At 64.6% G+C, this 56,289-nt stretch carries 52 protein-coding genes (2 of these 52 running past the window's edge); 24 read left to right on the top strand and 28 right to left on the bottom strand.

Features of this window, described 5'->3' with window-relative positions:
• The 5 genes in view from AN401_RS01575 to AN401_RS01555 are tightly spaced (at most 12 nt apart) and all read right to left on the bottom strand, a layout consistent with a single transcriptional unit that may run on beyond the window.
• Positions 1-290, bottom strand: the 5' portion of a protein-coding gene (locus AN401_RS01575) for an ABC transporter ATP-binding protein (protein ID WP_094040320.1). 739 nt of this gene lie to the left of the window's left edge; 290 of the gene's 1,029 nt are visible here — the first part of the coding sequence; the start codon lies at positions 288-290; its stop codon lies off the left edge, out of view.
• Positions 290-1,267, bottom strand: a complete 978-nt coding sequence (locus AN401_RS01570; RefSeq protein ID WP_096778363.1) for an ABC transporter ATP-binding protein — start codon at positions 1,265-1,267, stop codon at positions 290-292. The genes AN401_RS01575 and AN401_RS01570 overlap by 1 nt, the downstream gene beginning before the upstream one ends.
• Positions 1,267-3,069, bottom strand: a complete 1,803-nt coding sequence (locus AN401_RS01565) for an extracellular solute-binding protein (RefSeq protein WP_096778362.1) — start codon at positions 3,067-3,069, stop codon at positions 1,267-1,269. The genes AN401_RS01570 and AN401_RS01565 overlap by 1 nt, the downstream gene beginning before the upstream one ends.
• Positions 3,070-3,081: 12 nt before the next feature.
• The gene (locus AN401_RS01560) at positions 3,082-4,128 is read right to left on the bottom strand and encodes an ABC transporter permease (protein ID WP_094040323.1); all 1,047 of its coding nucleotides are present in this window, start codon (positions 4,126-4,128) and stop codon (positions 3,082-3,084) included.
• Complete coding sequence (locus AN401_RS01555) at positions 4,121-5,140, bottom strand: ABC transporter permease subunit (RefSeq protein WP_094040324.1); 1,020 nt, start codon at positions 5,138-5,140, stop codon at positions 4,121-4,123. Before AN401_RS01555 ends, AN401_RS01560 begins: the two co-directional genes overlap by 8 nt.
• 255 nt (positions 5,141-5,395) lie before the next feature.
• On the opposite strand from AN401_RS01555, the gene metN reads away from it, so the two are divergent.
• From metN to rfaH, 4 genes are all read left to right on the top strand, one after another.
• The gene (metN, locus tag AN401_RS01550) at positions 5,396-6,439 is read left to right on the top strand and encodes a methionine ABC transporter ATP-binding protein MetN (RefSeq protein WP_094040325.1); all 1,044 of its coding nucleotides are present in this window, start codon (positions 5,396-5,398) and stop codon (positions 6,437-6,439) included.
• Complete coding sequence (locus AN401_RS01545) at positions 6,420-7,073, top strand: methionine ABC transporter permease (protein WP_094040326.1); 654 nt, start codon at positions 6,420-6,422, stop codon at positions 7,071-7,073. The genes metN and AN401_RS01545 overlap by 20 nt, the downstream gene beginning before the upstream one ends.
• A 21-nt stretch (positions 7,074-7,094) precedes the next feature.
• Positions 7,095-7,925 carry a methionine ABC transporter substrate-binding lipoprotein MetQ gene (gene metQ, locus AN401_RS01540; protein WP_094040327.1) on the top strand — a complete coding sequence of 277 codons (831 nt, stop codon included), beginning with the start codon at positions 7,095-7,097 and terminating at the stop codon, positions 7,923-7,925.
• A 95-nt stretch (positions 7,926-8,020) separates the two neighbouring features.
• On the top strand, positions 8,021-8,518 hold the full coding sequence (gene rfaH / locus AN401_RS01535) for a transcription/translation regulatory transformer protein RfaH (protein WP_094040328.1): 498 nt from the start codon (positions 8,021-8,023) through the stop codon (positions 8,516-8,518).
• Positions 8,519-8,533: 15 nt separating this feature from the next.
• Here rfaH and AN401_RS01530 read toward each other — a convergent pair whose 3' ends face one another.
• The 3 genes from AN401_RS01530 to arcB all read right to left on the bottom strand — a co-directional run bounded on the left by AN401_RS01530 (position 8,534) and on the right by arcB (position 13,518).
• The gene (locus AN401_RS01530) at positions 8,534-9,724 is read right to left on the bottom strand and encodes an inverse autotransporter beta domain-containing protein (RefSeq protein ID WP_157772123.1); all 1,191 of its coding nucleotides are present in this window, start codon (positions 9,722-9,724) and stop codon (positions 8,534-8,536) included.
• A gap of 114 nt (positions 9,725-9,838) precedes the next feature.
• Positions 9,839-11,191, bottom strand: coding sequence for a dGTPase (gene dgt / locus AN401_RS01525; protein ID WP_094040331.1), 1,353 nt, complete (start codon positions 11,189-11,191; stop codon positions 9,839-9,841).
• Positions 11,188-13,518: an aerobic respiration two-component sensor histidine kinase ArcB gene (arcB, locus tag AN401_RS01520; protein WP_096778360.1), complete on the bottom strand. Its 2,331-nt coding sequence runs from the start codon at positions 13,516-13,518 to the stop codon at positions 11,188-11,190. The genes dgt and arcB overlap by 4 nt, the downstream gene beginning before the upstream one ends.
• A 608-nt stretch (positions 13,519-14,126) precedes the next feature.
• On the opposite strand from arcB, the gene gltB reads away from it, so the two are divergent.
• The 6 genes from gltB to AN401_RS01490 all read left to right on the top strand — a co-directional run bounded on the left by gltB (position 14,127) and on the right by AN401_RS01490 (position 23,388).
• Positions 14,127-18,584, top strand: coding sequence for a glutamate synthase large subunit (gltB, locus tag AN401_RS01515; RefSeq protein ID WP_094040333.1), 4,458 nt, complete (start codon positions 14,127-14,129; stop codon positions 18,582-18,584).
• A gap of 12 nt (positions 18,585-18,596) precedes the next feature.
• Entirely contained in the window at positions 18,597-20,012 is a 1,416-nt protein-coding gene (locus AN401_RS01510; protein WP_096778359.1) for an FAD-dependent oxidoreductase, read from the top strand.
• A 258-nt stretch (positions 20,013-20,270) separates the two neighbouring features.
• On the top strand, positions 20,271-20,969 hold the full coding sequence (gene mtnN, locus AN401_RS01505; RefSeq protein ID WP_094040335.1) for a 5'-methylthioadenosine/S-adenosylhomocysteine nucleosidase: 699 nt from the start codon (positions 20,271-20,273) through the stop codon (positions 20,967-20,969).
• Positions 20,970-20,975: 6 nt separating this feature from the next.
• Entirely contained in the window at positions 20,976-21,899 is a 924-nt protein-coding gene (locus AN401_RS01500; protein WP_096778358.1) for a cobalamin biosynthesis protein, read from the top strand.
• Positions 21,892-22,695 carry a cobalamin-binding protein gene (locus AN401_RS01495; protein WP_096778357.1) on the top strand — a complete coding sequence of 268 codons (804 nt, stop codon included), beginning with the start codon at positions 21,892-21,894 and terminating at the stop codon, positions 22,693-22,695. Before AN401_RS01500 ends, AN401_RS01495 begins: the two co-directional genes overlap by 8 nt.
• A gap of 63 nt (positions 22,696-22,758) precedes the next feature.
• Positions 22,759-23,388 (top strand): trimeric intracellular cation channel family protein, encoded by a 630-nt coding sequence (locus AN401_RS01490; RefSeq protein WP_094041030.1) that lies wholly within the window; start codon positions 22,759-22,761, stop codon positions 23,386-23,388.
• 96 nt (positions 23,389-23,484) lie between these two features.
• On the opposite strand, the gene tyrS is transcribed toward AN401_RS01490, so the two are convergent.
• Positions 23,485-24,681 carry a tyrosine--tRNA ligase gene (gene tyrS, locus AN401_RS01485; protein ID WP_096778356.1) on the bottom strand — a complete coding sequence of 399 codons (1,197 nt, stop codon included), beginning with the start codon at positions 24,679-24,681 and terminating at the stop codon, positions 23,485-23,487.
• Between the two features lie 218 nt (positions 24,682-24,899).
• On the opposite strand from tyrS, the gene AN401_RS01480 reads away from it, so the two are divergent.
• Positions 24,900-26,186: a peptidoglycan DD-metalloendopeptidase family protein gene (locus tag AN401_RS01480; protein WP_096778355.1), complete on the top strand. Its 1,287-nt coding sequence runs from the start codon at positions 24,900-24,902 to the stop codon at positions 26,184-26,186.
• Between the two features lie 236 nt (positions 26,187-26,422).
• Positions 26,423-26,851: a universal stress protein gene (locus AN401_RS01475; RefSeq protein ID WP_094041027.1), complete on the top strand. Its 429-nt coding sequence runs from the start codon at positions 26,423-26,425 to the stop codon at positions 26,849-26,851.
• 64 nt (positions 26,852-26,915) lie between these two features.
• Here AN401_RS01475 and AN401_RS01470 read toward each other — a convergent pair whose 3' ends face one another.
• Genes AN401_RS01470 through AN401_RS01455 form a run of 4 tightly spaced genes read right to left on the bottom strand, consistent with a single transcriptional unit; the run spans position 26,916 to position 28,711 of the window.
• Positions 26,916-27,344: an HIT domain-containing protein gene (locus AN401_RS01470; protein WP_096778354.1), complete on the bottom strand. Its 429-nt coding sequence runs from the start codon at positions 27,342-27,344 to the stop codon at positions 26,916-26,918.
• Positions 27,341-27,664, bottom strand: coding sequence for a glutaredoxin family protein (locus AN401_RS01465; protein ID WP_096778353.1), 324 nt, complete (start codon positions 27,662-27,664; stop codon positions 27,341-27,343). The genes AN401_RS01470 and AN401_RS01465 overlap by 4 nt, the downstream gene beginning before the upstream one ends.
• 8 nt (positions 27,665-27,672) lie before the next feature.
• Entirely contained in the window at positions 27,673-28,017 is a 345-nt protein-coding gene (erpA, locus tag AN401_RS01460) for an iron-sulfur cluster insertion protein ErpA (protein ID WP_094041024.1), read from the bottom strand.
• Positions 28,018-28,072: 55 nt separating this feature from the next.
• Entirely contained in the window at positions 28,073-28,711 is a 639-nt protein-coding gene (locus AN401_RS01455) for a DUF6776 family protein (RefSeq protein ID WP_094041023.1), read from the bottom strand.
• Positions 28,712-28,864: 153 nt separating this feature from the next.
• Between AN401_RS01455 and hemL the strand changes: the two genes are divergently transcribed.
• Complete coding sequence (gene hemL, locus AN401_RS01450) at positions 28,865-30,151, top strand: glutamate-1-semialdehyde 2,1-aminomutase (protein WP_096778352.1); 1,287 nt, start codon at positions 28,865-28,867, stop codon at positions 30,149-30,151.
• A 51-nt stretch (positions 30,152-30,202) separates the two neighbouring features.
• Here hemL and AN401_RS01445 read toward each other — a convergent pair whose 3' ends face one another.
• From AN401_RS01445 to hrpB, 3 genes are all read right to left on the bottom strand, one after another.
• Complete coding sequence (locus AN401_RS01445; protein ID WP_096780276.1) at positions 30,203-30,628, bottom strand: VOC family protein; 426 nt, start codon at positions 30,626-30,628, stop codon at positions 30,203-30,205.
• Positions 30,629-30,689: 61 nt separating this feature from the next.
• Positions 30,690-33,035, bottom strand: coding sequence for a penicillin-binding protein 1B (gene mrcB / locus AN401_RS01440; RefSeq protein WP_096778351.1), 2,346 nt, complete (start codon positions 33,033-33,035; stop codon positions 30,690-30,692).
• 1 nt (position 33,036) lies between these two features.
• Positions 33,037-35,469 (bottom strand): ATP-dependent helicase HrpB, encoded by a 2,433-nt coding sequence (hrpB, locus tag AN401_RS01435; RefSeq protein ID WP_096778350.1) that lies wholly within the window; start codon positions 35,467-35,469, stop codon positions 33,037-33,039.
• A 64-nt stretch (positions 35,470-35,533) separates the two neighbouring features.
• Between hrpB and thpR the strand changes: the two genes are divergently transcribed.
• On the top strand, positions 35,534-36,052 hold the full coding sequence (thpR, locus tag AN401_RS01430; RefSeq protein ID WP_096778349.1) for an RNA 2',3'-cyclic phosphodiesterase: 519 nt from the start codon (positions 35,534-35,536) through the stop codon (positions 36,050-36,052).
• Here thpR and sfsA read toward each other — a convergent pair.
• Positions 36,042-36,746, bottom strand: coding sequence for a DNA/RNA nuclease SfsA (gene sfsA, locus AN401_RS01425; RefSeq protein ID WP_094039515.1), 705 nt, complete (start codon positions 36,744-36,746; stop codon positions 36,042-36,044). The genes thpR and sfsA overlap by 11 nt on opposite strands.
• 290 nt (positions 36,747-37,036) lie before the next feature.
• Between sfsA and dksA the strand changes: the two genes are divergently transcribed.
• From dksA to panD, 7 genes are all read left to right on the top strand, one after another.
• Positions 37,037-37,489 carry an RNA polymerase-binding protein DksA gene (gene dksA / locus AN401_RS01420; RefSeq protein WP_094039516.1) on the top strand — a complete coding sequence of 151 codons (453 nt, stop codon included), beginning with the start codon at positions 37,037-37,039 and terminating at the stop codon, positions 37,487-37,489.
• Positions 37,490-37,505: 16 nt separating this feature from the next.
• A complete protein-coding gene (gluQRS, locus tag AN401_RS01415) occupies positions 37,506-38,429 on the top strand; it encodes a tRNA glutamyl-Q(34) synthetase GluQRS (RefSeq protein WP_096778348.1) in 924 nt (307 codons plus the stop codon).
• A 73-nt stretch (positions 38,430-38,502) separates the two neighbouring features.
• Complete coding sequence (gene pcnB, locus AN401_RS01410; RefSeq protein WP_232513430.1) at positions 38,503-39,864, top strand: polynucleotide adenylyltransferase PcnB; 1,362 nt, start codon at positions 38,503-38,505, stop codon at positions 39,862-39,864.
• Positions 39,861-40,349 carry a 2-amino-4-hydroxy-6-hydroxymethyldihydropteridine diphosphokinase gene (gene folK, locus AN401_RS01405; protein WP_096778346.1) on the top strand — a complete coding sequence of 163 codons (489 nt, stop codon included), beginning with the start codon at positions 39,861-39,863 and terminating at the stop codon, positions 40,347-40,349. The genes pcnB and folK overlap by 4 nt, the downstream gene beginning before the upstream one ends.
• A 12-nt stretch (positions 40,350-40,361) precedes the next feature.
• Entirely contained in the window at positions 40,362-41,156 is a 795-nt protein-coding gene (panB, locus tag AN401_RS01400) for a 3-methyl-2-oxobutanoate hydroxymethyltransferase (protein WP_094039520.1), read from the top strand.
• Positions 41,157-41,165: 9 nt separating this feature from the next.
• Positions 41,166-42,011, top strand: a complete 846-nt coding sequence (panC, locus tag AN401_RS01395; protein ID WP_096778345.1) for a pantoate--beta-alanine ligase — start codon at positions 41,166-41,168, stop codon at positions 42,009-42,011.
• 183 nt (positions 42,012-42,194) lie between these two features.
• Positions 42,195-42,581 (top strand): aspartate 1-decarboxylase, encoded by a 387-nt coding sequence (gene panD, locus AN401_RS01390; protein ID WP_445401543.1) that lies wholly within the window; start codon positions 42,195-42,197, stop codon positions 42,579-42,581.
• Between the two features lie 177 nt (positions 42,582-42,758).
• Here the strand turns inward: panD and AN401_RS01385 are convergent, their stop codons facing one another.
• From AN401_RS01385 to mpl, 5 genes are all read right to left on the bottom strand, one after another.
• On the bottom strand, positions 42,759-43,532 hold the full coding sequence (locus AN401_RS01385; protein WP_094039522.1) for an ABC transporter permease: 774 nt from the start codon (positions 43,530-43,532) through the stop codon (positions 42,759-42,761).
• Complete coding sequence (locus AN401_RS01380) at positions 43,529-44,449, bottom strand: ABC transporter ATP-binding protein (RefSeq protein ID WP_094039523.1); 921 nt, start codon at positions 44,447-44,449, stop codon at positions 43,529-43,531. Before AN401_RS01380 ends, AN401_RS01385 begins: the two co-directional genes overlap by 4 nt.
• A gap of 86 nt (positions 44,450-44,535) precedes the next feature.
• Complete coding sequence (gene hpt / locus AN401_RS01375; protein WP_094039524.1) at positions 44,536-45,066, bottom strand: hypoxanthine phosphoribosyltransferase; 531 nt, start codon at positions 45,064-45,066, stop codon at positions 44,536-44,538.
• 81 nt (positions 45,067-45,147) lie between these two features.
• Entirely contained in the window at positions 45,148-45,780 is a 633-nt protein-coding gene (locus tag AN401_RS01370) for a flavin prenyltransferase UbiX (RefSeq protein ID WP_096778344.1), read from the bottom strand.
• The gene (mpl, locus tag AN401_RS01365; RefSeq protein WP_094039526.1) at positions 45,773-47,131 is read right to left on the bottom strand and encodes a UDP-N-acetylmuramate:L-alanyl-gamma-D-glutamyl-meso-diaminopimelate ligase; all 1,359 of its coding nucleotides are present in this window, start codon (positions 47,129-47,131) and stop codon (positions 45,773-45,775) included. Before mpl ends, AN401_RS01370 begins: the two co-directional genes overlap by 8 nt.
• A gap of 195 nt (positions 47,132-47,326) precedes the next feature.
• Between mpl and ppa the strand changes: the two genes are divergently transcribed.
• The 3 genes from ppa to AN401_RS01350 all read left to right on the top strand — a co-directional run bounded on the left by ppa (position 47,327) and on the right by AN401_RS01350 (position 49,545).
• A complete protein-coding gene (gene ppa / locus AN401_RS01360) occupies positions 47,327-47,857 on the top strand; it encodes an inorganic diphosphatase (protein ID WP_094039527.1) in 531 nt (176 codons plus the stop codon).
• A gap of 125 nt (positions 47,858-47,982) precedes the next feature.
• On the top strand, positions 47,983-48,537 hold the full coding sequence (locus AN401_RS01355) for a YtfJ family protein (protein ID WP_096778343.1): 555 nt from the start codon (positions 47,983-47,985) through the stop codon (positions 48,535-48,537).
• A gap of 201 nt (positions 48,538-48,738) precedes the next feature.
• Positions 48,739-49,545, top strand: a complete 807-nt coding sequence (locus AN401_RS01350) for a TIGR03899 family protein (protein WP_096778342.1) — start codon at positions 48,739-48,741, stop codon at positions 49,543-49,545.
• Here AN401_RS01350 and cysG read toward each other — a convergent pair.
• From cysG to AN401_RS01320, 6 genes are all read right to left on the bottom strand, one after another.
• A complete protein-coding gene (cysG, locus tag AN401_RS01345) occupies positions 49,542-50,942 on the bottom strand; it encodes a siroheme synthase CysG (RefSeq protein ID WP_096778341.1) in 1,401 nt (466 codons plus the stop codon). The two genes, AN401_RS01350 and cysG, sit on opposite strands and share 4 nt — an antisense overlap.
• A gap of 91 nt (positions 50,943-51,033) precedes the next feature.
• Positions 51,034-51,435, bottom strand: a complete 402-nt coding sequence (locus tag AN401_RS01340) for a CBS domain-containing protein (protein ID WP_094039531.1) — start codon at positions 51,433-51,435, stop codon at positions 51,034-51,036.
• A gap of 28 nt (positions 51,436-51,463) precedes the next feature.
• Complete coding sequence (locus AN401_RS01335) at positions 51,464-52,231, bottom strand: phosphoadenylyl-sulfate reductase (protein ID WP_096778340.1); 768 nt, start codon at positions 52,229-52,231, stop codon at positions 51,464-51,466.
• Positions 52,221-53,924 carry an assimilatory sulfite reductase (NADPH) hemoprotein subunit gene (gene cysI / locus AN401_RS01330; protein ID WP_198401786.1) on the bottom strand — a complete coding sequence of 568 codons (1,704 nt, stop codon included), beginning with the start codon at positions 53,922-53,924 and terminating at the stop codon, positions 52,221-52,223. Before cysI ends, AN401_RS01335 begins: the two co-directional genes overlap by 11 nt.
• Positions 53,914-55,716 carry an assimilatory sulfite reductase (NADPH) flavoprotein subunit gene (locus AN401_RS01325; protein WP_094039534.1) on the bottom strand — a complete coding sequence of 601 codons (1,803 nt, stop codon included), beginning with the start codon at positions 55,714-55,716 and terminating at the stop codon, positions 53,914-53,916. The genes cysI and AN401_RS01325 overlap by 11 nt, the downstream gene beginning before the upstream one ends.
• 126 nt (positions 55,717-55,842) lie before the next feature.
• Positions 55,843-56,289 carry the 3' portion of a copper chaperone PCu(A)C gene (locus AN401_RS01320; protein ID WP_094039535.1) on the bottom strand. Its footprint extends 12 nt past the window's final position, so 447 of the gene's 459 nt are visible here — the last part of the coding sequence; its start codon lies beyond the right edge, outside the window; the stop codon is at positions 55,843-55,845.

Genomic DNA, 56,289 nt, shown 5'->3' with positions numbered 1-56,289 from the left:
AACACCAGCTGCATCTGCCGCCGCAGGGGGCGCATCTGCGCCCTGGAATAGCCGGTGATGTCTTCCCCATCGAACAGGATCCGGCCGGCGGTGGGGTCGTGCAGCTTGAGCACGGCCCGGGCCAGGGTCGACTTGCCGCAGCCGGACTCGCCCACCAGCCCCAAGGTCTTGCCCGCATCCAGCTCGAAGCTGATCCCATCGACCGCATAGAGGGTCTTGCCCCGGCGCAGCAGGCCGCCGCCCAGGGTAAAATGCTGTTTCAGGTTTTCGACTTTCAGCAGTACGCTCATCAGCCCCACTCCCGCCAGTGATGGCACCAGACGCTGTGTCCGACCACCGCCAGTTCCGCCTCCGGCTGTCGCCGGCAGCGGTCGGTGGCATGGGGGCAGCGATTGGCGAAGCGGCAGCCGGCCACCTGCTCCTCGATGGAGGGTACCTGGCCCTTGATGGTCGGCAGTATCGTCTTGCTGGCCCGCTCCAGCCGGGGGATGGCGGACAGCAGGCCCTGGGTATAGGGATGCAGGGGGCGCTCGAAGATATCGAACACCCCGGCCTGCTCGGCGCTGCGCCCGGCGTACATCACCAAAACCTGGTCGCACACCTGGGCCACGACACCCAGGTCGTGGGTGATGAAGATCACCGCCATGCCGGTCTTTTGCTGCAGCTCCCGGATCAGGTGCAGGATCTGCGCCTGTATGGTCACGTCCAGGGCCGTGCTGGGCTCGTCGCAGATCAACAGGTCAGGCTCGCAGGCCAGGGCCATGGCGATCATCACCCGCTGGCGCATGCCGCCGGACAACTGGTGGGGGTAGGATCCGAGCCGGGCTTCGGGCTCGGGGATCCCCACCTGGCGCAGCATCTCCGCCGCCAGGGCCCTGCGCTCCCGCTTGCCAAGTTCGGGCCGGTGCAGTTCGTAGACTTCCATCAGTTGGCGGCCGACGCTGTGCACCGGATTGAGCGCCGTCATCGGCTCCTGGAAGATCATGGCTATCTTGTTGCCGCGGATGCGATAGCGCTGCTCGGGCGACAGCGCCAGCAGATCCTGCCCCTGGAACAGGGCCCGCCCGCCAACCACCCGGCCGGCCGGCTTGGGCAGCAGCCCCAGCAGGCTCAGCGCGGTCACGCTCTTGCCGCAGCCGGACTCCCCCACCAGCCCCAGGGTTTGACCCGCCGTCACCGAAAAGCTCACATCGTCCACCACCCGGAAACTGCCGGCTTCGGTGGTAAAGCTCACCGCCAGATTGTCGACCTTGAGCAGGGGCGTCATCAGGGCTCCTTGCGCCGCCAGGTTTCCACCACCTCCAGCACCGGCTCATAGCGCTTGCCGCCCGCCTTGATCTCGGCCTTGAGTTCCTGGTCGATCCAGAACAGGCCGCCGGTGCTGTGGGGAGCGCCCTCCATCGGCCAGAACAGGGACGGCGACTGGGACGTCCCCTTGGCTTCGGGCAACTTCACATAGCGCCAGTAGGCCTCCCGGGTATAGGGCACCTGGTAGCCGGGGATAAAGATGGCCAGCTCATGCACCCGCTGCTGGATCCGGCGGGAAATGGCCGCCTTGGCGTCCAGATCCATGGTGATCCGGTATTCCTCTATCAGGGCGTCCAGCTGTTCGTCGCTGATATTGAACAGGTTGTTGGTCTGGGGCTTGTCAGCGTTGACCGAATGGAAGAATTCCCAGTACTGGGGATAGAGGCCACCGCCGCCCCAGCCCAGCCAGGCCGCCTCATGCTTCTTCTCCAGCATGGCCTTGAAGCCGGTGGCGCCGTCCACCAGGTTGAGCTGCAGATCCAGCCCCGCCTTGCGCGCCTCCTCCCGCAATATCGCCAGCCGGGCGGTATGCTCCTGGGTGGTGTAGGTCACCGCCAGGCTGAGGCGATCATTGGCCGCGTTCATCAGTATGCCGCCGGGGCCCTGGCGATCGTAGCCGGCCTCGGCAAACAGGGCCCGCGCCCGCTCGATATCGAATTCCCGGGCCCGGATATCGGCGTCGATAAAGTCGCCATAGCCGGTGCCGAAGGTGTGCATGCGCTCGTAGTCACCCCGCAGTATGGTATCCAGCATGCGCTGCATATTGATGGCATGGGCAATCCCCTCCCGTACCCGGACGTCCCGCAGCCGTGGATGGGCGGTGTTGAGGTGCAGCCCCTGGGGTCCCTGCTGGATGTCGTTGTAGAACCAGATGCGATTGATAAGGCCATTGCGGTACTCGGGGGTATCGGTCTTGTCGTGCCACCACTCGGGCAGGATCAGGCCGAAGGTGTCCACATCACCCCGCAGAAAATGCCGGTAGGCGATATTCAGATCCCGCACCACGCTCAGGCGGATCTCGTCCACGTTGAAGCGGTGCCGGTAGTAGCGGAGATCGTTGCCCCACCAGTCGTCCAGCCGCTTGAAGGTAATGGATCGGCCCCGCCGCACGTCGCTTATCACATAGGCGCCGGTCACCGGCACCACTTCCCAGTTGTAGCGGCGCACCCAGTCCCCGCTCAGTTCATAGAAATGCCTGGGCTGGGGGGTGAGGCCGACGGTATTGAGCAGTTCGCGCCGGCTTTTGGGGCTGCCGGCGGTCACCGATATGGTGTGATCGTCGTACTTGGTGATGTCGACGATTTCTTCCGTGTAGTAGTTGTTGTACCAGGGCGCACGGATCACCTCGGAGCGCATGAACTCCAGGGCAAACAGGAAATCGTCGGCGGTGACCGGCACCCCGTCGGACCAGCGGGCCTCGGGGTTGAGCCGGAAGTACATGGTCCTGTCGTCGTCGCCGAAGGCCCAGTGGGTGGCCAGCGCCGGTATGGGGTTTTCGGTATCCGGGTGCAGGCCGTAAAGCCCGAGCTGGTTTTCCAGGATAAAGGAGCGGAAGGCGGTATTGGAGTCCGGCCCCACGGTGCGGAAGGTGAGCGGGAAACTCAGCATCATCATATTGAACTCCCCGCCCCGCCTGGCCTCGGGCGAGGCGAAGATGGGATCCGCGTCGTTGGTCTCCCACTGGAGATCGGCGGGCAGTTCGGCGGCCGAGAGGCCGAAGGCCAGACAGCAGAAGGTCAGTATCGAAGTCAATTTTTTCATCGCGTTCCCTGCCTATTCGTATCGGGAAAAATGTTTGGGATCGAAAGCTTCACGAATCGCCTCGCCGATAAAGGAGACGGTGATCAGTACCAGGGACACCGCCGTCACCACTGATGCCACTATCCAGGGTGCGTCCAGGTTGTTGACCCCCTGGCGCAGCAACTCGCCCCAGCTGGGGGTGGGCGGCGCCAGGCCGAAGCCGAGGTAGTCGAGTGCCGTCAACAAGGAAATATTGGCCACCACGGTAAAGGGCGCCAGGGTCACTATCATCATCAGGGTATTGGGCAGTATGTGGTGCACTATGATGCGCCAGGTGCCCGCGCCCTGGGCCCGGGCCGCCAGCACATAGTCCCTGGCCTTCTCCTTGTAGGTGAGGGTGCGCATGTACCAGGTGATGCCCATCCAGCCGAACAGCACGTTGATGGCCACGAACAGCATGAAGTTGGGATGGGTGAGGGACACCAGTATCATGATCACGTAGAGGAAGGGCACCTGGGACCAGATCTCGATAAAACGCTGGAACAAGAGGTCGAATTTGCCGCCGACAAAGCCCATCAGGCAGCCCAGCATGACGCCGATGGCGTAGCTGGCGGTGAGCGCGATAAAGGCGAAGCCCACGGCGGTACGAAAGCCGTACACCAGCCGCGCCAGTATGTCCCGCCCCGAACTGTCGGTGCCGAGGAAGTGCCGGCTCTCCAGGCTGGGGGCGTTGGGCGGAAAGCTGCCCGCGCTGTAATCCTGTTCATAGGGGCTCCAGGGCACCGGCGGCAGCAGCACCCAGTTGCCGGGCTGCTCGGCCAAAAGCCGCTTCAGTTCCCGGTAATCGGTCTCGTACCGGTAGCCGAGGCCGAAGCTGTCGCCGGGGATAACGGCGCCATAGGTGGGGAAATAGAGCCGCCCCTCGTATTTGACCAGCAGCGCCCTGTTGTTGACCCACAGCTCGGCCAGCAGCGCCAGCAGCACCATCAGCATAAACAGGCAGAAGGCGTAATAACCGCGGCGGATGCTGCGAAAGCGCCGCAGTTTTTTCAGGGTCAGGTCGGAGAAGAAGCTAGCCATCGAAACGCACCCTGGGATCCACCAGCGCCACACAGATATCCGACAGTATATTGCCCACCAGCATCAGCAGCGAGGTAATGGCCAGTATGCCCATCACCACCGGATAGTCCCGCTCCACCACCGCTTCGTAGCCGAGCAGGCCCAGGCCGTCGATATTGAAGATCACCTCGATAAGGAAGGAACCGGCGAAGAACACCGAAATCACGTTGCCGAAATGGCTGGCGATGGGGATCAGGCTGTTGCGCAGGGCGTGGCGGGTCACCGCCTTGCGAAAGGGCAGCCCCTTGGCCACGGCGGTGCGCACATAGTCGGCGGACAGGTTTTCCATCAGGCTGTTCTTCATGGTCATGGTCAGCACCGCGAAGTCGCCGATGGCGTAGGCGATAAGCGGCAGCAGGGCATGATGGAACAGGTTGAGCGCCTTGGGCCAGAAACCGTCCAGGTAGTGGAAGTCGTCGCCCACGAAGCCGCCCATGGGAAACCAGCCGAGCTGGAAGGCGAACACGGTGAGCAGAAAGATGCCCACCACATAGGCCGGCAGGGCGTAGCCGGCATAGATCAGCATGGAGCTGATGCTGTCGAAGCGGCTGTTGTGATGCAGCGCCTTGAGGATGCCGAGGGGGATGGACACCAGGTAGCTGAGCAGGAAGGTGCTGATGCCGAAAAAGGCGGACACCGGCAGCCGCTCCTTGATCAGCTCCCACACCGGCAGGTAATAGCGGGTCGACTCACCCAGATCCAGCCGCACCAGCTTGCCCAGCCAGTCCCGGTAGGCTTCCAGCATAGGCTTGTCGAGGCCGTAAAAAGCCTTGAGTTCATCGATTTGCTCGGAAGACAGCACCTGGCTGCCCCTGGTGCTCTGGCTGAACTCGCTGCCCGCCAGCTGGCTTTCCATCAGCATCCGTTCCACCGGACCACCGGGCACGAAACGGGTAACGGCGAACACCACCAGGGTGATGCCCAGAAAGGTGGGGATCAGCAGCAGCAACCGACGCAGAAAATACTGGCCCATAATCTCCCTTAGATTCGTCCCTGAACAGGATACAGCCGGGGCTCGGAGATACCCTATCCCATTCTCAACTTCTTTAGCAAGGCGGAAGCAAGACAGATGCCACCCCGCCCACCTGGGGCGGCGACAGGGAAATTTACATTGACTTGGACGTCCAGACGGCCTAGCATCCACTGCCATTAGTGATGCTTGCATGACTTGTCTCTACACTCATCTGTTATCACAGTGGATAACCATACCGGAAGGGCTCATCCTCCGATGATCAAACTAATCAATATCAGCAAACGCTACGGCGAGGGTGCCGCTGCCGTCCACGCCGTGAAAAACGTGGATCTGGAGGTGGCGGCCGGCCAGATCATGGGGGTCATCGGTGAATCCGGTGCCGGCAAGAGCACCCTGATCCGCTGCGTCAACCTGCTGGAACGTCCCACCGAGGGCAGCGTCATCGTCGCCGGCCAGGATCTGACCCGGCTCGGCAACGGCGAACTGCCCAGGGCACGCCGCAATATCGGCATGATCTTCCAGCACTTCAACCTGCTCTCCTCCCGCACCGTGTTCGCCAACGTGGCGCTGCCCCTGGAGCTGGCCGGCATGGACAAGGCCGCCATCAAGCACAGGGTCAACGAACTGTTGGAGCTGGTGGGCCTGTCCCACAGAGCCAAGGCCTACCCGAGCGAGCTGTCCGGTGGCCAGAAGCAACGGGTGGCCATCGCCCGCGCCCTGGCGCCACAGCCCAAGGTACTACTGTGCGACGAGGCCACCTCGGCCCTGGATCCCCAGACCACCCAATCCATCCTGACCCTGCTGAAGGACATCAACAAGAAGCTGGGCCTGACCATACTGCTGATCACCCACGAGATGCAGGTAGTCAAGAGCATCTGTGACCGGGTCGCCATCATCAGCAACGGCGAACTGATCGAGCAGGGCGAAGTGGCCTGGTTCTTTGCCAACGCCAAGACCGAGCTGGCCCGCCGCTTTATCTCCTCCACCATCCACCTGGAAATACCGGAGGAATACCGGCGCCGGCTGTCGGCCGAGCCGGTGGCGGACGCCCTGCCCCTGGTGCGCCTGGGCTTTACCGGCGAGACGGTGGATACCCCGCTGATCTCCATCCTCAGCCGGGAGCTGGGGGTGGACGTGACCATCCTCAGCGCCGACATCGAATACGCGGGCGGGGTCAAGTTCGGCTTTATGCTGGCCGAGCTGGACGGCCAGCCGGAGCACACCCGCTCCGCCCTCGCCTACCTTCAGGATCACAAAATTCAGGTGGAGTTACTCGGTTATGTCCGACGCCATGATTAATCTGCTGCTCTCGGCCCTGTGGGAAACCCTGATCATGACCTTCGGCTCCGGGGCCATCGCCTGTGCCTTAGGGATCCCGCTGGGCATCGCCCTGCACGTCAGCAAGCCGGGACAGATCTGGGAAAACCGGGTCTTCAACAAGGTGCTGGGCACCGTGGTCAACATCGGCCGCTCCATCCCCTTTATCATCCTGCTGGTGGCCATCATCCCCTTCACCCGTTTCGTGGTCGGTACCAGCATCGGCACCGTCGCCGCCGTGGTGCCGCTGACCGTGGCCGCCATTCCCTTCGTGGCCCGGCTGATGGAAGGCGCCCTGATGGAAATCCCCGCCGGCCTGGTGGAAGCGGCCCAGGCCATGGGCGCCAGCCGGCTGCAGATCATCTGCAAGGTATTGCTGCCCGAGGCCCTGCCCGGCATGCTCAACGGCATCATCATCACCCTGGTGACCCTGGTGAACTATTCGGCCATGGCCGGCGCCATCGGTGGCGGCGGCCTGGGGGATGTGGGTATTCGCTACGGTTATCAGCGCTTCGATCCCCAGATCATGCTGATCACCGTGGTGATGCTGGTAGTACTGGTACAAATCATTCAAAGCGCCGGCGAACGCCTGGTGGCTTATGTGGATCATCGTTGATTTATCTAAAGGAGTCTTTCCATGAAGTCAGGTTTCAAATCGCTCGCCACCGTCAGCATGCTCGCTTCCGCCCTAGCCCTCGCCGGCTGCGGTGAACAGGCCCAGGACAGCACCCAAGAAGCCGCACCGGCCAAGCCCCTGCGCCTGGGCGTGATCGCCGGTGCCGAGGAACAGGTGGCGGAAGTGGCGGCCAAGGTCGCCAGGGAGCAATACGGCCTGGAGGTGGAGCTGGTGTCCTTCAGCGACTATGTCACCCCCAACGTGGCCCTGAACGACGGCAGCCTGGACATCAATGCCTTCCAGCACAAACCCTACCTGGACAAGCAGATCGCCGACCGCGGCTACAAGCTGGTACCGGTGGCCAATACCTTCGTTTACCCCATCGCCGGCTACTCCAAGTCCATCCAGTCCCTGGATGAGCTGGCCGACGGTGCCAAGGTGGCCGTACCCAACGATCCCACCAACCTGGGCCGTAGCCTGCTGCTGCTGGAACAACAGGAGCTGATCGAAGTGGACGATGCCGTCGGCCTGGAAGCCACGCCGCTCAACATCACCGCCAACCCGAAAAACCTGCAGATCATCGAGCTGGAGGCGCCCCAGCTGCCGCGTTCCCTGGATGACGTGGCCTTCGCGGTGATCAACACCACCTATGCTTCCCAGATCGACCTGTTGCCGACCCGCGACGGCCTGTTCGTGGAAGACAAGGACTCCCCCTACGTCAACCTGATCGTGGCCCGGGAAGACAACCAAAACGACGAGCGGGTGCAGACCTTCGTCAAGGCCTACCAGAGCGAAGAGGTGTACCAGGCGGCCCTGGAACTGTTCAAGGGCGGCGTGGTCAAGGGCTGGTAAGCCCCGCTCACAAAGACAGCAAGGTCACGGCGAGCCGTGGCCTTTTTTATTTGTACTGTCATAATGATCCTTTAAACCATGAGCCAGGGTGTTCTATGCAAAAGTGGTATCTGGCCCATTGCCGGCCCCGGGAAGAAAGCAGGGCGCTGCAGAACCTGAGCAACCAGGAAATAGAAGCCTTCTACCCCTTCGTGGAAGTCCAGAAAATCGTCCGCGGGAAAAGGGTCACCCGCACCGAAGCCCTGTTTCCCGGCTATCTGTTCGTACGCGCCGATCTGGAGCTCACCAGCTCCACCACCATCAGCTCCACCCGCGGCATTCGCAACCTGGTCCGCTTCGGCGCCCTGCCCTGCGTGGTTCCTTCTGAGCTGGTCTATGAACTGATGTGTCGCTCGGACAGTGACGAACTGCGGGAAAAGCTGAGCGACCTGCCCAAATGCGGCGAGCCGGTGCAGATAAGCCAGGGGCCCTTTGCCGGCCTGGAGGCCATCTACCAGGAAGCCGACGGCGATACCCGTGCCATACTGCTGCTGACCCTGCTACAGAAGGAAACCCCGGCCAGTATCGCCAACAGCGACTACACCCGGCTGTAACCCTCGGCAAGTCCCTTATCTGTGCTCCAGTACCATCACCTGGTGATACTGCAGGGGCTGATGGCGATCGTAGCGCAAACCATGCTCCGGGCTCTGCCACCACTGACCCGGCGCCATCAACAAGGGCAACTCTATGCCCAGCCTTATCCTGGTTTCAAACTTGTCCTTACTGTTGCTGAGCAGGGCGCTTTGCAGGCGGAAGATGCGCCAGGGCGTATAGTTGAGCGACCATTGACGGGATGTTGCCGCCTTGTGCCTGTCGCCGCTGCCAAACAGACTGAGCCGCCGCCCCTGCCACTGGTATTGCTGACCAGACAGGCTGAGCCCGGGCAGGAATCCAAGCCGACCTTCCGCAAACCACTGTCGTCCCGCCGCCGGTCGCTCCCCCCCGCCATCGTCTTCCCGCCAGCCGGACAGAGGGCGATACTGGACTCCTCCCAGAGCCCAGTCGGGGTGGCTCAGAAACAACAACAAGCCTGCCCGCCGGTGGGCGGACTGTTCCTGGTAATCGATAACCGGCTCCAGATGCCCCGCCACCTCTGCGGTCAGACCGCGGCGATAGTGCACTCCCAATTGATAGGTCAGCCGTTCTTCCCGATAGTCCACGCCCAGCTCACTGTGCAGTTGTGACGCCAGTGGCAAGGCCATGCGGCTGTTCAGGCGAGGCTCCTTATTGAACAGGGGCAACTGGTAATCCCATTCCCAGTCCTCGGGATTCAGCCAGGGCAAGGCGGTCAGTTGGCGGGTCCCGAAGGACAGGGTGTCGTCGGCGAGGTGATGGCTCTGTTGCTCCACGAACTTGTCCAGCTCATCGGTAGCAGCGGCCTTGGCGGCGCTGGCGATGGCCAGCAACAGCTGGTCGCTCTTGGGCGCGGCGGCGGGATCCGGCGGCCCCAACTGCGGCAGCTCGGTCGTCGCCACCGGAAGGGTTTGCGGATTCGGGGAAAAGGGCTCGGAAGCGGGAGCCTCGATGCGGCTCGGCAAGGGTGGCCTGTCCGGCACCCAAATCCAGTCGCCGGCGGCCAGGGGCGTCAGGAAGCGCTCCCGGTTGAACTCCATCCGCAGTGTTCGCTCACTCACCTGATAGCGGCCGGCCAGGGACTGCCAGCTTTCGCCGGAGGCCACCCGATGCATCACCATCACGGGGCCGGAAGCCTGCACCAGAGCACTCAGAAACAGTGAACAACTCAATATCAGGTAGCGCATGTTCAGGTTCCCTCGGATACCCCCACGACATGCCTGAGCCACCACCTCGACTGCCATGCCGCCCCCAGGGTGCGGGCAGCGGCAGTCACCGGATCCATGGTACCGGTGGACGGCTCAGCCCTGGAAGCCGCACAGCAGGCGGTATTCCTCCAGGACATAAGTGTCGGTCATGCCACTGACGAAATCCAGCAACAGCCGGACCCGGAAGTACCACTCCCGTTCGAGTTCCTTTTCGAAGTAGGCCGCCCCCCTGCTGTCCCGCCGGTAGGCAGCCAGATGGCGGGGCGGCAGCCGATGATAAAGCCGGCGCAATACCAGGCCGTTGGCGTCCTGACGGCTGTCCAGTGTGGTGAACTCCGCCGCCGGCAGCGCCAGCAGGGGGGCGAAGGCCTCCAGCACCCCCTTGAGGGCGGCAAAGCCGGACAACTCCAACGCCTCCACCTCCCGTCGCTTGAACACCCGTCGGTGGGCGAACTCCTTCAGCCATTGCAGCGCCTGGGCCGGAGCTTCCTCCACCGCCAGCAGGGGAGCATCATGTATCCCGTCGAGGATGGCCTGGTGGTGCCGCAGGTACTGGTCGCTCACCAGGGTCAGCAGATCCCGGTTGATGCCCTGGCGGAAGCGGCTGAAAAAGCCGGGTTCATCCACCACGGCCTCTTGCCAGCGGGATTTGAGGTAGTCGTTGCCCTCGCTCAGCAGTGCCTGCTCCAGCTCCGCCAGGCTGAGCACCCCCCTGTCCACCGCGTCTTCCAGATCGGCCACCCCATAGGCCATGTCGTCGGCCGCCTCCATCAGGTAGGTGAGCGGATAACGGCCCCGGGCGGTGCTCGGAAAACGGATCCGGATCTGTTGCACCAGGGGACGCTCGCTGAAGAAATGTCCCGGCTTTTGCTGCCAGAGCCCAGCGGTCCGGCGCTGGTAGGCGCCGCGCACGTATTTCTGCAGGGCGGCGAGCTGGCTCAGGGTCAGATCCAGTCCCTGCAGGCTGTGCAGCAGCCGCAGGCTCTGGGCATTGCCCTCGAACTGGCGCAGATCCGCCATCAGCATGGGCCACTGGCGGGAGCCCTTGCCCACCGCCTGGCGGAACAGCGCCGGCAGGCGTGAGCCGAGCCAATCGACGATCACCACCTCGCCGAAATGGCCGAAGGGCGGATTGCCCACGTCGTGCAGCAGGCAGGCCATCTCCACCAGGCTGATAAAGGCTTCCTTGTCCACCTCCTGCTCAATCCCGGGCAGCACCCGCAGCGCCAGTTGCCGCCCGGTTTCCTTGACCTCCAGGGAGTGGGTCAGGCGGCTGCGCACCGACGCCTTGACGTCGAGAGGAAACACCTGGGTCTTCTGCTGCAGCCGGCGCACCGGCGAGCACTGCACTATGCGGCTGCGATCCGCCTCTATCGCCTCCAGCGGTGTTTCCCCGGCCTCTCCCTGCCACCGTTCGCCCAAGATCAGTTCCCGATAAAGACTCATGCTCTGTTCTCCAGCCAGTGTCGCAAGATCGCCAGATCGGCGGGCAGCAGCCGGTTCAGTTCCTCGCCCCAGGCATCCAGCTGCTGCCACCAGTCGGGCAGCTCGGGACTCTGGATGCGCTGGGCCAGCTGCTGCACCCGCTTCAGTCCCACCGAGCCGGCCGCGCCCTTGATCTTGTGGGCTTCATCGACGATGTCCTGCTGCCGCTTTTCCGCCATAAATTGATTGAGCCGCGCCAGATAGCCGCCTGCCATGTCCTCCAGCAATTCGACGCTGGACAGCAGGGTCAGGGCGCCGACCGTTTCCACGTAGTCTTCCAGAAAAACCAGATCCAGCACTCCGCCCTCCTCCGTCCCGGCGGCGGGTGCCGCCATCGCCACCGGCTGGGGCCGATGGGCGAAGAAGCGGGCCAGCACCCCCTTGATGGCCTTGGAGGAGAGGGGCTTGCTGATGGCGTCGTCCATGCCCTTGGCCAGGTACTGCTGCTTGTCGCTGATCAGGTTGGCGGTCAAGGCCACCAGGGGCGGCAAGGACTGATGGTTCTCCCGCGCTTCGTCCCGCAGCCGGGCCGCGATATCGAAGCCGGTCATGTCCGGCAACTGGATGTCTAGGAAGACGAGGTCGAAGGCCTGTCCGGCCAGCAAGGCAAAGGCTTCGGCCCCGTCCCGGGCCACCGTGACCCTGTGCCCCAGCTTTTCCAGCAGGGCGCAGGCGACCGTGATGTTGAGCTCGACATCCTCCACCAACAGCACCGACAGGCAGGGCAGCCGGGACAGGGCCGGATCCTCCACCGGCGCCCGGGCGGTGGGCACAGTGATGGTGACGCTGAAGCAGGAGCCCTCTCCCGGCTCGCTGTCCAGCTCTATGGTGCCGTGCATGGCGTCCACCAGCTGCTGGGACACCGCCAGGCCGATGCCGGTGCCGGTGGCGTGCTTCTTGCCTTCGATCTGGAAGTAGAGGGCGAAGATCTTCTGCTGCAGCTCCGCCGGGATGCCGATGCCGGTATCCTCGATATCGAAGCGCAGGGTCACCTGGCCCGGGGCCAGTTCGTCGGCCATGCAGCGGATGGTGACGCCGCCGTCGTCGGTGAACTTGACCGCGTTGCCCACCAGGTTCCACAACACCTGGCGCAGCCGGGTGCCGTCGGCCAGTATCCATTCGGGCATGTCGCCGTCCCGGTCGAAGTGCAGGTAGAGCCCCTTCTGCTCCGCCTGCAGCCGGGCCAGGCTCTCCAGATCGTCGAGGAAACCGGGAAAGTCCATCGGCTCCGGCGCCAGCTCCAGCCGGCTGCGATCCAGCTTGTCCAGATCGATGATGTCGTTGAAGATATTGCCCAGGGTGACGGCGCTGAAATGGATGGTCTTGAGGTGCTGGCGCTGCTCGGGACTGAGTTCGGTAGCCAGCAGGATCCGGCTCAGGCCCACTATGCCGTTGAGCGGGGTGCGCAGTTCATGGCTGATGGTGGAGATAAAGGTGGTCTTGTCGCGGCTGGCCTTTTCCAGCTCCTCCTGGTAGCGCTTGCGCTCGGTGATGTCGCGGCCGAAGCCGAGCAGGCCCAGCCGCTTGCCGTTGCGATCGAAAAAGGGCACCTTGCGCAGCTCGAAACAGGCCCGGCGGCCGTCCGGGTACTGCAGCCATTGCTCGTAGGTCTGGCTCTCGTTGCGGGCGAACACCTCCTTGTCGGTTTCCACCACCTTTTCCGCCACGTCTTCCGGGTAGACGTCATGGGGGGTCAGTCCGATCAGCTCCTTCTCCTGCCGGCCGAGCAGGTTCTCCATCGCCCTGTTGCAGCCGGAAAACTCCTCCAGCTCATTGCGGTAGTACACCAGATCCGGCGAGGTATCGATAAAGGAGCGCAGCAGGGCGGAACGCTCCTGGGATTCCATCTGCGCCTTTTCCCGCTGGTAGACTTCGGCCTCCAGATCCTCGATGGCCTGCTGACGGGCCGCCTCCGCCCTGTGGGTTTCCTCTATCTGGCGGTTGAGCAGCTGTATCTTTTCCTGCAATTCGCCGTTGAGCTCCAGATCCCGCTCCCGCATCTGCTGCAGCCGCTGCACCAGCCGGCTGAGCCGCTGGCGCGAGTCCTCCAGCTGATCCACCACCACCGACAGGAAGTACACCGCCCAGGGAGTCACCAGCAGGCCGAAGAAGATGGAGCGCACCAGGTCGATGGATTCGACCGAGCCGCGCAGGAACAGGGTCACCCCCACCTGGATAAAGATGGCCAGCAGGATGATGCAAGCCGCCAGCAGCATGCTGAAACGCACTATGCCCAGCTTGGTCATCAGATCAACGTAATATTGGGCCCAGGTCTTTATGGGTTTCATCGACTCTTGTCCTGTCAACAACGGCAAGGAGGCAGGATACCGGCTTAGGGGCGGGCTGTCATGCCGGGTATGGGACAAACGAAGCCCATCCGGGCCCTGAACGGGGATCGTCGTTGTCGGCCAACAGGTAACTTTATGTCAGGGACGCCATTTCAGGTTGCCAACGACTAGAAAAAGAAATATTATGCATTAAAAATGAATTTATAAGCACATGATGTAAAAGGATTTTCTTTTCCGCCCTCGTCCGGGGGCGGCCGCTGCGGGGGTAAAAATTGCGAGCCAGCTCAAAGCTTGCCAGCAAAGTGTTGTAAAAAAACAACAAAAAACGTTGTATTTTATATTATCCTGCAACATTCGGATAACCAAGATAAAGTATCGAAAATAACCATATATGTAAGATTTATAACCAAACAACTGGGTTTTTCATTGAAATATCCTACTCCGGGTCATGTTGAACAGCCACTTAGGGCATTGTTTCTTTAATTGACCTCACAAAAAAATCTCTATAGTTTGGTAAATTAGCCACCAATGGCAACGGACGCTTCAGAGCATGTCGTGCTGACAAAAGTAGTCGCTCGGCCCAACGGCTTGAGCAATGGAGGAATGCAATGTCTCTTTATGACCCCGCGCTTGAGAAGGATAACTGTGGTTTCGGCCTAATCGCCCACACAGAAGGCGAAGCCAGCCATAAGCTTGTCCGACTCGCGATTTCGGCGTTGGATCGCATGCAACACCGGGGCGGTATCGCCGCCGATGGCAAAACCGGCGACGGTTGCGGCCTGTTGATGCAAAAACCCGATAGTTTCTTCCGCGCCGTGGCGGAAGACAAAGGATGGAACCTGGGCCGCAAGTACGCGGTCGGCATGCTGTTCCTCAACCCGGATCCGGTGCTGGCCGAACAGGCCCGGCAGATCGTCAACGAAGAGCTGGAACGGGAAACCCTGAGCCTGGTCGGCTGGCGCGAAGTGCCGGTCAATACCGGCGTGCTGGGCGAGATCGCCAAGGCCTCCCTGCCCCGTATCGAGCAGGTGTTCGTCAATGCCCCCACCGGCTGGGTCGCCAAGGATCTGGAGCGCCGCCTCTATATCGTGCGCCGCCGCATCGAAAAGCGGATCAACGACGACTATTTCTATGTGGTCAGCCTGTCCAACCTGGTGATGACCTACAAGGGCCTGTGCATGCCCGCGGATCTGCCGCGCTTCTACCTGGATCTGGCCGACATCCGCATGCAGTCCGCCATCTGCGTGTTCCACCAGCGCTTCTCCACCAACACCCAGCCGCGCTGGCCCCTGGCGCAGCCGTTCCGCTTTCTGGCCCATAACGGCGAGATCAATACCATCGGCGGCAACCGCCAGTGGGCCCAGGCCCGCGCCTACAAGTTCGCCTCACCGCTGCTGCCGGACTTGCACGACGCCGCTCCCTTCGTCAATACCCAGGGCTCCGACTCCTCCAGCCTGGACAACATGCTGGAACTCTTCCTGGCCGGCGGCATGGACCTGTTCCGCGCCATGCGCATGCTGATCCCGCCCGCCTGGCAGAAGAACCCGTCCATGGACGAGGATCTGCGCGCCTTCTACGACTTCAACTCCATGCACATGGAGCCCTGGGACGGCCCCGCCGGCATCGTCATGTCCGACGGACGCTTCGCCGCCTGCGCCCTGGATCGCAACGGCCTGCGCCCAGCCCGCTTCGTGCGCACCAAGGATGGCTTTATTACCCTGGCCTCCGAAATCGGCATCTGGGACTACACCCCGGACGAGGTGCTGGAGAAAGGCCGGGTCGGCCCCGGCGAGCTGTTCGTGGTCGATACCTATACCTCCAAGATCTGGACCAGCTTCGAGATCGACGACGACCTCAAGACCCGCCACCCCTACAAGGAGTGGATGACCAAGCACAAGCGCCGCCTGACCCGCTTCGAGGATCTGCCCGACGACAAGGCCGGCCAGTGCGAACTGGACCAGACTTCCCTGCGCACCTACCAGAAGCTGTTCGGCTACTCCATGGAGGAGCTGGATCAGGTGATCCGGGTGATGGGCGAGAACGGCCAGGAAGCGGTCGGCTCCATGGGTGACGACGCCCCCATGGCGGTGCTGTCCAGCCGGGCCCGCTCGGTCTATGACTACTTCCGTCAGATGTTTGCCCAGGTGACCAACCCGCCCATCGATCCGTTGCGGGAAAACCACGTCATGTCCCTGGCCACCCTGATCGGCCGCGAGCAGAACGTGTTCAACGAGACCCACGGCCACGCCCACCGGGTACAGTTCGAGTCGCCGATCCTGCTCTATTCCGACTTCCATCAGTTGCTGGAGCTGGAGCAGACCCACCACAAGCACCATATTCTGGATCTGAACTTCGCGCCGGAAGAAGGTCTCAAGGCAGCCATCGAACGTCTCTGTGCCGAGGCCAAGGCCGCGGTACAGGATGGCACCGTGCTGCTGGTGCTGACCGACCGCCACATCAGTAAGGACAAGCTGCCGATCCCGGCCGCCATGGCGGTGGGCGCGGTGCAGCGCACCCTGGTCGAGAACAACCTGCGCTGCGACTCCAACATCATAGTGGAAACCGCCAGCACCCGGGATCCGCACCAGTTCGCGGTCTTGCTCGGCTTCGGCGCCACCGCCATCTATCCCTACCTGGCCTATGAAACCCTGGGCCGCATGGTGGAAGACGGCGTACTCAAGATGCCCCTGCGCGAAGCCGTGCTCAACTTCCGCAACAGCATCAACAAGGGGCTGTACAAGGTGATGTCCAAGATGGGCATCAGCACCGTCGCCTCCTACCGCTGCTCCCAGCTGTTCGAGGCCATCGGCCTGCACCAGGACGTGGTGGACCTGTGCTTCAAGGGCGTGTCCAGCCGGGTGCAGGGTGCCAGCTTCGAGGACTTCCAGCAGGATCTGTTCAACCTGAGCCGGGTGGCCTGGCTTGCCCGCAAGCCGCTGAACCAGGGCGGCCTGCTCAAGTACGTGCACGACGGCGAGTACCACAGCTACAACCCGGACGTGGTCAACAGCCTGCAGCAGGCGGTACGTTCCGGCAGCTACGACGACTACAAGACCTACGCCAGGCTGGTGAATGAGCGGCCCGTGGCCATGCTGCGCGACCTCTTTACCCTGAAGGACAACGGCCAGGGCATCGGCCTGGATCAGGTGGAGCCGGCGCAGGATCTGTTCCCGCGCTTCGACAGTGCCGCCATGTCCATCGGCGCCCTGGGCCCCGAGGCCCACGAGGCCCTGGCCATCGCCATGAACCGCCTGGGCGGCCAGAGCAACTCCGGCGAGGGTGGCGAGGATCCACGCCGCTTCAACAGCCTGAAGAACTCCAAGATCAAGCAGGTGGCCTCCGGCCGCTTCGGGGTGACCCCGCACTACCTGATGAATGCCGAGGTCATCCAGATCAAGGTGGCCCAGGGCGCCAAGCCCGGCGAGGGCGGCCAGTTGCCCGGCCACAAGGTAACGGCCGAGATCGCCAAGCTGCGTTATGCGGTGCCGGGCGTGACCCTGATCTCGCCGCCGCCGCACCACGACATCTACTCCATCGAGGATCTGGCCCAGTTGATCTTCGACATCAAGCAGATCAACCCGAGCTGCATGGTGTCGGTCAAGCTGGTGTCCGAGCCCGGGGTGGGCACCATCGCCACCGGCGTGGCCAAGGCCTACGCGGATCTGATCACCATCTCCGGCTACGACGGCGGCACCGGCGCCAGCCCGCTGACCTCGGTCAAGTACGCCGGCTCCCCCTGGGAGCTGGGCCTGGCCGAGACCCAGCAGGCACTGGTTTCCAACGGCCTGCGCCACAAGGTACGGCTGCAGGTGGACGGCGGTCTCAAGACCGGCCTGGACATCATCAAGGCTGCCATCCTCGGCGCCGAGAGCTTCGGCTTCGGTACCGGCCCCATGGTGGCCCTGGGCTGCAAGTACCTGCGTATCTGCCACCTGAACAACTGCGCCACCGGCGTGGCCACCCAGGATGAAAAACTGCGCAAGGACCACTTCCTCGGCCTGCCCGAAATGGTGGAAAACTACTTCAGGTTCATCGCCGAGGAAACCCGCGAGCTGATGGCGCAACTGGGCGTGGCCAAGCTGACCGATCTGATCGGCCGCACCGACCTGCTCGAGGTGCTGCCCGGCATCACCGCCAAGCAGCAGAAGCTGGATCTCTCCGGTATCCTGGCCAAGCCCGAGCCCAAGCCGGGCCTGGCGGTGTTCTGCCAGGAGTCGAACCCCAGCTTCGACAAGGGTCCGCTCAACCTGAAGATGACCGAAGACGCCCTGAAGGCGGTGGAAACCAGCAGTGGTGGCGACTTCTACTACAGCATCCGCAACACCGACCGCTCGGTGGGCGCCCGCCTGTCCGGCGAGATCGCCAAGCGCCACGGCAACCAGGGCATGGCGGCGGATCCCATCCGCATCCACCTGGACGGCACCGCCGGACAGAGTTTCGGGGTGTGGAACGCCGGCGGCCTGGAAATGATCCTGACCGGCGACGCCAACGACTACGTGGGCAAGGGCATGACCGGCGGCAAGCTGGTGATCAAGTCCCATGTGGGCGTGGCCTTCGCGTCCCATGAAGCCACCCTGGTGGGCAACACCTGCCTGTACGGCGCCACCGGCGGTCACCTCTACGTGGCCGGCCGAGCCGGCGAACGTTTCGCGGTGCGCAACTCCGGCGCCATCGCCGTGGTGGAAGGCCTGGGCGACAACGGCTGTGAATACATGACCAGCGGCATCGTCACCGTACTGGGTCGCACCGGCGTCAACTTCGCCGCCGGCATGACCGGAGGCTTCGCCTATGTGCTGGATGAAGAGGATGACTTCCACCTCAAGACCAACCATGAGCTGGTCGAGTTGCTGGAACTGGACGAGCTGGTGATCCATCAGGAGCACCTGCGCGGCATCATCACCCAACATCTGCAGGAAACCGGTAGTGACCGGGCGCAGGAGATACTGGCCAACTTCAGCCATTACCTGCCCAAGTTCAAGCTGGTCAAGCCGAAATCCAGCGATGTGAAATCCCTGCTGGGCCACCAGAGCCGCTCTACCGCAGAGCTGCGGGTCCATGCGCAGTAAAGGAAGATTGTGATGAGCCAGAACGTATTTCAGTTTATAGACGTACAACGTGTCGATCCGCCCAAGAAGGCCATCGGCACCCGCAAGATCGAGTTCGTGGAGATCTACGAGCCCTTTTCCGACAGCCAGGCCCAGATGCAGGCCGATCGCTGCCTGGATTGCGGCAACCCCTACTGCGAGTGGAAGTGCCCGGTACACAACTACATCCCCAATTGGCTGAAACTGGCCAACGAGGGACGCATCTTCGAGGCGGCGGACCTGTGTCACCAGACCAACAGCCTGCCCGAGGTGTGCGGCCGGGTCTGCCCCCAGGACAGGTTGTGCGAAGGCTCCTGCACCCTCAACGATCAGTTCGGTGCCGTGACCATCGGCAACATCGAAAAGTACATCACCGACAAGGCGTTCGAGATGGGCTGGCGCCCTGACATGTCCAAGGTGATCAAGACCGATCGCAAGGTCGCCATCATCGGTGCCGGCCCCGCCGGCCTGGCCTGTGCCGACATCCTGGTGCGCAACGGCGTCACCCCGGTGGTGTTCGACCGCTATCCGGAAATCGGCGGCCTGCTGACCTTCGGTATCCCCGCCTTCAAGCTGGAGAAGTCGGTCATGAGCCGGCGCCGGGAGATCTTCACCGAGATGGGCGTGGAATTCCGCCTGGAAACCGAAGTCGGCAAGGATATCGGCTTCCAGACCCTGCTGGACGACTACGACGCCGTCTTCCTCGCCGTGGGCACCTACAAGTACCTGCGCGGTGGCCTGGCCAACGAAGACGCCAATGGCGTGTACGACGCCCTGCCCTTCCTGATCTCCAACGCCAACCGGCTGCTGGGCTTCGAGAAGCAGGCGGCCGACTACATCGACATGAGCGGCAAGCGGGTGGTGGTGCTGGGCGGCGGCGACACCGCCATGGACTGTGTGCGGACCTCCATCCGCCAGGGCGCCGAGCACGTGGTCTGTGCCTATCGCCGGGACGAGGCCAACATGCCCGGTTCCCGTCGCGAGGTGCAGAACGCCCGGGAGGAAGGGGTGAACTTCATGTTCAACCTGCAGCCCACCGGCATCCAGGTGGACGACTACGGCAAGGTCACCGGCGTGGAAGTGGTCACCACCCAGTTGGGCGAGCCCGATGCCAACGGCCGCCGCCGCCCCGAGCCGGTGCCCGGCTCCGAGCAGGTTCTGGCCGCCGATGCGGTGATCATGGCGTTCGGCTTCCAGCCTCACGATCAGCCCTGGCTGAAGGAGTATGGCATCGAGGCCGACAAGTGGGGACGCATCATCGCCCCCGAGCAGAGCGACTTCGCCTTCCAGACCAGCAATCCCAAGATCTTCGCCGGCGGTGACGCCGTGCGCGGCTCCGACCTGGTGGTGACCGCCATCGCCGAAGGTCGCAAGGCCGCCGAAGGCATCATGGATTATATCGGGCTCTGAACCCCGTCAGCGCCGTTCTCCAAGGCCGCTCATCGAGCGGCCTTGTTGTTTCTGTTGCCTTCCCCCGGAAGTGCGACGATTGTCGGTAACGACTCAACGAAGCGTCAGCAGGACCACCTCCACCGACACGCCCTGGCCGGATACACAGGCTTCAGGCAGCCTCTTGCACAGCCAACTGCCCACACAGATCGCCGATCGGCCTTTCCATCGGATAGTGGTACACTCCCGTCCATCTTTTTCGTTACGGGAGAATCCCTTATGACTATCGGCATTATCGGCGCCATGGAGCAGGAAGTGGCCGAACTCAGATCCCGGCTGGCGCAGGCAAAAACCACCAGCGTGGCGGGCTGCGAGTTCTACCAGGGCCAACTGGCCGGCAGGGAGGTGGTGATCACCCGCTCCGGCATCGGCAAGGTGGCCGCCAGTGTGGCCACCACCCTGCTGCTCGAACGCTTCTCCCCTGCCTGCGTGATCAACACCGGCTCCGCCGGCGGCTTCGATCCGACGCTGCACGTGGGCGACGTGGTGATCTCCGACGAGGTGCGTTTCCACGATGTGGACGTGACCGCCTTCGGCTACGAGATGGGACAGATGGCCCAGCAGCCAGCCGCCTTTGCCGCCGATCCCGCCCTGATCGCCCTGGCCCGGGAATGCCTGGCCGGGCAGCAGGACATCCGCTCGGCGGTGGGCCTGATCTGCACCGGCGATCAATTTATGCATCGGGAAGATCAACTGAGCAAGGCGGTGACCGCGTTTCCCCTGATGAAGGCCTGCGAAATGGAGGCCGCCGCCATCGCCCAGGTATGTCACCAGTTCCAGGTACCCTTCGTGGTGGTGCGCGCCCTGTCCGACATCGCCGGCAAGGAGCAGGCCCAGTCCTTCGAGGCCTTCCTGGAAGTGGCGGCCCGCCATTCCTCGGCCATGGTGCTGGCCATGGTGGAACGGCTGCAAGGCTGATCCCCCATGCCCGCCCTGCTGGAACATCCGCTCACCCTGCTCAGCCTGGCCCTGTTGCTCAACCTGGCCCTGCCCCCGGGCAGGGTGCAGCTCGCCCTGGTCGGCGGCCTGGCTCGGCTCGGCGGCCGCCTCAACGGCGAGCACTATGGCGCCCGCTACCTGCACGGGGCCGGCCTGGCCCTGCTGTTCTGCCTGCTGTTGCCCCTGGCGGCCGGCTACTGGGCGCTGGCGGTGCTGGCGCCCTGGCCGTCGCTGCTGGAGCCCCTGCTGCTGTGGTGCTGCCTGGACCTGGGCCGACTGGCCCGCGCCCTGCCCCGCTGCCTGCGGCAGGTGGACGAGCAGAGACCCCTGGCACGGCTGACCCTGGCACCCCTGTGCCTGCGCCGGACGGATCCCCTCTCCCCCCTGGGGCTGCATAAGGCGGTGGCGGAGGTGGCCCTGCTGCGCCTGGCCGGGGATTTCGCCCTGCTGTGCTGGTACCTGGCCGGCGGCGTCTACGCCGCCCTGCTGTTCGCCCTGCTGCGCCTTTGTGTCCAGGCCTGGCCGGTGAAGCTGACGTCGTGGCGGGCCTTCGGCCTGGTTCCCTCCCACCTGTACCGGGCCATGGCCTGGCTGCCGTTCCAGTTGCTGGCCCTGACCCTGACACTCTATCCGGGCTCGTTGCGCGCCATCCGCGCCTGGCCCCAGGGCCGGCTCTGGCCCTGGCCCGCCGCCGGCCGACTGCTGGCGGTGGCCGCCGCCGGGGTGGACGCCACCCTGGGCGGGCCCCGCCGCTACAGCGACGCCACCGAGTACTACCCCAAGCTCGGCAGCAAGCAATACCTCACCGAGGCTCAGGTGCGGGCCCTGCTGGGCCGGCTGGCGATCGCCCTGCTGTTCTGGCTGTCCCTGGCCTGGGCCTGGCTGCTGGTTCCCCTCTACCATGGCTAGGTTGTTACTGCTGTTCATGCTGTGCGGCGCCGTCCAGGCCGCCGAGCCGGCCCGCCGCATCGTCAGCCTGAGCCCCCATATCACCGAGATGCTGTTCGCCATCGGTGCCGGCCCCCGGGTCGTCGCCGTCGACGAGGCCAGCGACTATCCGCCCGCTGCCCTGGCCCTGCCCCGGATCGCCAATTACCGCTCTCTCAACCTGGAGCGGATACTGGCGCTGCAGCCGGATCTGGTGCTGGCCTGGCGCAGCGCCCAGCAGGTGCAGGTGCAGCCGCTGCTCCGCCTCGGTATACCGGTGGCCTATTCCGAACCGCTGCGGCTGCAGGATCTGGCCGAGGAACTGATCTATCTGGGAGAACTGACCGGCCAGCGGCGGCAGGCCAGGGCGGTAGCGGCGCATTACCTGCAGCAGCTGGACGCGCTGGCGCAACGCTACCAGGGCGTCCGACCGGTGTCGGTGTTCTACCAGTTGGGCTCGGCCCCGCTGATGTCGGTCAACGACGGCACCTGGATGGGCCAGGCGATCCGCCTGTGCGGCGGGGTCAACGTCATGGCCGACAGCCCCGCCCCTTACCCCCAGTTGAACGCCGAGTTCGTGCTGGCCCGGGATCCCGAAGTGATACTGGCCTCGAACGAGCAGGAACTGGCCCTCTGGCACCAATGGCCCGCCCTGCGGGCGGTGCAGGGGGAGCGCCTGCTGACGGTGGACGCAGACCTGCTGCACCGTTTCACCCCCCGTACTCCCGAAGGCATCCGCCAGCTGTGCCGGCAACTGGACCGGGCCCGGGCAGAATGAGGGTGATTGTGTTCGACGGGGCGCCTCTATACAATGCGCCCCTTTTCTGCGAGATAGAGAGCCATGCTGCCCCTGGTCGATGCGGTATTTTACTGGAGTGATTTGTTCGGCACCGCCGTGTTCGCCTTTTCCGGCGTGCTGGTGGCGGGCCGGCTGCGCATGGACGGCTTTGGCGTGATAGTGCTGGCGGCGGTGACCGCCATCGGCGGCGGCACCATCCGGGATCTGATCATCGGCGCCGAGCAGGTGTTCTGGGTGGCGGACACCACCTATCTGTGGGTGATACTGGCCACCGCCCTGCTGGGCCAGTACCTCGCCCGGCTGCCACGGCGACTGCCCTGGTACATACTGCCCCTGGCCGATGCCTTCGGCCTGGCGCTCTTTACCGTGATCGGCACCGAAAAGGCCCTGGCCCACGGTACCTCGGGCATGGTGGCGGTGGTGATGGGGGTCATCACCGGGGTGGCCGGCGGCATGATCCGCGACGTGCTGGCCCGGGAGGTGCCCATGGTGCTGCAGCGGGAAATCTACGCCACCGCCTGCATCCTGGGGGGTATTCTCTATACCGGCACCCTGGCCCTGGGCGTCACCCCCTTGCTGGCCACCCTGGCTGGCATGCTGGGCACCTTCGCCCTGCGAGTGGCCGCCATCCGCTGGCACCTGTCGCTGCCGGCCTTCTCGCTGACCCGGTGAGGGGTAAAGAGCGAGGGGGGAGGCGTAACACCAAAAAAACAACAGGGCAGGCCCATGGGCCTGCCCTGTTTCGGCTTATCAGTCCCGGCACCCTACTCAGGCAACGGTCACCCGGGCGAACTTGCGCTTGCCCACCTGGTATACGGCCTGGCCGGGCTGTACCAGCAGCTTGCCGTCGTCCAGCTTGTCGCCGTCCACCTTGACCGCCCCCTGCCTGATCATGCGCAGCGCTTCGGAGGTGGAATCCACCAGGCCGGCGTCCTTCAGCAGGTTGGCAATGGCAATGCCCTCAACCCCCGCCTGCAGGGTCACCTCCGGCAGGTCCTCGGGAATGGCGTTCTTCTGGAAGCGCAGCACAAAATCCTGATGCGCCTGCTCGGCCGCCGCCTCGCTGTGGTAGCGGGTGATGATCTCCTTGGCCAGCAGTATCTTGATGTCGCGCGGGTTGGCACCTTCGGCCACCTGCCGGCGCAGCTCGGCCAGTTCTTCCAGGCTGCGGCGGGACAGCAGTTCGAAGTAGCGCCACATCAGCTCGTCGGACAGGGACATGATCTTGCCGAACATCTGCTCCGGTGCCTCGTCCACCCCTATGTAGTTGCCGGCGGACTTGGACATCTTCTTGACCCCATCGAGCCCTTCCAGCAGCGGCATGGTCAGCACCACCTGGGGCGACTGGCCCGCGTCCTTCTGCAGCTCGCGGCCCATCAGCAGGTTGAACTTCTGATCGGTGCCGCCCAGCTCCACGTCCGCCTTCAGCGCCACCGAATCGTAGCCCTGCAGCAGCGGGTACATGAATTCGTGGATGGCGATGGACTGACCGGAGGTGTAGCGCTTCTTGAAGTCGTCCCGTTCCAGCATGCGGGCCACCGTCAGCTTGGAAGCAAGCTTGATCATGCCGGTGGCACCCAGTTCGCCCAGCCAGCTGGAGTTGTAGACGATCTGGGTCTTGTGCGGGTCCAGCACCTTGAAGGCCTGCTCGGCGTAGGTCTTGGCGTTGTCCGCCACCTGCTCCGGGGTCAGCGGCGGGCGGGTGCTGTTCTTGCCACTGGGATCCCCGACCTGGGCGGTGAAGTCACCGATAAGCAGCAAGACCTCATGGCCCAGATCCTGAAACTGACGCAGCTTGTTCAGAATAACGGTGTGCCCCAGATGGATATCCGGCGCCGTGGGATCCATGCCCAGCTTGATCCGCAGCGGACGGCCTTCCTTCAGTTTTGCGACCAGTTCTTCTTCAACCAGTATCTCTTCGGCACCACGCTTTATTTCCGCTAATGCCGCTTCCAGCTGGGACATGACGACTATACTCCTGTGCTGTAAGCCCGAATAACTGCCGGCGGGGGCTCCACCGATCCGGCGGGCGATCCGCTTTACCGGAACAGGGCAAAGCGCCGCGGCGCCATCACGACAGCTATCAAGGACGACCCAAACAAATCAAGGAAGGCATATTACTGGAATGGCGGAGAAATTGGAAAGCTTGTAAAATCCCCGCGGAATTCAGGGAAGAGCACAGCATGCCCGTAATCAGAATATTCAAACTCTTGCCCCGCGGCCACCAGATCGCCATCGGCGCCCTGAGCACCGCCATGGCGTTGCTGGCCATGGCGCCGACCGAATCGGCCCTGGCCAGCCGCGACCAGGCCGAACGGCCGGTGACGCAAGCGCGCCAGCCCCTGCCCCTGGAGGTGGAAGATCGCCCCCTCGCCGACGACAGCCTGCATGCCCGGGAGCTGGTGGTGCGCATCAGCGCCGGCGACACCCTGTCGTCCATCTTTGCCCGCAACGGACTGTCCTCGAGCCTGCTGCACGACATCAGCCAGTTGGGAGCCGACGCCGAGCAACTGAAGAAGATCCACCCCGGCGAACGACTGACCTTTTTCCTCGACAAGCGAGGCCAGTTCAAGGCCTTGAGCTACCCGCTGGACGCCGCCCGCACCCTGGAGATCAGGCAGACCGGCGACAGCTTGCACAGCCGCATCATCAGCGCCGAGCTGGAGCACAGGACCCAGTACGCCCAGGCCGAGGTCAACTCCAATTTCTGGAACGCCGGCATCGGAGCCGGCCTGAACCCGGGCCAGATCCTGAGCCTGGCGGCCATGTTCGCCTGGGACCTGGACTTCGCCCTGGATATCCGCGCCGGGGATCGTTTCGCGGTGCTCTACGAGCAACGCTACAAGGACGGTATCCACGTGGACACCGGCGATATCCTGGCCGCCGAGTTCATCAATCAGGGCAAGGTCTACCGGGCCGTGCGCCACGACGACGGCAACTACTATTCCCCCGAAGGCCGGGCCATGCGCAAGAGCTTCCTGCGGGCACCGGTGAACTTCAGCCACATCAGCTCCAACTTCAACCCGCGCCGCCTGCATCCGGTCACCGGCCAGATCAAGGCCCACAGGGGCATCGACTACGCCGCCCGCACCGGCACCCCGGTGGTGGCGGCGGGCAGCGGCGTGGTGGTGGAATCGGGCTACAACCAGTTCAACGGCAACTATGTGGTGATCCGCCACGACGGCACCTACCTCACCAAGTACCTGCATCTGCACCAGCGCATGGTCAAGAAGGGGGAAAGGGTACAGCAGGAGCAGCAGATCGGCACCGTCGGCGCCACCGGCCGGGTAACGGGGCCCCACCTGCACTACGAATTCCTGGTCAACGGCGTGCACCAGGATCCCAAGACCGTAAAGCTGCCCCAGGCGGCCATACTGTCCAGGACGGAGCTGGCCCGCTTCAAGCCCAGGGCCGAGCAGTTGCTGACCCAGCTCGACCGGGTCAGCGAGGTGATGCTGGCCAGGCAGTAGCAAAAGCCCGACGGCCTCTTCGGTGCCGTCGGGTCATTTTCCTTCCCATAAAATATCTTCAAATAAAAATTTATCTGAAAACTGTGCGCTGGTACGGGTTTTCCACCGTGCGCCACTGCTATATTGGCCGGGTGCAAGGGGCCGAGGCGCCTATTGATTGCGCCGCCCCGGCAGCGCCTTGCCACCGCCTTTCTCCGGCGGACACCAAACTCACTAATGGAATAAGAGTATCAATAATGAGTGGATATCAGCATATTCTCGTCACCATCGACCTGTCCCCCAATTACCAGAAGGTGCTGGACAAGGCCGTCGCCCGCGCCAAGGCCAACCAGGCCAAGCTGTCGATCGTGCACGTCAACCTCAAGATGCAGAGCCTGTACAACCAGATGTACGAAGTGTTCACCCATGAGCTGGAGGACAAGCCGCTGCTCGCCGCCAAGCGGGAGCTGGAGCAGATGCTGGCGTCCGTGGACTACCCCCTGGAGAAGCAGATACTGATCAGCGGTGACCTGGTGGAACAGATTTGCGAGGCGGTGCGGCTTTGCGACGCGGACTTGCTGATCTGCGGCCACGAGCACCATCTGTTCCGCCAGAACTCGTCCGTGGCCCACCAGCTTGTCGAGAACATCAACTGCGACCTGCTGGTCATTCCCCTGGAAAAATAAACCGGGGGCCAGGCGCCGCCCCCGGTTCAACCGCGGCGGTACTTGGCCCTCGCCTTACCGGGAGCTATTCCGCGGCGGAAAAGCCTTCGAGGCCGGCCAGTCGCCGGCGCCAGCGTTCGGCTTCGGCGCCGGGATCCGGATAGGGCAAGGCCGGATGCCTGCCCCAGACAGGCCCGGGCCAGGCATCGTCGGTGGTGAAACGGGCCACATGGTGCAGATGCAGCTGGGGCACCATATTGCCGAGAGCGGCGATATTCATCTTGTCGGCCGCCAGCTCGGTTTCCATCAACCGGGCCAGGGCACAGGACTCCCGCATCAACTGCCGTTGTTCCACCTCGTCCAGCCGGTGGATTTCCCGGATATCGGCCCGCTTCGGCACCAGTATCAGCCAGGGATAGCGGCCGTCTTTGGCCAGCAGCACCAGGCAGAGGGGCAGCTCCCCCAACACCACGCAATCCGCCGCCAGCTGCGGATGCAACCGGAAGTCGCTCATGCGCGCTCTCCGAAGTGGCGGCGCAGGTAGGCGATGATGTCCATGGACTCGTACAGCCAGTAATAGCGCCCCGGCTCGAACTCGATGCGCAAACAGGGCACCATGCGCTGGCCACCGCCCGCCAGCAGCGCCTGCAGTTGCTCCGGATCGTTGGTGTCGTATTCGGCGATGTCGAGGCCCAGCTCGGCGATGACCGCCTTCACCCGCTGGCAGTAGGGGCACCAGGCCTTCTGGTAGAGCGCCAGCCGCTCGGCCGAGTCCACCACCGGCGCCGGCGCGCCTTCGTTGTCGGCTCCCTTGAGCCAGTCGAACAGGGACATGGGATGCCTTACACGCTGAAGGAGGAGCCGCAGCCGCAGGTGCTGGTGGCGTTGGGATTGGTGACCAGGAAGCGGGAGCCTTCCAGTCCCTCGACATAATCGACGGTGCCGCCCACCAGGTACTGCAGGCTCATGGCGTCCACCACCATGATGACGCCGTTCTTTTCGATCACGGTGTCGCCGTCGTTGGTTTTCTCATCGAAGGTAAAGCCGTACTGAAAGCCGGAACAACCACCGCCGGTGATGTAGACCCTGAGCTTGAGCTCGGGATTTTCCTCTTCGGATATCAGGGCCTTGATCTTGTTGGCTGCCGAATCGCTCATCTGGATCGGCAAGGGGACTGCATCACTCATCACTACCTCTCGGGTTGGTTATCGCCCAAAATTATCCAATACCCGAGTAAACAGTTCAAGTATTGTCCGGAATGGGCCAGGTCAGGCTCAGGGTTCGCCGGCGGTCGCCCTCAAGCTCCAGCCTTACCTCCAGGGTCTGCGCCCGGGCCCCGGGGGGCAGCCGCAACTGGCCGGAAAGCACCTGGAAATGGCGGAAATCCAGGGTCACCGGCGCCGCGCCCAGGGCCTCGTCATTCAGTATCAGGGCCCGTCCGTCCTGCACCGCCCGCACCTGCAGCCGGGCCTGCCCCGTCACCCTGCTGCCGCCCGAGCCCGGCTGCAGCAACACCAGACGATAGCCGAACAACCCGGGCTCCGCCTGGGCCGCTATGTCCTCCTGCGCCAGCAGCAGCTCGGGACCTTCGTCCGGCGCCAGCACCTGGCGATACAGCGCCAGTTGCTGGGCCTGCTCCGCCAGTTGCCGGGACTGCTGCTCCAGTTGGGCCAACTGGCTGCTTTCGGCGCTCAGCAGGGCCTGCAGGTCGACCCGCAGCGCCAGCAATTCCTGGCGGCTGCGTTCCGCCTGCAACTGACTCTGGGCCAGGCGGCTATCCAGTTCCCGGTATCCCAGCCCCAGGTAGCCGGCCACCGCCAGCAACAGCAGGTTTACCCCCAGGGAGGCAATCAGGATACGGCGATCGAGCGGTTTGTTCATGGACGACTCCCCATCGAGACAGCGGCGGATTGTGCCAAAGCCGTGCCGGCGGCGCCAGCACAAAGGGACTGCCATTCTCGCCCCGCCCGCTTTTTGCTATAGTCGGGCCACCCCGGCCCAGCGCCACCTCTGACCCATTCAAAGGATACCGACATGTCCAAGTCCGACGATTTGTTTGCCCAAGCCCGCCGGGTGATCCCCGGCGGCGTCAACTCCCCGGTCCGCGCCTTCAACGGCGTGGGCGGCACCCCGCGCTTTATCGAGCGGGCCGACGGTGCCTACCTCTTCGACGTGGACGGCAAGGCCTACGTTGATTATATCGGCTCCTGGGGTCCCATGATCCTGGGTCACAACGCCCCCGCGGTGCGCGACGCCGTCATCGAAGCGGTTTCCCGCGGCCTGAGCTACGGCGCCCCCACCGGCGTGGAAGTGACCATGGCGGAAATGGTGACCCGGCTGGTGCCCTCCATGGAGCAGGTGCGCATGGTCAACTCCGGCACCGAGGCCACCATGAGCGCCATCCGTCTGGCCCGTGGCTTTACCGGCCGGGACAAGATCCTCAAGTTCGAGGGCTGCTACCACGGCCACGCCGACTGTCTGCTGGTCAAGGCCGGTTCCGGTGCCCTGACCCTGGGCCAACCCAACTCGCCGGGGGTGCCGGCCGACTTCGCCAAGCACACCCTGACCTGCACCTTCAACGATCTGGGCTCGGTCAAGGCCGCCTTCGAGGCCGCTCCCGCGGACATCGCCTGCATCATAGTGGAGCCGGTGGCCGGCAACATGAACTGCATCCCGCCGGCGCCCGGCTTCCTCGAAGGCCTGCGCACCCTCTGTGACCAGTACGGCGCCCTGCTGATCTTCGACGAGGTGATGTGCGGCTTCCGCGCCGCCCTGGGCGGCGCCCAGGCGCGCTACGGGGTCAAACCGGATCTCACCACCCTGGGCAAGATCATCGGTGGCGGCATGCCGGTGGGCGCCTTCGGCGGCCGTCGCGAGGTGATGGAACACCTGGCACCGACCGGCCCCGTCTACCAGGCCGGCACCCTGTCCGGCAACCCGGTGGCCATGGCCGCCGGCCTGGCCACCCTGAACGCCATCAGCCAGCCGGGCGTGTACGAGGCCCTGGAGCAGAAAACCAAGACCCTGGTGGAAGGACTGCAGGCGGCGGCCGACAAGCACGGCATCCCCTTCACCACCACCCGGGTAGGTGCCATGTTCGGCTTCTTCTTTACCAACGAGAAGGAGATCAGCCGCTACGAGCAGGTCACCCGCTGCGATCTGGCGGCCTTCAAGCGCTTCTTCCACCTGATGCTGGAAGAGGGCGTCTACCTGGCGCCCAGCGCCTTCGAGGCCGGCTTCATGTCCCTGGCCCACGGCGACGAGGAGCTGGCCCATACCCTGGCCGCCGCCGATCGGGCCTTCGCCGCCCTGAAAGGCTGACCCGCCCGGGGCTGACCCGCCCGGGGCTGGCCCGCCCGGGACTGACCCGCCCTACTCCGGCCGCTGGATCTCCACCAGCGGCCCTTCCAGCAATTCCACGCTGTTGCCGTCCGGATCCAGAATAAACACATAGCGGGAACAGGTCTGTCCCTTCACCGGGGAAGGCTTGTCGGCGAGCATGCCGGCGCCGTGCAACGAACCGAGGGCCCGATCCAGATCGTCCACCTGCAGGGCGAAATGGCGCAGCCCCAGGCGGAAACCATTGGCCCAGGGGGGAAAGCTGGGCAACTCGGCCTCTTCCTCCGGACGGAAACAGTAGAGCTCCAGCAGCGCCTGCCCCAGGCGCAAATGACAGATCTGCAGGCGGCCTTCGGCGTCCTGCCAGCGATAAACCGGCTCGAACCCCAGTCCCTTGTAGAACCCTTCGGCCACGGACAGGTCACGCACGCTCAGGGTGACATGATGAAAAGAAAACATGGGCGGCTCCTCCATCTCCATACTATTGAGCATATACAGAGATGGAGGCTTTCACCCTGCCTCAGCGGGCGAAATTGAAAATGTCCCTCAGCCAGTCGCTGATCGGCTCGCCGGACGAGGGCCGCTGGGGCTGCTGCACCGGCACGGCCGGCCGGCAGCCGCGAATGCCCGGCAGGCCGGCGGCCTTGGCCGGCAGCAGCAGGGTCTGTTCGCAGCGCGGATCGGCGGGCTGGCCGTCGCGCACCGCGAAATTGACCTGGTCGATGCCGGCGGGCGCCGTCAGTTCCAGGGAGTCGACGCCGCGTCCGTCCAGGTAGCGGCTGTAGACCCGCAGGGCGCCGCTGGCGCCGGTCAGGCCGGTCACGCCGTTGTCGTCACGCCCCACCCAGACGCTGACCAGCTCCTCGTTGTCCAGCCCCGCGTACCAGGTATCCCGCAGATCGTTGGTGGTGCCGGTCTTGCCCGCCATCACCCGGTTGGGGAAGCGGGCCGCCAGGTGGGCCGCGGTGCCGCCGCCCACCACCTTGGTCATGGCGTAGAGCGCCAGGTAGCCGGCCTCCGGCTCCAGCACCCGCACCGCCCTGGCGTCATGCTGGTAAAGCAGCTCGCCGTGCTCGTCCTGGATGGCGCGGATGGAGGTGAGCGGCTGGTACAACCCCTGGTTGGCCAGGGTCAGGTACAGCTGGTTCACTTCCAGGGGGGTCAGCTCCAGGGTGCCGAGCAGCAACGAAGGATAGGCCTGGATAGGCTGCTGCACCCCCAGCCGCCGGAGCCCCTCCACTACCTTGTCGAGACCCAGGGCCATGCCCAGGTTGACGGTAGGCACGTTCAGGGACTTGGCCAGGGCATCGACCAGCATCACCTGGCCGCGGAACTGGCGGTCGTAGTTGTTGGGCCGCCACACCTGGCCCGCATCGCTGCGCAGGCTGATGGGCTCGTCCTTGAGCGGCGTCGCCAGGCCATAGCCGTTGGCCAGGGCCTCGGCGAACACCGGCGGCTTGATCAGCGAGCCGATGGGGCGGCGGGCCGCCAGGGCCCGGTTGAAACCGGCAAAGCTGGGATCGGCCCCGCCGACCACGGCGCTGACCTCGCCCTTGCGCCAGTTGGACACCACCACCGCCGCTTCCAGATCGTTGCGCTTGGTGTTGGCCCTGAGCTGCTTCACCTGCTCCACCACCGCCTGTTCGGCACTGTGCTGGGCGATGGGGTCCAGGCTGCTGAAGATCTTGAGCCCGTTCTGCCGCAGGAAGTCGGCACCGAAACGATCGCGCAGTTCCTGGCGCAACAGCCCCATAAAGGCCGGGGTACGGCCGTAGCCCATGCGTCCGCGCTCAATCAGCCCCAGCTCCCTGCTGCTGGACTGCTCGTAGGTATCCCGGTCGATATGCCCCTCGTTGGCCAGCAGGCGCAGCACCAGATCGCGCCGCTCCTGGGCCCGCCCCGGGTTGCGCCAGGGATCGTAGAAGGAAGGTCCCTTCACCAGTCCCACCAGCAGGGCGATCTGGTCCGGATTGAGTTCGTTCAGGGGCAGGCCGAAATAGAAGTAACTGGCCAGCCCGAAGCCATACACCCCCTGGGATCCATTCTGCCCCAGGTAGACTTCGTTGAGGTAGGCCTCGAGGATCTCGTCCTTCTCGTAGCGGAAGTCGATGATCAGCGCCATGTAGGCTTCCTGCACCTTGCGCCACAGGCTGCGATCCTGGGTCAGGAAGAAGTTCTTGGCCAGCTGCTGGGTCAGGGTGCTACCGCCCTGCACGGTGCGGCCGGCCTTGAGGTTGACCACCAGCGCACGCAGGATCGCCAGGGGCGACACCCCGTCATGGCGGTAGAAGTCCCGGTCCTCCACCGTCAGCAGGGTGGTGACCAGCAGTTCGGGCACCTGATCCAGCCGCACCAGCAACCGGTCTTCCCGCTGTTCCACGTTGAGCCGGTCGAGCAGCACCGGATCCATGCGGGCATAGCCCAGTTCCCGGCCGTTGGCCGGGTTCTGCATCCGCACCAGCCGCTGGCCGTCGAAGGTCAGCAGAATGGCGCGGGCCGCCTCGGCGCCGTCGGCGAAATTGAAGGGCCGGCGGTGGATCTCGATGCGGTTGTTGGTCACCGCGTACTCGCCGGGCCGGCCGGGGCTGGCCACCTTGCGGTAATTCAGCAGCTGCAGCTCACGCAGCATCTGCTGGTGGGACAGCTTCTGCCCCGGAAACAACTCCAGCGGCCGGCTGTAGACCAGGGCGGGCAGGGCCCACTTCTGGCCCTCGAAGCGCTCCCGCACCTGGCTGTCCAGGTAGATGCCGAAGATGCCCAGCAGCACGGCCATGACCAGGCCGAGCTTGAACAACAGGCCCCAGCCCAGCCAGGAGCGGCGCCGTTTGACCGGCTTTTTGGTCGACTTGCGTTTTCGGGTTGCCATATCAGTCTTTCATCTGCCTCTTGGTGTGCCGGGTCGGCGCCGTGTTGGCGGGATCCTCGGGCCACACGTGTTTGGGGTAACGCCCCTTCATCTCTTTTTTCACATCCTGGTAGGAGCCGGCCCAGAAGGCGGCCAGATCCCGGGTAATCTGCAGCGGACGCCGCGCCGGCGACAGCAGTTCCAGCACCAGCGGCACCCGACCGCGCGCCAGCTCGGGCGTGGCCGACTGGCCGAACATCTCCTGCAGCCGCACCGGCAGCACGGGATCGTCTTCTTCCCGGTAACGGATGGCGGCCCGGGTGCCGGTGGCCAGCTCGAGGTGGCCGGGTAGCAGGGTATCCAGCAATTGCTGCCGTGACCAGTCCAGCCGGCTCTTAAATATGCCGAGCCAGTTCAGCCGGCCCAGTTCCTCCCAGCGCCCGAGCCCCGTCAGATAAGGCAGCAGCCAGTGCTCGGCCTCGGCCAGCCACCGGGCCTCGTCGCAGGGCTCGAAGCCGCAGTCGGCCAGCTTCTGTCCGGCCAGTTTCAATCTGAGCCAGTACTGGCGCGCCTCCTCATCCAGCGGCAGTGCCGCCCAGCCCCGGCGCACCAGCTCTTCCAGCAGGCAGCGGGCACGCTGCCCGGGGCTGACCTCGCCGAGGGGGCTGCGCCGCAGCACCAGCCTGCCGAAACACCACTGGCGCTCGGCCCGCACCCGGTTGGCCTCGGCATCCCACTGCAGGTGCTCGCGCTCCTCGAAGCGCGTCGGCAGGTAGCGGCGCAACTGCTCTTCCGCCACCGGCTCGGCCCCCTGGATAAAGACGCCCCGTTCGCCGCGGCCCAGGGCCGCCACCGCCAGCATGGGCTTGCCGAGCAGGGGGCTGCCCTGGGGCAGGTCGGCACTCAGTCCGCCGGCCAGGCCGTAGCGGCCCTGCTGGCGCAACAGCCCCAGCCACTCCGGCCGGGCGTTGGCCAGCAGCAGCCCCAGGTAGTGGCCGCCCGGCACGGTTACTGGCTGCTCCAACCGGCGGAACCAGCGCTCGGCCGCCGGTTTCAGCCGTCCCTGCCGGGCCAGCAGCTGCCCCGACAGGGGACCGTCCTCCAGCCGCCCTTCCTCCAGCAGGGCCACCAGGTAGACGGCATCGGCCAGGGCGCCTTCCCGGCCCTGCCCTTGCCAGTCGAGGGCGGTGAGCAGCAACTGGCCCAGCCAGGGTTCGGCCCCCAATTGCCAGACCCGCCGCCCGAGTGGGCTCAACTGGCTGCCGTGCAGCAGCCCCAGCTCCGCCAGCTGTCGCCGGGCCGCCGCCAGCAGCGGGGCCGGCGGCGGCGTCAGCAGGGGCAGGCCTTCGGGCTCGGCGCCCCAGGCGGCGCATTCCAGCACGAAGGCGGCCAGGCAGCTCTGTTCGATTTCCGCCGGCCGCCGGGGGGCCAGCCGCTCCTGCTGCTCCCGGGCCCAGAGCCGCAGGCAGACACCGGGCCCCAGCCGGCCGGCCCGGCCCGCCCGCTGGGTGGCGGAGGCCTGGCCTATCTGCCGGCTCAGCAGCCGGGTGATGCCGGCCTCGGGGTCGAACTGGGCCTGGCGCTCCAGGCCCGAGTCCACCACTATGCCGATGCCGTCTATGGTCAGGGAGGTTTCCGCCACATTGGTGGCCAGCACCACCTTGCGCCGGCCCGCCGCCGCCGGCGCAATCGCCGCCTGCTGCTCGGCCAGGGTCAGACGGCCATAGAGAGGCCTGAGCTCGACGCCGTCGGCCAGCCTGTCGGCCAGCCAGTCATGGGTGGCGCGGATCTCCCGCTCGCCGGGCAGGAAGGCCAGTACGCTGCCCGGGTGCCGTTCCAGGCTGCCCAGCACCGCCCGTCCCATTGCCTCTTCCAGCCGGGAATGCTGGTTGCGGGGCTGGTACTCGAGCTCGACCGGAAAGCTGCGGCCGGCGCTGCTGACGGTGACGGCATCGGGCAGCAGCTGCTCCAGCGCCAGCCCCTCCAGGGTGGCGGACATCACCAGTATCTTCAGATCCTCCCGCAGCGCCTGGCACTCCAGGGCGAAGGCCAGGGCCAGATCCGCCTGCAGGCTGCGCTCGTGGAATTCGTCGAACACCAACAGGCTCACCCCCTCTAGTTCGGGATCCGCCTGCAGCATCCGGGTCAGCACCCCCTCGGTCACCACTTCCAGTCGGGTGTGCTTGCCGATCCGGCTTTCGCCACGCATACGGTAGCCCACCCGTCCGCCCGGGGCCTCTCCCAGCTGTTGCGCCAGGTACTGGGCGATGGTGCGGGCCGCCAACCGGCGCGGCTCCAGCATGATGATGCGGCCCCGGATGTCCGGCTGCTCCAGCAGCCAGAGCGGCAGCCGGGTAGACTTGCCGGCGCCGGGAGGGGCTTCCAGGATGATTTGGGAGGCGTCGAGCGCCTGCCGCAACCGCGGCAGGGCCTCGAGAATGGGGAGTTGGTCCACGCTGTTACCTGACTGGCCGAAAACCACTATATTGTGCCAAAAGCCTCCGCAAAGGACCACGACGATGAAAGAGCCCGACAACCGGTTGTTCCTGGCCTTTCCCGCCGACGAACTGGCGCCCGCCCTGGGCCGGTTGCAGGACTGGCTGGCCCTGCCCGGTCGGCGGATACCGTCCCACCAGTTCCACCTGACCTTGCGCTTTCTGGGCCAGACCGAGATGTCCCGGCAAGGGGCCCTGGAGCGCTGGCTGGGCCGGCGCACGCTGCCCGCCTTCACCCTGCGCCTGAACCGCCTGGGCTGCTTCCCCAGGGCCGGCGTGGTGTGGACGGGGCCGAGCCGGGTGCCCGGAGCACTGGCCCAGCTGGCCGAGGAGGTGGGGCTGTATTGCGCCAGCCTGAAGCTGGGCCCGCCCCACCGGGCCTTTCGCCCCCATGTCACCCTCTTTCGCCACTGCGCGGCCTGCCCGTTGCCAGAGACGGAGCCGCTCGTCTACCGGCCCCGCTCGCTCGGCCTCTACCGCTCCGTCCAGACCGAGCAGGGGCCCCACTACGAACCGCTGCACAGCTGGCCACTCAGGGCGTAAAGGACAGCGCCCGGGCCAGCCGCATCCCCTCTGGGCTGATGTCGGCGCCCCAGGCCAGGCATTCCACCCCGGCCGAGAGCGCCTCGTCGATCAGCCGGCCGTAGGCCGGGTCCAGGTGGCGGGCCGGGCCGACCCGGTCGATGCCGGTATGCAACACGCAGAACAGCATCACCGCCCGCCGTCCGTCGCGCACGCACTGGATCAGTTCCCGCACATGCTTCTGCGCCCTCAGGCTGACGGTGTCGGGGAAGTAGCCCCGGCCGTCCTGCTCCAGCAGGGTCACGCTCTTCACCTCCACATAGCAGTCGGGCCGGCCGCCCTCGCTCAGCAGGAAGTCGATGCGGCTGCCCTCCTCGCCGTAGCGGACTTCCGCCTGCACCCGGCCATAGCCGGCCAGCTCGGGGATAAGCCCCCCGGCCAGGGCCTCCGCCGCCAGCTGGTTGGCCCGGGCGGTATTGACGCAGATAAGTTCGCCCCGCTGGTTCTCGCTCAGTTCCCAGGTGTGGGCGTACTTGCGCTTGGGATTGGCGGACGTGGAAAAATACACCGTAAAGGAGGGCTCGGCGCAGCCGGTCATGCGGCCGGTGTTGGGGCAATGCAGGGTCAGGGGACGCCCCTGATAGTCCACATCGGCGAGGAAGCGCTTATAACGCTTTATCAAGCGGCCCCGGGATAAAGAAGAGGAAAACTGCACGATAATACCTATAGTTCATAAATGGGGTGGAATGGTACCCGCAGCATGGCTACCGGCTCCACCCTTGAAAAGGCCATTCCCCATCCCCATATGGAGGGCTCACCAAAGAGTCGCCACCCTCTTTCACCACCTCCGCCAGGCGGAAGTGAAAAAGAAGTGGCCACGGTCGTATTCAGGAAGCCGTACCCGCAGAAATCACAACGCAAAATTGCCTTGTCAACGTGCTTTCTGCTATAGATAGCCGCTTCTTGAATTTGGTTGGCGCAATATTGCTTTTTAGGAGATACGGAATGCCAGCAGTCGAAACCAAAAAATCTCTCGGTATTCTGGCCATTGCCGGTGTCGAGCCCTACCAGGCGAAGCCCGACGAAGAATACATGAACGAAGCGCAGAAAACGCACTTCCGCAAGATTCTGGGTGCCTGGCGCAATCAGTTGCGCGAAGAAGTGGATCGCACCGTAGGCCATATGAAGGACGAGGCCGCCAACTTCCCCGACCCGGTGGACAGGGCCGCCCAGGAAGAAGAATTCGCCCTCGAGCTGCGGGCCCGGGATCGGGAGCGCAAGCTGATCAAGAAGATCGAGAAGACCCTGCAGAAGATCGAAGACGACGATTTCGGTTATTGCGAGCACTGCGGCGTGGAAATCGGCATCCGCCGGCTGGAAGCCCGTCCCACCGCCGATCTGTGCATCGATTGCAAGACCCTGGCCGAGATCAAGGAAAAACAGATGGCCGGTTACTAAACCGGCCCAACATGCTATGACCCACACCGCGCCCGACCGCTATATTGGGCGCTTTGCTCCCTCGCCCAGCGGTCCCCTTCACTTCGGTTCCCTGATCGCCGCCCTCGGCAGCTACCTCCAGGCCAGGGCCAGCCGGGGCTTGTGGCTGGTGCGTATCGAGGATCTGGATCCGCCCCGGGAAGTTCCCGGCGCCGCCGACGACATACTGCGCACCCTGGAGGCCTTCGGCCTGCACTGGGACGGCCCCCTGGTCTACCAGAGCCGTCGCCACCCGGGCTACCAGGCGGTGCTGGACGACTGGCGGGCGCGGGGGCTGACCTATCACTGTCACTGCACCCGCAAGATGATCGCCGAGGCCGGCGGCTTCTATACCGGCCACTGCCGGGATCTGCGGCTGCCCGCCGCGGGTGCCGCCGTGCGCCTGCGGCTGGAGCGTCCGGTCCACGGCTTCGAGGATCGCCTGCAGGGAAGGGTGACGGTGCCCGGGGCCCTGGCGGAAGAAGACTTTATCGTGCGCCGGCGCGACGGCCTCTACGCCTACAACCTGGCGGTGGTGCTCGACGATGCCGAGGCGGGGGTGACCGAGGTGGTGCGGGGTGCCGACCTGCTCGAGCCCACGGTGCGCCAGATAGCCCTCTACCGGCTGCTGGGCGCCCCCGAACCCGGCTGGCTGCACCTGCCCCTGGCCACTTACGGCGGCCACAAGCTGTCCAAGCAGAACCATGCGCCGGCCCTGGACAGGCATCGCCCGGGCGAGGCCCTGTGGCAGGCCCTGGCCTTTCTCGGCCAGCATCCGCCAATGGAGCTGTTTGGTGCCGGCACGGCCGAGTTGCTGGCCTGGGCCGGGCAACATTGGCGGCTCGAACGGGTGCCCAAAGGACCCCATATCGAGCTGAAACACGCCGATAGTTCGCATTTAGAGCGCCCTGCGCTATCATAGTGCGCCGATTTTTCTAGCTTAAGGCCTTGCGAGGTGTCCCATTTTTTCCCAGATTGCCGGCTTTTGTAAAAAGCTGCTTACCCGACAACAGGAGGCGTTGCCGTTGCAACCCGTGGTGCTGACGCGCGACCAGCATGGCATTTCGCGCCGACAAATCAGTGAAAACGCCCTCAAGGTGCTGTATCGCCTGAACAAGGCCGGCTTCGAGGCCTACCTGGTGGGCGGCGGGGTGCGTGACTTACTGCTGGGCCGCCAGCCCAAGGACTTCGATGTCGCCACCAACGCCACTCCCGAGCAGGTCAAGCAGCTGTTCAGCAACTGCCGGCTGGTGGGGCGCCGTTTCCGCCTGGCCCATGTGCTGTTCGGCCGGGACGTGATCGAAGTGGCCACCTTCCGCGGCCACCACCACCAGGTCAACACCAACAAGCACATCTCGGCCCAGTCCTCCGAGGGCATGCTGCTGCGCGACAACGTCTACGGCACCATAGAGGAAGACGCCGAGCGGCGCGATTTCAGCGTCAACGCCCTCTACTACAATATCGCCGACTTCAGCGTGCTCGGTTTCGCCGGTGGCCTCAAGGATCTGGAAGCCCGCCGCCTGGAGCTTATCGGCGACCCCGAGACCCGCTACCGGGAAGACCCGGTGCGCATGCTGCGGGCGGTGCGCTTCTCCGCCAAGCTGGGGCTGAGCATCAGCCCGCGCACCGAGGCCCCCATCCGGGAGCTGGCGCCGCTGCTGTCCGACATTCCCCCGGCCCGGCTGTTCGAGGAGACCCTCAAGCTGTTCCTCGCCGGCCAGGGGCTGGAAACCTACCGCCAGATGCAGCACTACGGCCTGTTTGCGCCCCTGTTCCCGGAAACCGCCGAGGTCATGGGCCGGGGCAACAACCGCTATGGCCGCTTTATCGAGCTGGCCCTGGCCAACACCGACGAACGCATCGCCCAGGATCTGCGGGTGACCCCCGCCTTCCTCTACGCCGCCCTGCTGTGGGGGCCGGTGGAAACCCGCACCCAGGAATTCGTCAACGACGGCGGCCTCGGCTACCACGACGCCTTTATGCTGGCGGCCGACGAGGTCATCGGCCGCCAGGTGAAGACGGTGGCCGTGCCCCGCCGCTTCAGCACCGTGGTGCGGGATATCTGGCAACTGCAGGATCGGCTGACCAAGCGCGCCGGCAAGCGGCCCCACCGGCTGCTGGAACACCCCAAGTTCCGCGCCGGCTACGACTTCCTGCTGCTGCGGGCCGAACTGGATCCCCGGCTCAAGGAGCTGGCCGAGTGGTGGACCGACTTCCAGGCCGCCAACCCGGTCGACCAGAAACGGCTGAGCCAGGTGGCGACCCGCGAGCAGGACGAGGAACAGGACGAGGCCGCCCCGCGCAAGTCGCCGCGCAAGCGTCCCCGCCGCCGCCCGCGCCGGAGAAGAGAAACGTGACCCGGGTCTTTGTCGCCCTCGGCGCCAACCTGAATGACCCCGAGGGCCAGATCCGGGCCGCCCGGCAGGCGCTGGCCGCACTGGCCGTGCCAGGCAGCCTGCGCCATTCGCCGCTTTACCGGAGCCGTCCCATGGGACCGACGGACCAGCCGGCCTATGTCAACGGCGTGTCGGCCTTCGACACCCGGCTCTCGCCCCACGCCCTGCTCGACGCCCTGCAGGCGATAGAACTGGCCCAGGGGCGGGAGCGCAAGGCAGAACGCTGGGGCCCCCGCACCCTGGATCTGGACATACTGCTCTACGGTGAGCGGCAGATCGAGGACGAGCGGCTGACCATCCCCCATTACGGCATGAAACAAAGGGAATTCGTGCTTTACCCGCTGGCCGACCTGGCTCCGGAGCTGGTGCTGCCCTGTGGCACGCCCCTGGCCCGGCTGCTGCAGGATTGCCCGCAAAACGGCATGACCCGGTTGCCGGCGCAGTAACAGGAAACCACCATGAGCAAAATCACCACGGCCCGCCTGCAGGCGATGAAACAGGCCGGCCAGAAAATCGCCATGATCACCGCCTACGACGCCACCTTCGCCACCCTGTTCGAACAGGCCGGGGTCCACTCCATCCTGATCGGCGACTCCCTCGGCATGGTGCTGCAAGGCGAGGCCAGCACCCTCAAGGTGAGCGTGGACGACATCGCCTATCACACCCGCTGTGTGGCCAACGGCAGCAAGAATGCGTTCATCGTCGCCGATATGCCGTTCATGAGCTACAGCACCCCGGAGCAGGCCTGCGCCAGCGCCGCCGCCCTGATGCGGGCCGGCGCCCATATGGTCAAGCTGGAAGGCGGCGACTGGCTGGCGGACACCGTCGCCCAACTGACCCGCCAGGGCGTACCGGTATGCGGCCACCTGGGCCTTACCCCCCAGTCTGTGCACGTGTTCGGCGGCTTCAAGCTGCAGGGCCGCGAGGCCGAGCAGGCGGAGCAGATCAAGCGCCACGCCAGGGCCCTGGAGGCGGCCGGCATACAGCTGCTGGTGCTGGAGTGCGTGCCCAGCCAACTGGCCGCCGACATCAGCCGGGAACTCCGCATCCCGGTGATCGGCATCGGCGCCGGCCCGGACACCGACGGCCAGGTGCTGGTGATGCAGGACGCCCTGGGGCTGACCTCCGGCTACGTGCCCAAGTTCACCAAGAACTTCCTGGCCGAGAGCGGCAACGTCCGGGCCGCCATCGAAACCTATGTGGCCGAAGTAGCCGAGGGGCGCTTTCCCGGCCCCGAGCACAGTTTCAACTGAGGACAGAAGATGCAACTGGTCAGCACCATAGAGGAACTGAGGACCGTCATCGGCGGCTGGCGCCGAGGCGGCGAGCGCATCGGCTTCGTGCCCACCATGGGCAACCTGCACCAGGGCCACCTGGAGCTGGTGCAGCAGGCCAGGGCCCGCGCCGACCGGGTGGTAGTGAGCATTTTCGTCAATCCGCTGCAATTCGACCGGGCCGCCGATCTGGCCGCCTACCCGCGCACCCTGGAGCAGGACTGTGAGCGCCTCGGCGAGCTGGCGGATTTGGTGTTCACCCCCACCCCCGAGCTGATGTACCCGCATGGCCAGCAACAGCAGACCAGGGTCAGCGTGCCCGGCATTTCGCAGGTGCTGGAAGGCGCCCTGCGCCCGGGCCACTTCGACGGGGTCAGCACAGTGGTGTGCAAGCTGTTCAACCTGGTGCAACCGGATCTGGCCTGCTTCGGCGAAAAGGACTACCAGCAGCTGGCGCTGATCCGTAAAATGACCGCCGATCTGAACCTGCCGGTAGAGATCCTGGGCGTGCCCACGGTGCGCGCCGGGGACGGCCTGGCGCTCAGTTCCCGCAACGGTTACCTGACCGGGGCGGAGCGGGCCCTGGCGCCGATGCTTGCCGCCACCATGAACCGGCTGGCCGAGCGCCTGGCCGCGGGTGAACGGGATCTCGAACTGCTGTCGAAGGAAGGCGCCGCCCGGCTGGATGGCGCCGGCTTTCGCACCGACGGCATCGATATCGTCGATGCCGACACCCTGGCACCGCTCGGCGAACACAGCCGGGCGGCGGTGATTTTAATGGCCGCCTTTCTGGGCAAGGCCAGACTGATAGATAACCAGGTAGTGCCCCTGTAGTGACACTCAGGTCTTGCTGGGAGGGGGAGCCAGGCTCTAAGCCGACCGTTGGCGCCAGGGATGGCGCCGTCGAGCCCCCAGGGATGGGTTCACGGCGAGTCGGCGTGAGCCTGGCTCCCCCCTCCGGGCACTGTCGCAAAACCATAAGCCCTCAGGGCGGTAATTGACGGAGACAAGCTAAACATGGATATGCAACGCATCATGCTCAGGGGCAAGCTGCACCAGGCCCGGGTCACCCACGCCGAGCTCAACTACGAAGGCTCCTGCGCCATCGATCAGGATTTGCTGGACGCGGTCAATATCCGCGAGTACGAGCAGATCGACATCTACAACATCGAGAACGGCGAGCGCTTCCACACCTACGCCATTTCCGGCGAACGCGGCTCCAAGATGATCTCCCTGAACGGCGCCGCCGCCCGCAAGGCCGCGGTGGGCGATCGCATCATCATCTGTGCCTACGCGCCCATGACCGAGCAGCAGATCGCCGGCTACAAGCCCAGCCTGGTGTACCTGGATGCCCAGAACAACATAGTGCGCACCAGCAAGGACATCCCCCTGCAGCTGGCCTGATCGCGGGTTTTCCCTTTCAGTTCAAGACAAAAGGCAGCCGATTGGCTGCCTTTTTCTTCAAACTGAAACATCATGGTTCACGGTGAAAGGGATTGGGCTTCCTTTGCCCGACACCTGTGGTTATAACAAACGGCATTGGCAACCAGTGGAAAGGCAGCCAACCGGCTGCCTTTGGACTCAGTGCCGCAATCCCCGTCCGGTCCGGATCAGGTACCAGGCCGCGCCGTAGAACAGGGCGATAAAGCCGAGGATGATGCCGTAGGCCAGGGTCAGGGGCACGTCGCTGATGCCGAGGAAGCCGTAGCGGAAGGCGTTCACCATGTACAGCACCGGGTTGGCCTGGGACAGCCCCTGCCAGAACCCGGGCAGCAGCTCGATGGAGTAGAAAACCCCGCCCAGGTAGGTCAGCGGCGTCAGCACGAAGGTGGGGATGATGCTGATATCGTCGAAGGTGCGGGCGAAGATGGCGTTGATAAGCCCCGCCAGGGAGAACAGCACCGAGGTCAGGAAGACGATGGCCACTATGCTGAACAGGTGGCTCACCGGCAGGGTCACGAACAGCAGGGACACCAGGCTGACGATCAACCCCACCGCCAGTCCCCGCACCACGCCGCCGCCCACGTAGCCGGCGATGATCACATAGGTCGGCACCGGCGCCACCAGCAGCTCTTCCACGTTGCGCTGGAACTTGGCGCTGAAAAACGACGAGGCCACATTGGAGTAGGAGTTGGTGATCACCGACATCATGATCAGGCCGGGCACGATAAAGGCCATGTAGGAATAGCCGCCCATCTCGCCGATGCGGCTGCCGATCAGGCTGCCGAAGATCACGAAATAGAGGGTCATGGTGATGGCCGGCGGCACCAGGGTCTGTACCCAGATGCGGGTGAAGCGCACTATCTCCTTGTGCAAGATGCTGCGAAAGGCGATGTAATACTGCTTGGCGTTCATGCTTTCCTCCCCTGCTCCACCAGTGTCACGAACAATTCCTCCAGCCGGTTGGCCTTGTTGCGCATGCTCAGCACCCGGATGCCCTGCTCGTTGAGCTGGCCGAACACGCCGTTGAGCCCCTGCTCCTTCTTCACCTCCACCTCCAGGGTGTGATCGTCCAGCAATTGCCAGTTGAAGCCGGACAGGAAGGGCTCCCGGCAGTCGGGGGCCAGATCCAGGATAAAGGTTTCCACGTTGAGCTTGCCGAGCAACCCCTTCATGGTGGTGTTTTCCACCAGCCGGCCCTTGTCGATGATGCCGATATGGCGACACAGCATCTCCGCCTCTTCCAGGTAGTGGGTGGTGAGGATGATGGTAATGCCCTGGCCGTTGATCTCCTTGAGAAAGTCCCACATGGCCCGGCGGATCTCGATATCCACCCCGGCGGTGGGCTCGTCCAGGATCAGCAGGCGGGGCTGGTGCATCAGGGCGCGGGCGATCATCAGCCGGCGCTTCATGCCGCCGGACAGGGTGCGCGCCGGCTGGTCCCGTTTCTCCCACAGATCCAGCTGCCTGAGGTAGCGCTCGGCGCGCACCTTGGCCTCGGCCCGCTCCACCCCGTACAGCCCGGCCTGGTTGACCACTATCTGCTGTACCTTCTCGAACTGGTTGAAGTTGAACTCCTGGGGCACCAGGCCAATCTGGGACTTGGCCAGCTCCAGCTGGCTGTCGAGGTCGTAGCCGAACACCTTCACCTTGCCCGCGCTCTTGTTCACCAGGGAGGAGATGATGCCGATGGTGGTGGACTTGCCGGCCCCGTTGGGGCCCAGCAGGGCGTAGAAATCGCCCTGCTCCACGGTCAGATCGATGCCCTTGAGCGCCTCCACGCCACCGGCATAGGTTTTGCGCAGGCCCTCGATCTCCAGTGCTTTGGTCATTGCTTGGCTCCGGTTCAAAAACATATGCCTGGGCGAAGGCCAGGCATATGCGCAATTCTTGTTATGGGGGGAACCGACTCGCGGGGTTATTCCAGCGGCACCACCTTGCCGATGTAGGGCAGGTTGCGATAGCGCTGGGCGTAGTCGATGCCGTAGCCTACCACGAACTCGTCGGGGATGGTAAAGCCGACCCAGTCCACCGGCACCTGGGCCTCGCGCCGCTCGGGTTTGTCGAGCAGGGTGCAGATGCTGAGCGACGCCGGGTCACGCAGGGAGAGGATCTCCTTCACCTTGCTCAGGGTGTAGCCGGTATCGATGATGTCCTCGACGATCAGCACGTGCTTGCCGTGGATCTCATCGTCCAGATCCTTGAGGATGCGCACGTCCCGGTTGCTCTCCATGCCGCTGCCGTAGCTGGAGGCGGTCATAAAGTCGAGCCGCACCGGCAGCGCTATCTGGCGGCACAGATCGGCCATGAACACGCAGGAGCCGCGCAGCAGCCCGACCATCACCAGTTCATCGACGCCCGCGAAGTGGGCGTTGATCTGCTCGCCCAGGGCCTGGATCCTGGCGTTCACCTCTTCGGTGCTGATCAGGACATCCACTCGGTGTTTCATGTTTTAGCTCCATTCGGGTCTAAAACCCGGCTGTTGGTAAAGCGGTATTCTAGCGGAATTCGCGAAAATCTGCATTCCGGGTCAACTTTCTTCACCGCCATAGCCCCAGCGTTGCACCAAATCCTGCTCCAGTCCCAGGTGATCCAGGATCCGCGCCACCATAAAATCGACCAGATCCGCGATGGATTGGGGCTGGTGATAGAAACCCGGCGCCGCCGGCATGATGGTGACCCCGAGGCGGGCAAGCTTGAGCAGGTTTTCCAGATGCAGGGCCGAGAAGGGGGTTTCCCGCGGCACCAGGATCAGCTGCCCCTGCTCCTTGATCACCACGTCGGCGGCCCGCTCGATCAGGTTGTCCGACGTCCCCGCCGCGATGGAGGCCACCGTGCCCATGGAGCAGGGGCAAATCACCATACGTTTGGGCGCCCCCGAGCCCGAGGCCACCGGCGAGAACCATTCCTCCTTGCCGTAGGCGCGGATCTGGCCGGGCTCGGCGCCAAACCGATCGCCCAACCAGGCGGCCAGCGCCTCCGGTTTGCCCGGCCATTGCTCCCCCTGCTCGGTGGCCAGCACCACCCGGGCGGCACCGGACACCAGCAGGTGCACCTGGATGCCGGCGGCCAGCAGCCGCTCCAGCAGCGCCAGGGCGTAGGGCGCGCCGGAGGCGCCGCTCAGGGCCAGGGTGACCTGCCGCTCGCGCGGATACTCAGCCATGGGCCGCCTCCAGCGCCGCCAGCAGCCGGCCGTGGATGCCGCCGAAGCCGCCGTTGCTCATCACCAGTATCTGATCGCCGGGGCGGGCATCGGCCACCAGGGCGGCGATCAGCGTGTCCAGTTCCTCGAACACCCGCCCCCGGGGGCAGGCCGCCGCCACCGCCGCCAGATCCCAGCGGATTTCCGCCGGCCGGAACAGGTAGACGGCGTCGGCCCCTTGCAGGGAGTCGGCCAGTTCCTGCTGGTGCACCCCCATCTTCATGGTGTTGGAGCGGGGCTCCAGCACCGCCAGCACCCGCCCCTCGGTGGTGCGGGCCCGGAGCCCGGCCAGGGTAGTCTGGATGGCAGTGGGATGGTGGGCGAAATCGTCCCATACCCGGATGCCGGCCACTTCCCCCTTCGGCTCCATCCGCCGCTTGGGCGGCACGAAGCGGCACAGGGCGGCGATGCCGTCGGCCACCGGCACCCCGGCATGGCGGGCGGCGGCCAGGGCCATCAGGCCGTTGTGCACATTGTGCAGGCCGATGCAGGGCCAGCTCACCTCGCCCACCGGCCGGCCCTCGAGCAGCACGGTAAACCGGCTGCCGTCGGCGGCCAGGGGCTCGGCCTGCCAGAGGCCGCCCTCACCCACGTATTCCAGCTCGCTCCAGCAGCCCATGGCCCTGACCTCTTCCAGCGCCGGGGTGCGGGTCGGCAGCAGGATGCGGCCATGGCCGGGCACCATTCGCAACAGGTGGTGGAACTGCCGCTGGATCGCCGCCAGATCCGGGAAGATGTCCGCGTGATCAAACTCCAGGTTGTTGAGGATCAGGGTGCTGGGCCGGTAGTGCACAAACTTGGAGCGCTTGTCGAAGAAGGCGCTGTCGTACTCGTCCGCCTCGATCACGAAGAAGGGCGACTCGCCCAGGCGGGCGGAGACCTCGAAATTGCCGGGCACGCCACCGATCAGAAAGCCCGGTTTCAGGCCGCAATCCTCCAGGATCCAGGCCAGCATGCCGGAGGTGGTGGTCTTGCCGTGGGTACCGGCCACCGCCAGCACCCAGCGATGCTGCAGCACGTGCTCCAGCAGCCACTGGGGACCGGAGGTATAGGGGATGCGCCGGTCGAGCACGGCTTCCACGCAGGGGTTGCCCCGGCTCATGGCGTTGCCGATCACCACCAGGTCGGGAGCCGGCTCCAGCTGGGCCGGATCATAGCCTTCGATCAGCGCTATGCCCTGCTGCTCGAGCTGGGTGCTCATGGGCGGATAGACGTTGGCATCGCTGCCGGTCACCTGGTAACCGAGTTGGCGGGCCAGCACCGCCAGCCCGCCCATGAAAGTGCCGCAAATACCGAGAATATGAATATGCATAACCTGCCCCTGGCTGCTGTGAAGGCCGCATTCTAACAATCCGCGGCGGCTTTGGGCACTTGTATGGTGATCCCTGCGACAGCGGTTATAATGTCGCCCCTGACCCGCCCTTACCCCTTGGTATAACAGATACCCGGGAGCAAGGGTGGTAAACTCGAGTCGCAACCCCGTTACTGACCATATAAAGGAAACGTCATGAGCCTGAACCAGGTACCGGCCGGAAAAAGCCTGCCCGAAGATATCTATGTAGTCATCGAGATCCCGCAGAACGCCGATCCCATCAAGTACGAAATCGACAAGGACACCGGCGCCGTGTTCGTGGATCGCTTCATGGCCACTCCCATGTTCTACCCCTGCAACTACGGCTACGTGAACCAGACCCTGTCCCTGGACGGCGACCCGGTGGACGTGCTGGTGCCCACCCCGCATCCGCTGGTGCCCGGCGCGGTGATCCGCTGCCGCCCGGTGGGCGTGCTGAAGATGACCGACGAGTCCGGTGAAGACGCCAAGGTCGTGGCCGTACCGCACAGCAAGCTGACCAAGGAATACGACCATATCCAGGACGTGAACGACCTGCCCGAGCTGCTCAAGGCCCAGATCAAGCACTTCTTCGAGCGCTACAAGGAGCTGGAAGCGGGCAAGTGGGTGAAAGTGGACGGCTGGGAAGACAAGGCCGCCGCCGAAGCCGAGATCCTGGCCTCCGCCGAGCGTTACAGCAAAGCCTGATCGCCTCCGGCCTCCGGATTCAAAAAGAGCACTTCGGTGCTCTTTTTTATGCGTATTTATTTGACAAAAAATTAACACTCCTTAGGCTAATGAGGTCAGACCTCATACCACAAGGAGAGAAACCGATGAAAGCATGGATACTGCTGGCCTGCCTGCCCTTCGTGGCCTCGGCCCACAACCTGAAGCTCGAGCAGCCGCTGCCGCCGGTCAGCGTCAGCGACAGGGGCGAACTGGTGCTGGAGCAGGAACAACTCCAAGCCCGTCTCTGGGGCGTCGGTTCGCTGCCGGGCAAGGTCAGGCTGATCCAGCATATCGCCGGGCGCGGCAGCGCCAAGGAGCTGAACGCGCCGCTGATCGAGGCGATCAAGGCCGCCGGTCTGCCCCGGGACCGTTACCAGACGGTGACCATCATCAACCTGGACGACGCCGCCTTCGGTACCGCTCCCTTCGTGCGCAGCAGCGCCGAAAGCAGCAAGAAGGAATATCCCTGGTCCTCCATCGTCTTGGATGGCAAAGGCAAAGTGGCGCAAGAGTGGCAACTGGCACCGAAAAGCTCCGCCATCATAGTGCTGGACCAGCAAGGACTGGTGCGCTTCGTCAGAGAGGGAGCCTTGCGCCCGCAAGAGGTGGAGCAGGTGCTGGCACTGGTGCGACAGTCGCTGGGGGCAATAACACAATAACGAAATAAGGCCCTGAACGGGCCTTATTTTTTGTGGTCGCTTAGCCTATCATGGTGGCCAGTATCCCGAGGCTCGAGATATAGCCAACAAGAAGCAACCAGGTCATCTTGGGCTTACCTTTTTGCATCCGGCGCTCCTTTTAAAATTCGGTGCTGAATTTTAACATGGAGTAAACATAGTTAACAATCAAAAGCCACCACCATGACGCTCAAAGCCGCGACCCTGGATCACAAAATAAGAAACCGCAAGAGCCTGTTGCTGCAGCTGGCAGAGCAACGCGGACTGGCAGGCCTGCTGCACGGCGACTCGCCCCTGAGCTTCGGGGCTCGCTTCGAGATCCGCCGCCAGCTCGACGAGGCGGCGCGCCAGAAAAACCTGGAAACCATCGTCCAACTGGCCCACAGGGCCAGCTCCGACGACGTGGGCAGCGAGCCGGATCCGGACTGGCTGAGCCACTTCCTGGCCCTGGCGGAAAACATCCGCCACCCGGCCATGCAGCAGTTCTGGGCCGGCATCCTGACTCAGGAGATCGCCCGTCCGGGCCACTGTTCCATTCCTGCCCTCAACTGCCTCCGGCAGATGACCCAGAAAGATGCCCTGCTGCTGCAAAGGGCCAGCGCGCTGAGCTGCCATTTCGGGGATGATCAGTTGCGGCTGCTGTTCGGCTACCAGCACAGGACGATGCTGCAGGGGCTGCGCCAGCATAAGCTGAGCCTGGGCCACCATCGCCTGTCCTATGCCGGCCTGCTGCAACTGTTTGAACTGGGCCTGTTGCATCAGTCCGAACTGGAATCCGGCGAGTTGCCGGCCGGCGCCCCGCTCAGGCTGGCGCTCCACTCCCGGCAACTGGTGCTGACCCCGGCCAGAAAAGGCGTGCGCCTGCTCTATTACCGCTTTACCAGCATCGGCAACGAGCTGGCGGCCCTGATGTCGGACAACCCGCCCGGCGACTATCTGCGCGAGCTGACCGAGCTGCTGGCTCCCCTGGGACTGCTGGAAGGGGCCTAGCCGCAGCGCTCCACGGCCGGGGGCGCCTCGGCCGCGTGCGGCCGGAACCAGGCCAGGGAGTCGGCCAGGGCCGCCACCTCGCCTATCACCATCAGCGCCGGGCTTGCCACCCGCTCGGCCAGCTCGGCCAGCTCCCGCAACTCGCCCCGTACCAGCTTCTGCCGCACCGTGGTGCCCCGTTCGATCAGCGCCACCGGGGTGGCGCCGTCCAGGCCGTGTTGCATCAGCTGCTGGCGGATATGGGCCGAGCGCATCAGCCCCATGTAAATCACCAGGGTCTGCCGGCCTCGGGCCAGGGAGGCCCAGTCCGGCTCGGCGCCGTCCTGCTTGCAGTGGCCGGTGATAAAGACCGCGCTCTGGGCGTGGTCCCGGTGGGTCAGCGGAATGCCGGCATAGGCGGTGGCGCCGGCGGCGGCGGTGATGCCGGGCACCACCTGGTAGCGGATGCCGGCGGCCTTCAGGCTCTGCAGTTCCTCGGCGCCACGGCCGAACATAAAGGGATCGCCGCCCTTGAGCCGCACCACCCGTTTGCCGGCCAGGGCCTGCTCCACCAGCAGCCGGTTGATCTGCTCCTGGGGCACGCTGTGGTGACCGGCCTTCTTGCCCACGGCGATCAACTCGGCCTCGGGGCGGATCAGCGCCAGTATCTCCTCGGAGACCAGTTGATCGAACAGCACCACCTCGGCCTTCTGCAATTCGTTCAGTGCCTTGATGGTGAGCAGATCCGGATCGCCCGGCCCCGCCCCCACCAGTATCACCTCGCCCCGGGACGGCTGGTCCATTTCCCGACGCAGCCAGGCCTCGGCCCCTGACTCATCCTGTTGCTGCAGCAGGGCGGTGAGGGCCGGATCGTCCTGCACCCGGGCCCAGAACCGGCGCCGTTCGGCGGGGCTGGCGAAGGCCTGCTGCACCTGCCGGCGCAGGCGGCCCGCCACCCGGGCCAGGGCTCCCCAGTGGCGGGGCAGCAGGGCATCCAGCCGGGCCCGCAGCAACCGGGCCAGCCAGGGTGCGCCGCCACCGGTGCTGAAGGCGATCTGCAGGGGAAAGCGTTCCACTATGGAGGGGAAGATGACCGCCGAGCGTTTGCTGTCGTCGGCCTTGTTGACCAGGATGCCGCGCCGGTTGGCGAGCTGGTAGACCCGGGCATTGACCTCGGCGTTGTCGGTGGCCGCCACCACCAGAAACTGGCCATCGAGATGATGCTCGGCGAAGCCCTGCTCGAGCCAGCAGAACTCGGCTTGGCGAGCCTGCAGACCGGCATCCAGCTCGGGGGCAACCACGGTGACCCTGCCTCCCCGGGCCAGCAGCAACCGGGTCTTGCGCGCCGCCACGACGCCGCCGCCCACCACCAGGCAGGGCTTGTGCTTGATACTGATGAAAAGGGGCAGGTGTTCCATGGCCGGTTCCGCTTATCCGTTGAGATAACCGACTATAGACAGAAACTGTTATCCCACAAAATAATAAAAAATGATTTTTTATACCTTATGGTTATTTTAGAAGGGTGCGCAGCAGATCCTTCCAGGAGATGACTCCCTGCAGCCGATCTTCCGCCACTACCGGCAGGCAGCTGATCTGGTGCTCCAGCAGCAGGGCGGCGGCGGTATCCAGCCCGGTCTCGGGCGCTATGGTCACCGGATTGCGGCTCATCACCTGATGAGCCCGCCGCTGCAGGGTATCCCGGTCGCGTTCCAGCTCGGCGTCGGTGGCCAGGTAGGGGCTGAGGGCCCGGTACATGTCAGCATGGGTGATGACGCCGCAGAGCCGGTCTTCGTCATCCACCACCAGCAGGTGGCGAAAGGGCGCCTGGTCGAAGATGGCGCGTACCATCTCGAGCCGGTCGTCCTGGTGAACGGTGGCGATCCGCCGGGTCATGATGTCCTGTACCTGCATGGTGTCTCCTTTGCGTGGAGCCGCAGGCTCAGATACCGCTGCCGTCGGCTTCCTGGGTCTCGTGAAGGCCGCACTCCCGCTTCATGCCGAAGAAACGGGTGTCCGCCTCGCTCATGCCCGGCTCCCACTTGACGGTGGTGTGCACGTCGCCGACCGAGACATAACCCTGCTCCCACAGCGGATGGTAGGGAAGGTCGAATTCCTTCAGGTAATAATGCACATCTTTGTTGCTCCAGTCGATGATCGGCAGAAACTTGAACAGGCCATTCTGCAGGCTCAGCACCTGCATGCTTTGCCGGGTGTCGGACTGGCTGCGGCGCAGGCCGGAAAACCAGGTGCCGGCCTTGAGCTCGCGCAGGGCCCGCTGCATGGGCTCCACCTTGTTGAGCTGGTTGTAGCGGCTGATGCCTTCCACCCCCTGCTCCCACAGCTTGCCGAAGCGGGCCTCCTGCCAGGCCGAGGAAGTCTGGGCCCGGTAGATCCTGAGGTTCAGCCGCAGCCGCTCGGTCAGTTCGTCGATAAAGCGGTAGGTCTCGGGGAAGAGGTAGCCGGTGTCGGTAAGGATCACCGGGGTGTCCGCTTTTTCCCGGGTTACCAGGTGCAGCATCACCGCCGCCTGGATGCCGAAACTGGAGGAGAGCACATGCTCCCCTTCCAGGGTTTCCAGCGCCCAGCGCACCCGCTCGGGTGCGCTCATGGCCGCCAGCTCCTGATTAAGCGGGGCCAGGGCCTCCGCTTGATCGGCACGGGACAGACTGTTCAGCTCTTCCAGGCTGGGTAACAGGCTATACGGCATAAAAATCCCTCGCGGAGTCCACCACCGGCGCTATGATGCCGGCCCGGATCACAAAGTCACCGAAACCCTCGCCCGCTTCCCGCTCCTGGGCCCAGCGGCCCACCAGGGCGTCGATGTCCTCGAGGATCTGGCGATCGGTGATGTTTTCCTTGTACATGCGCGGAATGCGGGTCCCTTCCCGGTTGCCGCCCAGGTGCAGGTTGTAGCGCCCGGGCGCCTTGCCCACCAGGCCGATCTCGGCCAGCATGGCGCGGCCGCAGCCGTTGGGGCAGCCGGTGACCCGGAAGATGATGCTGTCGTCGGTCACCCCGTGTTTGGCCAGCACGCCCTCGATCTCGGTGACGAACCCGGGCAGGAAACGCTCGGCCTCGGCCATCGCCAGCGGGCAGGTGGGCAGGGCCACGCAGGCCATGGAGTTCTTGCGCTGCTCGGACAGGGTGTCGTCGATCAGGCCATGGGCCCGGGCCAGCTTCTCGATCTTGGCCTTGTCCTTCTTGGGCACGCCGGCGATGATCAGGTTCTGGTTGGCGGTCAGGCGGAAGTCGCCCTTGTGTATCTTGGCGATCTCGCGCAGGCCGGTCTTGAGCGGCTTGCCGGGGAAGTCCAGGATGCGGCCGTTCTCGATAAACAGGGTCAGGTGCTGCTTGCCGTCGATGCCGTCCACCCAGCCGAAACGGTCGCCGCGGCCGGTGAATTCATAGGGGCGGCTCTCGGCGAACTGGATGCCGGCCCGCTTCTCCACCTCGGCCTTGAACACCTCCACGCCCACCCGCTCCAGGGTGTACTTGGTCTTGGCGTTCTTGCGCTCGACCCGGTTGCCCATGTCACGCTGGGTGGTGACCACGGCTTCCGCCACCGCCAGGGTGTGGGACAACGGGATAAAGCCGAAGTCGGTGGCCTTGCGCGGATAGGTGGCGGTGTCGCCGTGGGTCATGGCCAGGCCGCCGCCCACCAGCACGTTGAAGCCCACCAGCTTGCCATTCTCGGCGATGGCCACGAAGTTCAGATCGTTGGCGTGCACGTCCACGTCGTTCTGGGGCGGGATCACCACGGTGGTCTTGAACTTGCGCGGCAGGTAGGTGGAACCCAGGATCGGCTCCTGGTCCGGCGTGTCCAGACGCTCGCCGTCCAGCCAGATCTCCAGGTAGGCCCGGGTCTTGGGCAGCAGGTGCTCGGAGATCTTCTTGGCCCAGTCGTAGGCTTCCTGGTGCAGCTCGGATTCCACCGGGTTGCTGGTGCACAGCACGTTGCGGTTGACGTCGCCGGCGGTGGCGATGGAGTCGATGCCGGTGCTGTTCAGGGTCTGGTGCATGTGCTTGATGTCGCGCTTGAGCACCCCGTGGAACTGGAAGGTCTGGCGGGTGGTCAGGCGGATGCTGCCGTACATGGTGCTTTCTTCCGCGAACTTGTCGATCACCAGCCACTGCTTGGGAGTGATGATGCCGCCGGGCAGGCGGGCGCGCAGCATGACGTTGTGCAGCGGCTCCAGCTTCTGGGCGGTGCGCTCGTTGCGGATGTCGCGGTCGTCCTGCTGGTACATGCCGTGGAAGCGGATCAGCATGAAGTTGTCGCCGTTGAAGCCGCCGGTCAGTTCGTCCTGCAGATCCTGGGTGATGGTGCCGCGCAGAAAATTGCTCTGCCCCTTGAGGCGTTCGTTATCGGACAGTTTTTGTTCGCTCATCTTAGTAAACATCCCTTTGGTAACGCTTGGCGCTGCGCAGCGCATCGACATATTCTTCGGCCTGTTCACGGCTCTTGTTGCCGTGCTCGGCCACCAGCTCGATCAGGGCCTCGTGCACGTCCTTGGCCATCTTGTTGGCATCGCCGCACACGTAGAAATGGGCGCCCTGCTCCAGCCAGGCATAGACCTCGGCCCCCTGCTGCCTGAGCTTGTGCTGTACATAGACCTTGTCGGCCTGATCCCGGCTGAACGCCAGGGAGATCCGGCTCAGCAGGCCGGACTTGACGTAACGCTGCCACTCGAGCTGGTAGAGGAAGTCCTGGGTGAAGTGGGGGTTGCCGAAGAACAGCCAGTTCTTGCCCTCGGCATCCCGCGCTTCCCGCTCCTGCATAAAGGCGCGGAAGGGGGCGATGCCGGTGCCCGGCCCCACCATGATCACCGGGGTGCTGTCGTCGGCGGGCAGGCGGAAGTTGTCGTTGTGCTCCACGAACACCCGCACCTGGCCGCCCTCGGCCAGCCGGTCGGCCAGGAAGGAGGAGGCACCGCCGGCGCGGGGCTCGCCCTTGTTGTCGTAGCGCACCACACCCACGGTCAGGTGCACTTCTTCCTCCACCTCGGCCTGGGCGGAGGCGATGGAGTAAAGCCTTGGCGTCAGCCGGCGCAGGGCGCCCTGCAGTTGCTCGGCGGTGAGCCTGGTCTTCTTCTCCCGGACGATGTCCAGGATCTGGTGGCTGGCGCAGTATTCGCGCAGGGCGGCCTTGTCCTGTGCCAGCTTTTGCAGCTTCTTGGCACCGGACAGTTCGGCATAGGCCTGCACGAAGCCGGCATAGCCCTGGGTCAGCTCGTAGTGGTGGATCAGCGCCTCGCGGATGGAGAGCAGTTCGTCGTCCACCTTGACCTTGGCGTCGGCGGCCACGCCCACCTGGGCCAGCAGGGCATCCACCAGGGCCTCGTCATTGCTGAACCAGACCCCCAGGGCATCACCGGGCTGATAGGTCAGGCCGGAGCCCTCCAGGGAGATCTCGATATGACGGATATCCTTGTCGGAGTCCCGGCCGGTGATCTTCTGGTTGGTGACCAGTTCGGCGGCGAAGGGGTGCTTCTTGCTGTAGAGGCTGGCGGCCCCCTGGGTCAGGCTGACCACCGGCGCGGCATGGTTGGCCGCCTCCACTTGCAGGGCGTCCTTCAGCAGGCCCAGGGCCGACTTGCTCCAGCCCTCGGCGGCGCCTTCATAGTCCACGTCGCAGTCGATGCGCTCCAGCAGGCGGGTGGCGCCGGCCTTGGCCAGGTAGTCGTCGAAGTCCTTGCCGGTCTGGCAGAAGAATTCGTAGGAGGAGTCGCCCAGGGCCAGTACGCCGTAGTGCAGGCCTTCGAGCTTGCCCACCTTGCCGCCCTTGAGCTGCTTGTGGAACTCGATGGCGTCATCGGGCGGCTCGCCCTCGCCGTTGGTGCTGGTGACGATCAGCACATGGGTCTCTTTCTTGAGCTGCTTGACCTTGTAGTCGGCCACGTTGAACAGCTCCGCCGCGACCCCGGCGGCGTCGGCCTGGGCCTTGAGCGCTTCGGCCACGCCCTTGGCGTTGCCGGTCTGGGAGGCATAGAGGATGGTCACCTTGCCGGCCGGCTGGGCCGCCGCCGCGGGGACTGCCACCGGCAGGCCCTGGGCCTGCTGGCTGATACCGTAGAAATAACCGCTGACCCAGGCCAGCTGGGTGGCACTCAGCTCGGCAGCCACCTGAGTGAGCTTATGGACTTGTTGTTCATTGAGCGGGCTGGCTGCCGCCGCGAGTTCCTTTAAAAGCATGACATTGACTTCCACTTTTCCAGATAAGGGATAGCTTATGCCAGGTCAACGAACAACAATAAAGAATAAAAGATGATTTTTTATATCATCGGGTAATAACAAGCCCTGGCTTGCCGGCTCGCCCCCTTAATGGTGCTGGCCATGTCCATGAGCCGCCTGGGATTGGGTGCGGATATCCTTCACCGGCAGGGTCAACTGTTCGGTGTCGCCATTGTCCCAGCGCAACTCCAGGCTGACCTCATCCCCCGCCGCCAAGGGCTGTTTCACACCCAGCAGCATGATGTGCAGGCCGCCCGGTTGCAGGCTGACCCTTTCACCGGCCGGCACCGCTATCCGCTCCACTTCCCGCATCCGCATCACCCCTTCCTGCTCCAGTACGGTATGCAGTTCCACCTTCTCCGCTTGGGGCGAGGTCGCGCTCACCAGCGCCAGATCCCGGTCGCCGTTATTTTCCAGCTGCATAAAGGCGGCGGTATTGGGTCCCATCGGCGGGGTCGCCCTTACATAGCCCTCGCTGACGGCCACCTGAGCCCAACTGGCGCCACTTAACAAAACCAGGCCGAAGAGGTATCC

Source organism: Zobellella denitrificans (assembly GCF_002407485.1).
GTDB lineage: Bacteria > Pseudomonadota > Gammaproteobacteria > Enterobacterales > Aeromonadaceae > Oceanimonas > Oceanimonas denitrificans.
This window is presented reverse-complemented; position numbering and strand designations above follow the sequence as displayed.

Bases quoted from the DNA above. Each gene is read 5' to 3' on its own strand.
- AN401_RS01570 (WP_096778363.1), bottom strand. From the start codon at position 1,267: ATGACGCCCCTGCTCAAGGTCGACAATCTGGCGGTGAGCTTTACCACC.
- AN401_RS01565 (WP_096778362.1), bottom strand. From the start codon at position 3,069: ATGAAAAAATTGACTTCGATACTGACCTTCTGCTGTCTGGCCTTCGGC.
- AN401_RS01560 (WP_094040323.1), bottom strand. From the start codon at position 4,128: ATGGCTAGCTTCTTCTCCGACCTGACCCTGAAAAAACTGCGGCGCTTT.
- AN401_RS01555 (WP_094040324.1), bottom strand. From the start codon at position 5,140: ATGGGCCAGTATTTTCTGCGTCGGTTGCTGCTGCTGATCCCCACCTTT.
- metN (WP_094040325.1), top strand. From the start codon at position 5,396: ATGATCAAACTAATCAATATCAGCAAACGCTACGGCGAGGGTGCCGCT.
- AN401_RS01545 (WP_094040326.1), top strand. From the start codon at position 6,420: ATGTCCGACGCCATGATTAATCTGCTGCTCTCGGCCCTGTGGGAAACC.
- metQ (WP_094040327.1), top strand. From the start codon at position 7,095: ATGAAGTCAGGTTTCAAATCGCTCGCCACCGTCAGCATGCTCGCTTCC.
- rfaH (WP_094040328.1), top strand. From the start codon at position 8,021: ATGCAAAAGTGGTATCTGGCCCATTGCCGGCCCCGGGAAGAAAGCAGG.
- AN401_RS01530 (WP_157772123.1), bottom strand. From the start codon at position 9,724: ATGCGCTACCTGATATTGAGTTGTTCACTGTTTCTGAGTGCTCTGGTG.
- dgt (WP_094040331.1), bottom strand. From the start codon at position 11,191: ATGAGTCTTTATCGGGAACTGATCTTGGGCGAACGGTGGCAGGGAGAG.
- arcB (WP_096778360.1), bottom strand. From the start codon at position 13,518: ATGAAACCCATAAAGACCTGGGCCCAATATTACGTTGATCTGATGACC.
- gltB (WP_094040333.1), top strand. From the start codon at position 14,127: ATGTCTCTTTATGACCCCGCGCTTGAGAAGGATAACTGTGGTTTCGGC.
- AN401_RS01510 (WP_096778359.1), top strand. From the start codon at position 18,597: ATGAGCCAGAACGTATTTCAGTTTATAGACGTACAACGTGTCGATCCG.
- mtnN (WP_094040335.1), top strand. From the start codon at position 20,271: ATGACTATCGGCATTATCGGCGCCATGGAGCAGGAAGTGGCCGAACTC.
- AN401_RS01500 (WP_096778358.1), top strand. From the start codon at position 20,976: ATGCCCGCCCTGCTGGAACATCCGCTCACCCTGCTCAGCCTGGCCCTG.
- AN401_RS01495 (WP_096778357.1), top strand. From the start codon at position 21,892: ATGGCTAGGTTGTTACTGCTGTTCATGCTGTGCGGCGCCGTCCAGGCC.
- AN401_RS01490 (WP_094041030.1), top strand. From the start codon at position 22,759: ATGCTGCCCCTGGTCGATGCGGTATTTTACTGGAGTGATTTGTTCGGC.
- tyrS (WP_096778356.1), bottom strand. From the start codon at position 24,681: ATGTCCCAGCTGGAAGCGGCATTAGCGGAAATAAAGCGTGGTGCCGAA.
- AN401_RS01480 (WP_096778355.1), top strand. From the start codon at position 24,900: ATGCCCGTAATCAGAATATTCAAACTCTTGCCCCGCGGCCACCAGATC.
- AN401_RS01475 (WP_094041027.1), top strand. From the start codon at position 26,423: ATGAGTGGATATCAGCATATTCTCGTCACCATCGACCTGTCCCCCAAT.
- AN401_RS01470 (WP_096778354.1), bottom strand. From the start codon at position 27,344: ATGAGCGACTTCCGGTTGCATCCGCAGCTGGCGGCGGATTGCGTGGTG.
- AN401_RS01465 (WP_096778353.1), bottom strand. From the start codon at position 27,664: ATGTCCCTGTTCGACTGGCTCAAGGGAGCCGACAACGAAGGCGCGCCG.
- erpA (WP_094041024.1), bottom strand. From the start codon at position 28,017: ATGAGTGATGCAGTCCCCTTGCCGATCCAGATGAGCGATTCGGCAGCC.
- AN401_RS01455 (WP_094041023.1), bottom strand. From the start codon at position 28,711: ATGAACAAACCGCTCGATCGCCGTATCCTGATTGCCTCCCTGGGGGTA.
- hemL (WP_096778352.1), top strand. From the start codon at position 28,865: ATGTCCAAGTCCGACGATTTGTTTGCCCAAGCCCGCCGGGTGATCCCC.
- AN401_RS01445 (WP_096780276.1), bottom strand. From the start codon at position 30,628: ATGTTTTCTTTTCATCATGTCACCCTGAGCGTGCGTGACCTGTCCGTG.
- mrcB (WP_096778351.1), bottom strand. From the start codon at position 33,035: ATGGCAACCCGAAAACGCAAGTCGACCAAAAAGCCGGTCAAACGGCGC.
- thpR (WP_096778349.1), top strand. From the start codon at position 35,534: ATGAAAGAGCCCGACAACCGGTTGTTCCTGGCCTTTCCCGCCGACGAA.
- dksA (WP_094039516.1), top strand. From the start codon at position 37,037: ATGCCAGCAGTCGAAACCAAAAAATCTCTCGGTATTCTGGCCATTGCC.
- gluQRS (WP_096778348.1), top strand. From the start codon at position 37,506: ATGACCCACACCGCGCCCGACCGCTATATTGGGCGCTTTGCTCCCTCG.
- panB (WP_094039520.1), top strand. From the start codon at position 40,362: ATGAGCAAAATCACCACGGCCCGCCTGCAGGCGATGAAACAGGCCGGC.
- panC (WP_096778345.1), top strand. From the start codon at position 41,166: ATGCAACTGGTCAGCACCATAGAGGAACTGAGGACCGTCATCGGCGGC.
- panD (WP_445401543.1), top strand. From the start codon at position 42,195: ATGGATATGCAACGCATCATGCTCAGGGGCAAGCTGCACCAGGCCCGG.
- AN401_RS01385 (WP_094039522.1), bottom strand. From the start codon at position 43,532: ATGAACGCCAAGCAGTATTACATCGCCTTTCGCAGCATCTTGCACAAG.
- AN401_RS01380 (WP_094039523.1), bottom strand. From the start codon at position 44,449: ATGACCAAAGCACTGGAGATCGAGGGCCTGCGCAAAACCTATGCCGGT.
- hpt (WP_094039524.1), bottom strand. From the start codon at position 45,066: ATGAAACACCGAGTGGATGTCCTGATCAGCACCGAAGAGGTGAACGCC.
- AN401_RS01370 (WP_096778344.1), bottom strand. From the start codon at position 45,780: ATGGCTGAGTATCCGCGCGAGCGGCAGGTCACCCTGGCCCTGAGCGGC.
- mpl (WP_094039526.1), bottom strand. From the start codon at position 47,131: ATGCATATTCATATTCTCGGTATTTGCGGCACTTTCATGGGCGGGCTG.
- ppa (WP_094039527.1), top strand. From the start codon at position 47,327: ATGAGCCTGAACCAGGTACCGGCCGGAAAAAGCCTGCCCGAAGATATC.
- AN401_RS01355 (WP_096778343.1), top strand. From the start codon at position 47,983: ATGAAAGCATGGATACTGCTGGCCTGCCTGCCCTTCGTGGCCTCGGCC.
- AN401_RS01350 (WP_096778342.1), top strand. From the start codon at position 48,739: ATGACGCTCAAAGCCGCGACCCTGGATCACAAAATAAGAAACCGCAAG.
- cysG (WP_096778341.1), bottom strand. From the start codon at position 50,942: ATGGAACACCTGCCCCTTTTCATCAGTATCAAGCACAAGCCCTGCCTG.
- AN401_RS01340 (WP_094039531.1), bottom strand. From the start codon at position 51,435: ATGCAGGTACAGGACATCATGACCCGGCGGATCGCCACCGTTCACCAG.
- AN401_RS01335 (WP_096778340.1), bottom strand. From the start codon at position 52,231: ATGCCGTATAGCCTGTTACCCAGCCTGGAAGAGCTGAACAGTCTGTCC.
- cysI (WP_198401786.1), bottom strand. From the start codon at position 53,924: ATGTTTACTAAGATGAGCGAACAAAAACTGTCCGATAACGAACGCCTC.
- AN401_RS01325 (WP_094039534.1), bottom strand. From the start codon at position 55,716: ATGCTTTTAAAGGAACTCGCGGCGGCAGCCAGCCCGCTCAATGAACAA.